The sequence below is a fragment of the Mesorhizobium sp. GW821-FHT07A06 genome (genome assembly GCF_059419085.1).
The window spans coordinates 57,185-114,855 of the sequence record NZ_JBWKRC010000012.1; the positions used below are offsets into that span (position 1 = coordinate 57,185).

Consider the following 57,671-nt stretch of genomic DNA (forward strand, 5'->3'; position numbering starts at 1 on the left):
CTTTCAGAACGGATGGCATGATCGTCGTTCCCTGTTCAATGCGGACCCTGGCGGCGATGGCGCATGGCCTGGGCGACAATCTTCTCACCAGGGCCGCCGATGTCGTCCTGAAGGAAAAGCGCCGGCTGGTCATCGTGCCGCGCGAGGCGCCGCTCCACGAAGGGCACCTCGACGCGATGCTGAGACTAGCACGGATGGGCGCAGTCATCGCACCGCCAGTACCGCCGTTCTACGTCAAGCTGGCTTCGATTGAGGAAATGGTGGTCGAAATGGCTGCCCGGCTGGTTGGCTGGGCGGGCGTCGACCCGGGCGACAAGCTCACGCGTTGGGGCGAAAAGAAAGTCGCCGCCGCGTGATCGTCCTGATGGATTAGCTCAACGGGCAAGGATTGCGATGAATTTCCTGCAGCCGAAAGGCGCGACATATGACGTACGGAAACTTCCACCTGAAAGGAAGCAGTCCGCTGTATTGTCAATGTTCGACGGACTCAGACCCGGTCAGACATTCGTGGTCGTTCTCGATTTTGATCCTGATAAACTTAGGCGTCAGTTCGAAGCGTTCTTTGCTGGCGAACACATCTGGGTTTGCCTTAGACCGGGGCCACCAGAATGGCTGATCGAGATAGGAAGACCTCAACCTGCGCAGTGATGTCGAGCTCTACGAAATGGGGTCGCACACGACGATCAACCGATCTGCTCACCTCAAGACTCAGTTGGCAGTGACCGCGAGGGCCCCCTTCATTCCAAGCTCAAAATGACCCGGTATGGCAAGCGCCGGGGCGGCGAAGAGGACCATGGCGACTGTTGGCGTCATGCATTTCTTCACGCGATTTGTCCTTTGTGAAATGTGTTGATTTTTCACCCATGCCGGAGGTGGCCGCGGGCACTGTTCGGACTGCGATCGGCGGAACCGGGTAGACAGGGCCGCCTGAAGCCTTCACCAGCTCGTGCGGCTGATCACCTATGGCCCCGTCTGCACTGGGGACAAACTGAGTTGCCGCATCGAAAATGCACCCTCCTTTGCGGTGCTCGCGACATCGTCAAACAGGAGTGCGAGATCCATGTAGACGCTACGATCCCGCTCGGCTGCGCCCATTTCATCGAGATCCTGCAGGAAGAAGAGAATGGCTTCGATGCGCTCGCGTTGACTGCGGGCGTTGGCAAGATGTTCGCGTGCCGCGCGCCGGACTTCCAGAGCCGTAAATCGCGCCAGCGTCTCGTCGAGCCTGGAACGGCACTCACAATCAAGCCGGGCGTCCTTGATCAAATTTGCCAGCCTGCCGACAACGGCCATGTCAGCAAAGCGCCGGGAACTGTCGTCAATACTACTCAATGGAACGTTTTGTTTCATCTTCTTCGCTCCTAGGGGCAGACGTTTCGCAGCCGGTCGCAACGCGAACAGATGCCGCGCGCCTTACCAGTCGGCAGACGCGTTCTCGAAAATTGTTTTGATTATAATCGGCCATTTTGCAGCCTGTTTGCGCTGGAGCAAACACGCAGATCGATCATCGACAGTATTGCCTTCGGATTGAGTTTTTTCCGACCGCCGATCTTGCGAGTTGAGAAGCGGCACGAGGACGTCGTGTCAGTCATCCCCGTGGAGGAATTGTTGCATGGCTGCCGACGTGAGTGTGCTTGCTTTCGACGCGAAGCAGATGTCAGCGCCGTTTCGGCCTTTTTTTCTGATCGCGGGGCTGGACGCGATTGTAGGCGCGGCGGTCTGGCTGCCGTCAACGTTCGGAATACAGGCCATCGGCCCGACCGGGATATCCCCCGGCGATTGGCATCGCGACGTGCTTCTGTTCGGGATGGTTCCAGCCATTTTGACTGGCTTTCTGTTGACGGCGCTGCCCCGATGGACAGGACGACGCGCGGTTTCGCCGCTCACCACGCGTCTGCTGGTTGCTCTATGGCTGTGCAGCCGGGGGACCTTCCTGTTTCTGTCGCATTCGGCCGGGCTTGCCCTGTCTGCGCTTTTGGTGCTGACGCTCCTCTTGATCGCGGCGGGACGGATGATCGCGAGCCGCGACCGCCGCAACCTGAAGATACTGTTTCTGCTGCTTGTCTTTTGCGGTGGCAACATGCTCGCAGCAGCGTCCTATCAAGTAGAATTCGCACTGCGGCTGGCCTTGGCTTCGATCATCGCCCTCATCATGATCATCGGAGGACGGGTCGTGCCGGCTTTGACGGTGGCCTATTTCGAGAGCGCCGGCGGTCGGATATTCATCGATCGGTCCGCCGTCTTGGAGTGCGCGGCGGCGGTTGTGGCAGCGTGCGCCTTGGGTTTGTGGGTTGTTGCGCCGCAGGCACAACTCACCGGCGTTGCCTGCGCGCTTGCCGCCTGCGGTCAGACCATGCGAGCCGCCCAATGGAACGGCTGGCGAAGCGCGGCCTCGGCGACGGTTCTTGCCCTTCACATAGGATATGGCTGGATCATCGTGGGTTTCGGACTTCTGGCGATCCACATTCTAGCACCGGAATGGCTGGGACAGGCGGCCGCGGTTCATGCATGGACGATCGGTGCCATCGGCACGATGGCTCTCGCCATCATGGCGAGCATGATCCGCAAGCATAGCCGCCGCGCCTTCGCGTCTTCGGCTCCGGCGACCGGTGCGTTCGTGGCGATGACGATTTGCTGCCTGTCGCGCCTCCTGGTCGAATTGTTGCCCGGCTACGGCGGTCCCCTAACGAGTCTTTCAAGCACCTTATGGGTTGTCGCCTTCGGTCTGTTTCTGATTGCTTTCCGTAAGATGCTCATACCGCACATGTGAGATCATGCCGGCTTACCAGACCGAGAAAAACCGAAGCCAGCCGGCTCATTTGATCGAGGTCAATGCGGGCGGCCGATATCAAAGTGTCTTTGAAGATTCAGCAGTTTATCGAAGAGGTCGCCTCCCAATGGTTGATGTTGTTTCCAGGCTTGTCAGGGAGTGCAATTTGACGCGCAGCAAGGGTGCGGACTTTCCCACCATCTGGCAGACGACGTTGAAGATGCATCCGTACGTTGCGGGACCGCCGGTGCAGGACTGGGATGAGCAAGGACCTATCCTCAAGGTTCCCCTGATAACAGGTCGCCATCTCATGTTTGGCGCTTCAGGCTTTCGGCTTGATTGAATTTTGGCGAGGTTTCTCGTCCGTTTTGATCAGCGCGCGGTGCTGTTTGCGTGACCTATGACGCGATTCGAACGACGCGTAGGCCAGTACAGCGAAGAAGGCAAAGACATCCAACACTAAGACAGTGACCGTCGAGCTTTCCGTTGGCACATTCGTTCTCCCCTTCCTCGACTGGCTGAAGAGACTGCAGGAATGACGGACAGACGTTGACTTGGATCAACCAAAAACAACCATTGTCGCGACTTCGGTCAATCAGACCACGAGATCATCGGTATCTGCCCCGTCGATAAGCGGGTCAGGATTGCATTCGGCAACAAGGCGGGGAGCGTCAAGGATCGCTATCGTCTGCCCGTTTACCCTAATGCTCGATCTCCCGAGCTTAGACAGCGCACGCGAAAAGGATTCGCGGGTTATGCCGAGCTCCGAAGCGATGAGCGTCTTCTCAAATGGCAGAACGGCTCGATCCGGCGTGCCCTGCCGCTTCGAAAGGGCCAGGACATAGCATCCGACACGCTGGGTCGAGGATCTCAGCTTGAGGTTCTTGACCTGGCGGACCATGCGTCGGAATTGTTGCGCGAGGCTTCCGATTACCGCATGCGCCAACAACGGATCTGTCTCCACGGCCGCACGAAACACCGCCGCATTAATCAGCAGAAAGCGTGAAGGCTCTGGCACCCGAGCCTGCATGAGATAGGGTGCTCCGGTTACGACGGCTGCAGGAATGATGAGGTCCGGAGGCCGAACGGCCTCGATCAGCACTTCACGACCTTCAGTGGATCGTCCAAACAATTGGGCTGATCCCGACAGCACGATGAGTTGGAAGTTCGGCACGTCACCTTGCTCGAACAGGACGGTGCCCGAGGCCACGCCATGGACGATGGCGTTTCGCAGCAGATCGGTTCGCTTGGACGCGGATAGCGCTCGAAACAGCGGTAGCGCCTCCGGGGCCACTTCCCTGTCCGGCATTCCCTGCATCAGATCGTCTCCTTGATCGAGGCTCCATAATTATTGCTGCATCATTCGTGACAAAAGTCACATGGGTCTTTGATCTGAATCAATGCCGCGCGGGGCCAGTTCGGCCATTTTGGCTTCGGGCGGACATGATTCCGCTTCCGGGACAAACTGTCGAAGGGGCCGTCGACGATGCAAACGACCGTGTATCCGAAGTCCAGTCAAATCCTGGGTGCGAGCACGGCAGCGTTCACGGTCTGCTTCGCCGTCTGGACCATCTTCTCCATTATCGGCATTCGCATGCGCCAGGAACTTGGCCTCAGCGAAACACAATTCGGCTTGCTTGTCGGCACACCGATTCTTACGGGTTCCCTGATAAGGGTCGCGCTGGGTATCTGGACGGACCGCTATGGCGGCCGGATTGTCTTCACGGCGAACATGCTCGCCGCCGCCGTCGCGACCTTTCTGCTGTCCTATGCTCACACTTATCCGCAAATGCTGGCGGCTGCCCTCGGCGTCGGCATAGCTGGCGGCTCCTTTGCAGTTGGTGTTGCATATGTGTCGCGCTGGTTCCCGCCGGAAAGACAAGGTACGGCGCTTGGTATCTTTGGCGCCGGCAATGTCGGTGCCGCGGTCACCAAGTTCCTTGCTCCTTTCGTGCTCGTCGCCTTTGGATGGCAGGTCGTCGCACAAGTCTGGGCAGCAGCCCTCGTAGTCATGGCCGTCATCTTCTGGCTAACAACGGAGGACGACCCCGTTATCGTCGAACGTCGGCGATCCGGTATAAAGCCGAAAAGTGCATGGCTCGAACTCGAGCCGCTCAAGAACGTGCAGATCTGGCGCTTCGCGCTTTATTATTTTTTCGTCTTCGGCGCCTTCGTCGCGCTTGCGCTCTGGCTGCCGCAATATCTCATCAACGTCTACGGCCTCGACATCAAGACAGCCGGCATGATCGCGGCCTTCTTCTCGGTGCCGGCGAGCCTCTTTCGAGCCTATGGCGGACACCTGTCTGACAGCTTTGGCGCGCGCCGCGTGCTCTACTGGACGTTCCTGGTTTCGGCCATAGCGACCTTCATCCTGGCATACCCACCGACCGACTACGTGGTCCACGGCATCAACGGCGCGACCTCCTTCCACCTGGAGATGAGTCTCGTCGGCTTCGTCATCACGATATTTGTGCTCGGCTTCTTCATGGCTCTCGGCAAGGCTGCGGTCTACAAGCACATCCCCGTCTACTATCCCGACCATGTTGGCTCGGTCGGCGGTCTCGTCGGGATGATCGGCGGCCTGGGCGGCTTCCTGCTGCCGATCCTGTTCGGCTTGCTGCTTGACCTCACCGGCCTGTGGACAAGCTGCTTCATGGCGCTCTTTGTCCTGGTCACTGGTGCGCTGCTGTGGATGCACGTCGCCATCCGCCAGATGGAACGCGGGGTCGCTGGCGAAGCCCTCGCCAAGCTCCCGCCGTTCCCCGAAATGCAGGGCATGCCCAAGCCAGTGACAGCAGCCCGATCGGGCGGTGCTCTCACCGATTGGCGTCCCGAGGATCAAGCCTTCTGGGCTAAAAGCGGCCGCCAGATCGCTAGGCGTAACCTATGGCTTTCGATCCCGGCGCTTCTCCTTTCGTTTGCCATCTGGCAGGTGTGGTCCGTCGTCGTCGCCAAGCTCCCGCTCGTCGGCTTCACCTTCACCACAGATCAGCTCTTCTGGCTCGCCGCTCTGCCCGGAATCTCGGGCGCGACACTGCGTATTTTCTATTCCTTCATGGTGCCGATTTTCGGCGGCAGGCTCTGGACGACCCTCACGACCTGGTCGCTCCTCATCCCGGCGGTCGGGATCGGCTATGCGGTGCAGAATCCTGACACCCCCTATATCGTGCTGTTGATGCTGGCGTTGCTCTGCGGCCTGGGCGGCGGCAACTTTGCCTCTTCCATGGCCAACATCTCATTCTTCTTCCCGAAGGCGGAAAAGGGCAACGCGCTCGCGCTCAACGCCGGCCTTGGCAATCTTGGCGTCAGCGTTGTCCAGTTCGTCGTACCGCTCGCGATAACCGCTGGAATCTTCGGCTGGCTCGGCGGCGATCCGGCGATCGTCAATGGGTCGGCGGGCGATGCGCCCCTGTGGCTGCAGAATGCCGGCTTCGTATTCGTGCCGTTTATCGCCATCTCGGCTTTTGCGACGTGGTTCGGCATGAACGACATCGCTTCGGCCAAGGCATCCTTCACTGAGCAGGCCGTCATCTTCCAGCGCCGGCACAATTGGATCATGTGCTGGCTCTACACTGGAACTTTTGGGTCTTTCATTGGCTATTCGGCCGGATTCCCGCTGCTCACGAAAATGTTGTTCCCGGACGTCAACGCTCTTCAGTTCGCCTTTCTCGGCCCGCTTGTCGGCGCCCTGTCGCGCTCAGGCACCGGGTGGCTGGCGGACAAATATGGCGGCGCGCGCGTCACCTTCTGGGTCTTCGTCCTAATGATCGCGGGTGCAGCAGGGGTTTTGTGGTTCATCGGCATCAAGGATCAACCTGGTGCGTTCCTTGGCTTCTTCGCGGCGTTCCTGCTGCTGTTCTTCGCCACCGGTGTCGGCAATGCCTCCACCTTCCAGATGATCCCGGTGATCATGGCCAAGGAGATGGGCCGCTTGATGCCCAAAGCAGATGCAGAGACGCGCCGTCGGCAGGCGGAGAAGGAGTCCGCCGCCATCACCGGCTTCACCTCGGCTATTGCTGCCTTCGGCGCCTTCTTCATCCCGAAGAGCTACGGCAGTTCGATCGCCTTGACGGGCGGGCCGAGCGCCGCGCTCTGGGGGTTCTTGATATTCTACGTCAGCTGCCTCGTCATCACTTGGGCCGTCTACACTCGCAAGGGCGGCCTTCTTCACGACATCGAGCGCGCCAAGCGTGGTGCGTCCGTCCATCCGGCCGTAGCCGAATAATCAGAGGCAAAAGCAATGTCGCATTTTCTCGACCGGCTAACCTTCTTCCGCAAGACCGTCGACAGTTTCTCCGACGGCCACGGAATCGTCACCAATGAGGATCGCTCTTGGGAGGACGGCTACCGCAAGCGCTGGCAGCACGACAAGATCGTGCGCTCCACCCATGGCGTGAATTGTACAGGCTCCTGCTCGTGGAAGATCTACGTCAAGGGCGGCATCGTCACCTGGGAGACGCAACAGACAGACTATCCACGCACACGGCCCGATCTGCCGAACCACGAGCCGCGCGGTTGCGCGCGCGGCGCCTCCTATAGCTGGTATCTCTATTCCGGAGCGCGGGTGAAATACCCGATGATCCGCGGGCGCCTGCTGAAGCTTTGGCGCGCCGCGCGCGCCACTATGCCTCCCGTCGCGGCCTGGGCCTCGATCGTCAAGGATGCTGATAAACGGCAATCCTACATCTCGGTTCGCGGCCACGGAGGCTTCGTGCGTGCTACCTGGGACGAGGTGAACGAACTCATCGCGGCGGCCAATGCCTATACGGTAAAGGCACATGGTCCCGACCGTGTCATCGGCTTCTCGCCGATACCGGCCATGTCGATGGTCTCCTACGCAGCGGGCTCGCGCTACCTGTCGCTGATGGGCGGCGTGTGCATGTCATTCTACGACTGGTATTGCGACTTGCCGCCCGCAAGCCCCCAGACCTGGGGCGAGCAGACCGACGTTCCCGAAAGCGCCGACTGGTACAATGCCGGCTTCATCATCGTCTGGGGTTCCAACGTGCCGCAGACGCGCACGCCCGATGCGCATTTTTATACCGAGGTTCGCTACAAGGGCACCAAGAGCGCAGTCGTCAGCCCCGACTATGCCGAGGCGACCAAGTTCGCCGACATCTGGCTAAACCCGAAGCAGGGGACCGACGCTGCACTGGCATTGGCCATGGGCCACGTCATTCTTCGCGAATACTACCTTGATCGTACCGTCCCGTATTTCGACGATTACGCCCGCAAATACACCGACCTGCCATTCCTGGTGCGCCTCACGGAGCGCGATGGTCGGTTCGTTCCCGAACGGCTCCTGCGGACCTCGGAGATCGCTGGTGGCTTGGGCGAGAGCAACAATCCGGAATGGAAAACGGTCGCGATCGACGAGGCCACCGATGCACTCGTCTCGCCGCGCGGTTCGATAGGCTATCGCTGGGGCGAGGGCGCCAAATGGAACCTCGAGGAAAAGGACGGTAGTGGTCAAGACATTCGGCTCAGGCTGACCCTTGCTGGCAAGCAAGCCGAGATTGTAGCTGTCGATTTCCCCTACTTCGGCGGTCGCGCGACCGAGCATTTTGTGTCGACCGAACACGGCGAGATCCTCACGCGCAATCTTCCGATCCGGCGGATCACGCTGAGCGATGGCTCCAAGGTGGCAGTCGCCACCGTGCACGACCTGATGATGGCCAATTACGGCCTCGATCGTGGCTTTGGCGGCGATCACGCGGCAAAGAGCTATGACGAGGACGTGCCGTTCACGCCCGCCTGGGCGGAGCGCATTACCGGGGTAAAGCGCGATGCGATCATCACGGTTGCCCGTGAATTTGCCACTAACGCGGAAAAAACCAACGGCCGTTCGATGGTCATCCTCGGCGCTGGTGTGAATCACTGGTACCACATGGACATGACGTACCGGGGGATCATCAATCTCCTGGTCTTCTGCGGCGCCATCGGTCAATCGGGCGGCGGCTGGTCACATTACGTGGGACAGGAAAAACTCCGCCCGCAGACGGGCTGGACACCGCTTGCGTTCGGGCTCGACTGGAGCCGGCCACCCCGGCACATGAACTCGACGTCCTTCTTCTATGCGCAGACCGACCAGTGGCGCTACGAGACCCTGACGGCTGCCGAAATACTGTCGCCGACCGCGCCCGAAGGAGACTGGAACAAGAGTTTCATCGACTACAACGTTCGCGCCGAGCGTATGGGCTGGCTGCCCTCGGCGCCCCAGCTGAAGCAGAATCCGCTGACGATCGCCGCCAAGGCCGAAGCCGCCGGCCTTGAGCCGAAGGACTATGTCGTCAAGGCGCTGAAATCCGGCGAACTGGAACTCTCCTGCCATGATCCCGACGATCCCGCCAACTGGCCGCGCAACATGTTCGTCTGGCGCTCGAATCTCCTCGGCTCATCCGGCAAGGGTCACGAATATTTCCTCAAGCATTTGCTCGGCACCACTCACGGTGTGATGGGTAAGGACCTCGGCGCGGAAGGGGCGGTCCGCAACACCGAAGTTGTCTGGCACGAGACGGCGCCGCAGGGAAAGCTCGACCTCCTGGTCACGCTCGACTTCCGCATGTCGACCACCTGCGTCTATTCCGACATCGTGCTGCCGACTGCCACTTGGTACGAGAAGAACGACCTCAACACGTCCGACATGCATCCATTCATCCATCCGCTGTCGGCGGCGGTGGATCCTGCCTGGGAGTCGCGCTCCGACTGGGAGATTTACAAGAGCCTCGCCAAGGCCTTCTCGGAAGTATCCCGCGAGGTATTGGGCGTTGAGCAGGATGTGGTTCTTACTCCGATCCAGCATGACAGCCCGGCCGAGATGGCCCAGGCACTCGACGTGAAAGACTGGAAGCTCGGCGAAGTCGAGCCAATCCCGGGCAAGACCATGCCGTCGGTGACGGTTGTAACCCGCGATTACCCCAATCTCTACGCCCAGTTCACGGCGCTGGGCCCGTTGATGACGAAAATCGGCAACGGCGGCAAAGGCATCGCCTGGAAAACCAAGCACGAAGTCGAGGCGCTCGGAGCGCTGAACGGCGTCCATCTCGATGGTGCGGGCAAGGGCTTGCCGAAGATCGAGACCGACATCGACGCTTGCGAGGTCATTCTCATGCTGGCGCCGGAGACCAATGGCGAGGTCGCGATCAAGGCCTGGGAGGCCTTGTCGGAAATCACCGGCCGTGAGCATGCACACCTCGCCTTGCCGAAGGAAGACGAGAAGATCCGCTTCCGCGATATCCAGGCACAGCCGCGCAAGATTATCTCTTCGCCGACATGGTCCGGCATCGAAAGCGAGAAGGTCTGTTACAACGCCGGCTATACCAACGTCCACGAATTGATCCCGTGGCGGACATTGACCGGCCGCCAGCAGCTCTACCAGGATCACCTGTGGATGAGGGCCTTCGGCGAGGGGCTCGTCACCTGGAAGCCGCCAGTCGATCTCAAGACGATCCCGGGCATCAAGGACGTCCGTCCCAACGGGCACAAGGAAATCGTCCTCAACTTCATCACGCCCCACCAGAAGTGGGGCATTCATTCCACCTATACGGACAATCTGCTGATGCTGACGCTCAACCGCGGCGGCCCGGTGGTGTGGATCTCCGAGACCGACGCCAAGACGGCCGACCTAGTCGACAATGACTGGGTCGAGGTCTTCAACATCAACGGCGCGCTGACCGCGCGTGCCGTTGTCTCCCAACGCATCAAGCCGGGCATGATGATGATGTATCACGCCCAGGAAAAGATCGTGAATACGCCAGGATCGGAGATGACCGGCAATCGGGGCGGCATCCACAACTCGGTCACCAGAACGGTGCTGAAACCTACCCACATGATCGGCGGCTACGCCCAGCAGTCTTATGGCTTCAACTATTACGGCACCGTGGGCTCGAACCGCGACGAATTCATCGTCGTCCGCAAGATGGCCAATGTCGATTGGCTCGAAGGGCCGCTCGCATCCGAAGCGCCGAAGGAGGCTGCAGAATGAAAATCCGCGCTCAGATTGCGATGGTGCTGAACCTCGATAAATGCATCGGGTGCCACACCTGCTCCGTCACCTGCAAGAACGTCTGGACCAACCGGGAAGGCGTCGAATACGCGTGGTTCAACAATGTCGAGACCAAGCCCGGTGTCGGCTATCCCAAGGAGTGGGAGAACCAGAAGAAGTGGAACGGCGGTTGGCGGCGCAAGAAGAACGGCCGCATCGAGCCGAAGATGGGCGCCAAATGGCGCATCCTTGCCAACATCTTCGCCAACCCCGACCTGCCGGAGATTGACGACTACTATGAGCCGTTCACGTTCGATTACGAGCATCTGCACACGGCGAAGGAATCGAAGGCGTTCCCCACGGCCCGTCCACGTTCGGCGATCACCGGCGAGCGGATGGAAAAGATTGAATGGGGGCCGAACTGGGAGGAGATCCTCGGCGGGGAGTTCGAGAAGCGTTCTAAGGACGTGAACTTCGAGGGCGTCCAGAAGGACATCTACGGCCAGTTCGAAAACACCTTCATGATGTACCTGCCGCGATTGTGCGAGCACTGCCTTAATCCGACCTGCGCGGCTGTATGCCCCTCGGGAGCGATCTATAAACGCGAGGAGGACGGTATCGTCCTGATCGACCAGGACAAATGCCGGGGATGGCGCATGTGCGTCTCCGGCTGCCCCTACAAGAAGATCTACTATAACTGGTCGTCGGGAAAATCGGAGAAGTGCATCTTCTGCTACCCCCGCATCGAGGCGGGGCAGCCGACGGTCTGTTCGGAAACCTGCGTCGGGCGTATTCGCTATCTCGGCGTGATCCTCTACGACGCGGACCGTATCGAGGCGGCTGCCAGCACTCCCGATGAAAAGGATCTCTATCAGGCGCAGCTCGACGTTTTCCTCAATCCGAACGACCCGGTCGTTATCGCCCAGGCCCGCGCTGACGGGATTCCTGACAACTGGCTGGAAGCGGCGAAATTGTCGCCCGTCTGGAAGATGGCGATGGAGTGGAAAATCGCCTTCCCGCTGCACCCGGAATACCGCACCTTGCCGATGGTCTGGTATGTGCCGCCGCTCTCGCCCATCCAGTCGGCGGCCGCCGCAGGCAAGATGGGCGTCGACGGCGACATGCCTGATGTGCGCAGCCTGCGCATCCCGCTCCAGTATCTCGCCAATCTGCTGACGGCGGGCAAGGAGGAGCCTGTTGCTCTCGCGCTCGAACGCATGCTGGCGATGCGCAGCTACATGCGGGCAAAGACGATCGACGGTCGCCTCGACGAGTCGATCGCGGCGCGGGTCGGCCTGACGGGAACGGCGATCGACGAAATGTACAAGGTCATGGCGATCGCGAATTACGAGGACCGGTTCGTCATCCCGACGGCACACCGCGAATGGAGTGAAGACGCTCAGGACATGCGCGGCTCCTGCGGCTTCTCCTTCGGAAACGGCTGCTCGAGCGGCTCCACGGAGACGAACCTCTTTGGCACCAAGCAGACCAAGCGACCAACCAACCCGATGGAGATCGCGTGATGAGCGACCCGACCTCGAACAGGGCGTTCAGAGCGCTCTCTGCACTCCTTGCCTATCCGACGGAGGACCTTTCCACGGCAATCCCGGAAATTATCGCGGCGATCGAGGCCGAGGGGCTGATATCGGTCGAAGCAAGGGAGCAACTGCGCCCTCTGCTTGCCGATCTGGGCACATTGGATCTGTATGATCTCCAGGAGCGCTATGTGGAGTTGTTCGACAAGACGCGTCGCCACTCGCTGCATCTCTTCGAGCACATCCACGGCGAAAGCCGTGACCGTGGACAGGCGATGGTCGATCTGCTCGAGCACTATCAACGCGGCGGACTTCTTATCGCGGCAAACGAGTTGCCCGATTTCATCCCGCTTTTCCTTGAGTTTCTGTCCGCTCGCCCGCTCGAGGAGGCGCGTGGCCTGCTCAAGGAAACCGCCCATATCTTCTCGCTGCTTGAGGAAAGGCTGGCCAAGCGAACCGGAGGTTATGCCGCCGTGTTCACGGCCGCGCTCTCGATCATATACGAAACCGCTGTGATCGCCGACACGGTCGAGTTCAATGACGAGCCCGACGACCTGGCTTCCATCGATGCCGCCTGGGAAGAAACCGCCGTCACTTTCGGTCCAGGAAATGCGACCGACGGCTGTTCCGTCGATCGGCTGAGAATCCAGATGCGCGCGGCGAACCGCGACGCGCGGCATAATTTGGCCTGACCGGGAGGCAAGCGATGTCCAACGCAATCAACGACGTGCTCTTTGGCTGGTATCCCTATTTCTGCCTGACCGTCTTCCTGCTTGGGAGCCTGATCCGTTTCGACCGCGAGCAGTATACCTGGAAGACAGGTTCCTCCCAGCTTTTGCGACGGCGGCAGCTCCGCTGGGGTTCCAATCTCTTCCATGTGGGTATCCTGGCGATCTTCGCGGGGCATTTCGTCGGCCTGTTGACGCCGATCTGGGTGTTTGACGCGCTCGGCATCTCTCACAGTTTCAAGCAGGGGCTCGCCATCACCGTCGGCGGCATCGCCGGCGTTGCCTGCTTCGTCGGTATCGCGCTTCTCGCTCATCGTCGGCTGTTCGATGCCCGCATCCGCAACACATCCGCTCCCGGCGACATCGCCATTCTGTTGCTACTCTGGCTGCAACTCACTCTTGGCCTTTCCACTATCTTCGTCTCGCTCGGTCATATGGATGGCCACGAGATGGTGAAATTCATGAACTGGGCGCAGGGCATTCTCACCTTACAGCCAGCGGCCGCAGCCTATGTCGCCGACGTCAACCCGATCTTCAAGGCACACCTTCTGTTCGGCATGACCATCTTCCTGGTCTTCCCGTTCACAAGGCTGGTTCACGTATGGAGTGCTCCGATCTGGTATCTCGGGCGCCCCGGCTATCAGGTAGTGCGCACGCGTTTTGCGGGGCGACGGGTGCGCACCCCCATGTCAACAGCTCGATCTCCTGTGTCGGTGCGGCCCGCAGTTGCTCGTCCCGCCCGCCAACCTGCGGAGTAAGTCATGACCGCTCTCATCATCGATCACGCGGCCAGCCGCGCACCGTCCTGCGAACATCCACACGAGCACCGACCGGCGACACCTGACACGACTCCATCTCGCGAACGCGTGGCTATGCCGCCCGTGACCGTCAACGGTGTGGCGATATCGCGCAAGGCGATCGCCGCCGAAGTGCAGAACTTTCCCGCTCGCAATCCAGGTGAGGGCTGGAAAGCGGCGACGCGCGCACTGGTCATTCGCGAATTGCTTCTGCAGGAAGCGCGGCGACTCGATGTCGGCGTTGAGCAGAAGACCGATGAGGACGGGCGTCGGGAGACAGTGGAAGACGCCCAAGTGCGCGGCCTCATCGAACGCGAAGTCCGTGTGCCGGAAGCGGACGAGGAGATGCTGCGTCGCTTTTATGAGAACAACCTTCGCCGCTTCGTGACGCCATCGCTCTACGAAGCCGATCACATCCTCATCGGCGCCCGTCGCGATGAAGACGAAGCTTTCGCCGCGGCGCGAGAAAAGGCGTTGTCGCTCAGATCGGCGCTGGCAAGCGCACCGGAGCGTTTCGCAGCGCTGGCGCAGGACTGTTCGGATTGCCCATCGGGCGCGCTTGGCGGCAGCCTCGGCCAGATCGGGCCGGGGGACACGACGCCGGAATTCGAAGCCGCCCTGATTCAACTCGCCCCAGGTGACATCTCGCCTCCGGTGGAGACACGTTACGGCGTCCACCTCATTCGCCTGACGCGAAGGATCGACGGCCGCCAGCTCCCGTTTGACGTCGTGCGGGAGCGCATCGCAGCCTACTTGACCGAGCACGTCACTCGGCAAGCGACGGCGCAATACGTCTCTCTGCTTGTCGGTCAGGCGGATATCAGCGGGATTGAGATCGACGGCTCATCTTCGCCGTTGGTACAGTGAGGACGGCGCGATGCTCGGAAACCTCATAGCCTCGCTGGAAGATCCTAGAGTCGCCATGGGTCTTGTCGCAGCGTTCGACGAGCCCGTCTTGTTGACCCGATTGGCTGCGGCGGCTGAGGCGTCCGGTCGCCTGCCAGCCGAGATCGTCGGCTCGGCCGTTCGCAATTTCGTGGACACCGCATCCGATGATCATTGGACCCAGCTCATTGGTCTCATGAATCGAGCGAAAGATCCTGGCCTGGCGGCCATGCGTGCAATTCTCGAAAAGTCCCTGCCCGCGGCGAAGGCTGTCTGACGATGGGTGCACTACGAAACGACTGCTTCCGCTCAGGCGCGCAGATAATGTCGTTTGAAACCGCTCGAGCCGTTGCCGTTGCACTTGCTGAACCGCTCAACAGGCAGGAAGACGTGCCGTTGGCGCGTGCAGTAGGACGCATCCTGGCCGCGACGATCGAAGCTCCGTGTGCCCTTCCGCCATTCGATCAGGCGGCTATGGATGGATATGCCTTCCGCCTGTCGGGCAAGAAGGGCATGCCTTTGGTCCTGCCTATTTCCGGGCGCACGTGCGCTGGCGACAAACCGGACGTGTTGACACCGGGGACAGCACATCGCGTTATGACTGGTGCCGCATTGCCAGGCGGCGCGGATACCGTCGTTATGCAGGAGCATGCAACCCGCAGGGGTGACATCGTGCAGTTCGGGCTCGACATCGAAGCCGGTGCCCACATTCGAAGGGTTGGCGAGGACGTAAAACAGGGCACGACTATCCTTCGGCCAGGCCGCGTGATCGGCTGGACAGAAGTTGCGCTGCTGAGCGCCCTTGGCATTGCGACGGTTTCGGTTGTCCGCCCCTTGCGGATCGTGGTTCTCGCGACCGGTAACGAGCTTCGCGATGCAAGCGAACCGCTTCCGCCTGGCGCCATTTACGACAGCAATGGCCCAATGCTCGGCACACTGCTGGCGGGGCCCAACGTCCATGTCACGTCCCTAACCGTTCGTGACGACCTGACTGCCATCGCGCAAGCACTCGAAAGCATCGCTGGAGCGGCCGATCTCGTCATCGTGTCCGCCGGTATGTCGGTCGGCGAAGAAGATCATGTGCGCAATGCCGTCGTACGTGCCGGAGGTGGCCTCGACATCGTCAAGGTGGCGATGAAGCCCGGAAAGCCGCTGGCTTTCGGCACGCTTGCAGGCACGTATTTCATAGGACTGCCCGGCAACCCACAAGCTGCAGCGTTTGGCGCGCTCGCTTTCGTGCGCCCGATGATGAAAGCGCTTCTCGGTCAAGCTCCAGCGAACCGCATCACGGCCGAAATAAACTTCACACATCCCCGCAAACCAGATCGCACGGAACTGCTGCCGGTCCGTTTGAACGTCGAGCAGGGTCGATTGACCGCACACCGCAGCGGGCCGGATGGCTCGCACAGAATGATGCCGTTGGTATTCGCGGATGCGGTTGCCGTTGTGCCCGGCGCGTCAACGCCCGTCGAAGTTGGGACGCCCCTCGAAGTGCTTCCGTTCGACCAGCCGCGGTTCGATGTTAACTGACGCAAATTCTTACGGAAGGAAACTCTCGCATGCAGATCGGCCGCCTTGGTTGCCCAATCACCGCGATCGTTTATTCAGACGGTCCGAAGTTCGAAGCTTTTTTGCAGGAATTCACCGGTGCCACGGCCGAGCAAGGCATGCGGCTGGCCGGCCTCATCCAGCATAGTGAGCCGAAACCAGGTCGCCTGAAATGCGACATGTATCTTCGGGACCTCGCCACAGGTGAGCTTCATGCGATATCAGATGATCGAGGTCCTCAAGCACGCGGCTGCGTTTTGAACACCGATCGGTTGCTCCGCGCCTGCACGGTTGCCGAAGCGCAGTTGTCAAGCCAGACCGCCTTGCTGGTCCTCTGCAAATTCGGAAAGACAGAGGTTGAAGGCGGCGGTTTTAGATCGCTGATTGCCAGGGCGCTTGAGCTATCCGTTCCCGTCCTGATAGGTGTTCCCCTCATCAACTTATTGCCGTTCCGCGAATTCTCTGCGGGGCTTGCACGAGAAATGGACCTGTCCGAGATCGTATCCAATCCGCTTACGGCAGCGGAACGTCTGCTGTCGCATTGGTCGCTGATGAGCGAAACGAAGACAGAGGTTGCATGAATTCCGCGTCAGCGAGTTCCCAATGCCTACCGCCGCTTCCATCCGACGGCAATGCGGTGCTTCGGTTGGGACTTGGTGCGAAGTTGAGGGCCTCACGCTGGCCACGCCCAACACGTACTTAATGACTTCGGTTTGGGTGGGTCGTTCGCCAGCGGTCTGCCCATCCGACGTTAGGTGACGCCAAGATAGCGATCAGGCTTGTGATTGATGGCAATGATCATGTTGACGATCGCCGCGCCAAGGATCGACAGCACCAGATGATCGGGTGGTCAGGACAAACAAGGCAGCGCCGAGGATTCCGAGATCAACGGCAAGCTGGAAGTAGCCGGCCCTAATCCCCAAGGTCTCCTGGAGAAAGATGGCCAGGATATTGATGCCGCCAAGACCAGTACGGTGGCGAAATGGAATCAAAAGCCCCGTTCCGCACAGGCCACCGCCAACCACGGCTGCGTAGGTGGGATCTAGTAGGGAAAATTCGACCCAGCGTGCCGATAATCGCGACAACAGGGAAACGAGGCTGACGGCGAGAAACGTATTGACTGTGAAACGCCCGTCCATTCGTGGGATGGAAGACGCCTGAGCCGACTGAGATCGGCTTGAGTTCGTAGTCTCGGCCCACCCGTCGCGCCCCTTGCCCGCTGCGAGGATGAGCGCCTCGCGCCCTCCACCGCGCACAAGGGCGTCGAGCAGCACAGCCTCGAATAAGGACAGGCTCAACGCGTTTGTCCTGACAACGCGCTGGTCGGAAGGAATAGCTCATCTGAATCAGCGTGTCCCAAACTTCATTACCTGCTTGGCCAGGGATGCGGATAGCCCGGATTCTCCAGCCAACGGCCTTGTAGAAGAAACGCTATCGCGGCACGCCAATGGTTGGCGGGGAGGCCGTAGGGCAAGAACGCACGCTGCATGGGTAAGCGATCAACTGGGAACCGTTCGAGATCATGCTGAGGCGTCAACCGCATTCGGAGCATGAAGCTGAAGCATTGGGATGGCAGCCCTTCATAGCCATCCCAATCTCGCCGTGGCCGCCGAGCTGATTGTGGTTCCTAGTTCACTTCTGAGCGGCACACGTTTCCGGCCCAGAAGAGAGCGAGGTCGTTGATTTTCAAGCGATGATCGGCGATCAATGCAACTCAGGGCAATGGGGTGGCCGTTGAAACATCATGGGCTTGCAGGGATCGCCGCTGGCGTCGGCGGGGCCGCTGTCGCGGGATACGGACTGTCGATCGGGCATGACGCCTGGCGGTTCACCAGGCGCAACAGCGGCTTCATAATCTTTCTCCTGGTCGTCATCGCTGCCGCCGCGCTGCCCTTCGCCGGAATGCGCGGACTGGTCAGAGGACATGATCGAGGTCCGGTCGGCACCTTGCTGAAAACCGTTCTCGGGAACCTGTTTCTCATTGCAGCAGGAGCAGGTCTTTGCGGCGGCGTGCTGATTCTCACAGGGCTTGCAGTCGGGCCGGACGCGTCGGTGGCTGCAGTCGCCGTCGCAGCTGCGATGCCGATTGCAGGGGGCGCGGCCGGGCTGTGCCGGGGCCTGCTGGAGAGGAGATCCCGGCTCAGGGCGTTTTCCGTGACAAGGGCGAACGAGCAGTTCATGGAGCGGACCGGAATGCGGGAAACGGGCGGATCGGACATCACCCACTACGACGCGGACGGGACTGCGTTGAGGTTTCTGGAAGCGCACGGCGACCGACTGGTGTTCATGGCCGTGGGGCAGCGCGCCAGACGGGCTTACATCGATCTGGGGCCTTCCGGGGAAATGCTCTCCTATTCAGGCGTCGTCAGCCGATGACCCCTTGCGGCGCCAAGCCCCTGCGCCGCCTGGCGGCCCTGACCGCGAACCGGACCATCCGAAACAGGAAATAGGCCGTCCCAAGAAGCCAGAGCACCCCGGAAACCGCCCACGACGCCATGGTCAGCAGAATGCTGGAACCCCAAACGAGCGCGCCCGCGGCCGTTGGAACGAGAGCCAGCAGCCCCCGGTATCCAGCGGGGAATTTCTCGGACAGCTTGCCAAGGCGCTGAACCTCCTGGGTGGACCGTGCGGCCCCAAGCGTCTGGACCGTTGCCCGGTAACCCTGCTTCTTTGCGACGGCGCCCAATGCTTCAGCGCCAGTGGACAGCTGGTTCACGGCCTCCTTGCGGACAACCTTTCCGGTCGCGGCAACAAGGCCGTCCCAGTCCAGCCTTCGCGCATAGCCAGCCAGCGAGCCAAGTTTTTCGCCGTCGATCGATTTTCTGGCCAGAGAAGTCAATTCCTCCGCCAGCCGAGGGTCCAGCTTGCCCATTTTCCTGGCGGCTTTCAAAACGGAGACGCCGACCTTGCCCGAGCCGACGGCTCCTATCGACGGGGCAGCGGCTCCTCCGGTCAGGAGAGTTCCAACCATGGTCCCGGCCGTCAATCCGGTAAGGGCCACGCCCGTCGCCGCAAGGGCGACCACGAGCGGATCGTAGTCAGGATATGCCGCCGCCTCCTTGGCGAGGTCCCTGAGATCCCCGACGACGATGAAATCGGAAACGACCGCGGCAGAGAATCCGGCCCACCCCTTCGCCTCTCCCGTTGTGATTCCGTCCCACACGTCATGCGCCACGCCTCCTTCAGCTGCCGCTGCGGCATCGATGCGAACCTGGACCCCTGCGGGGATCGGCACTGCCTGACTGACTGCCAGCGCCTTGATGCTGGCGGCAAGTTCGACATCGCCTTCCGCGATAGCTTGATCAATCTGGCGGACATACTCGTCGGCGGAAACCCGCCTCAACTGGTATTCCGCAAATGCGCTGGGGTCTTCGCCCTGTTTCTGGAACGTCCGGACGGCATCGAACGCTTCCGGCAGCACGAAGTATCCCGCCCCGACGATGGCCGTTGCCGCAAGAAGAGACGCCGCGCGGTTTCGATTACCCTTCGACAATGTCAGCCCCCAAAAATCCCGCCAGCCTCTGTTACATTAGTCACGCTTGCACAGCCATCCGCATCCGACCTATTTCGCTGGCGCGTTTCGCAGGACTCGTTCGAGGAAATGCTCGAGGATTTTCCCGCGGGCACCGTGTCGAGGACAGTGGGCCAACACGATCTTGCGCCCCACGGAGCGGAGTGTTAGCCCTGATGCCTTAAGGTGGAGGGGAAAATGACTTTGGTAAAAAGAAAAGGTAAGATTCCTCGGGTCAAGACATTCGAAGAGCTCAGTAGAGACAGTAAGAAAAAGGCGAACAAAGGTGTTTCAGGAAATAAAAAATATGGAAAGAGGAAATAAGATGCGCTTCACATCGCTTATCCCCTTCGCTTAGGCAATAATCTGGAAGTTACGCGTGACGACCCTGAGCTAGTGGACGTCACTATTTTCGATGCCCTATTTCGAACCCGCGATCGAGGGGTTCGTCAGAACGTTCGCGGCAACGGGCCTATCGCCCCGCGAAGTAGGTCACCTGAAGACCTAGATATAGCACGCCCCTGAGCAAAGGGGACAACCAGGTTCGATTGTGCCAACTCACAGAACGTGCTCCAGCTTCGGAAGCAAATTCCAAAACGGAAATTTTGGACAATGGATTACGCATGACATTCAACGGAACAGGCTAAAGACCGCCCGCCATGAATCCGGATACAAACGCGCTGCCTGTTGTCGATGAGCGGATGGTCGATATTCTATTGCTAGAGATGCTCCATGTCGACGGCGGCTTCCGTACTTGGTTCTGCAGCTTAATCGACCCTGGCTCCGGCACCTCTGTGTCGCTGGTTTCGGCGCGGCATTCCGTGTTCGAGACGTCTTCCGGAGAAACCGACATCGAAATCGTCTGTGCGCACGACGGTGCAACCGTCGGCTACCTCATAGAAAACAAAATCTACGCACCTTTCATGCCGCGGCAACTCGAGCGCTACCAGATGCGCGGAGAGGAAGGACGCCTGTCCGGCAAATGGGCCAGCTTCCGGGTCGTCCTTGTTGCCCCACAGAAATACCTGTCGGGACTGCGTCAGGAGGAGCGGCAGTTCCTAGATATCGAGGTTCCCTACGAGACAGTCCTTGACTGGTTCGAGCAAGCTCGACGGCCCGATCTGGTCTTCAAACGGCACATGCTAGTGAAGGCCATTGCGTCCGGACGGAAAGGTTACGTGAAGCAAGCCGACAGCGCCATGACGGAATTTTGGCGCAGCTACTGGCTTCACCTTAAATCACCAGGTTCAGCGATCGTCATGGCCGAACCGCCTGAGAAGGGACGTGATTCGTCCTGGATCGACTTCATGGTTCCGTGGAAGGCGCCGAAATGCAAGCTGTACCACAAGTTCAGGAAGGGTACGGTCGAGTTGGTAATCGAATGCAGGGACTCTGGGCGCGCGGAGGCACTCCTTGCTCCGATGTTGAACAAAGACATGGAGTTCGCGGCGACGAAATCCACCGCTGCAGTGTGCATCGCGGTTCCCGTTATCGACCACCACATGGCCTTTAGTCTCCTGGCCGAAAGCGTCAATTACGCAGTCGCGCAGCTTGAGCGCCTGCAAGACCTGGCCGTATCCCCGGAATTCAAGGTCGCCGTGTCCAATCTGGGCCGTTTTCGGAATAGCCCGACTTTGATGCAGGAGCCGCCCGGTCGGAATGACAAGCATCTCAAGGCATAACGAGATGCCGGAAGCCACCGTTGCGCCTGTCCAGGTAGCGTGCCACTCTGAGATCCCGGTTGAGCGTGGCAGTTTGCTAGGCCTTGGCTTTCCGCTTCGACGTCAGTTTTTTGACAGGTGCTGCGGGCTTCCGGCCGAGACCCGATGATTTCGCAAGGACAGAGCGAGCCGCGGAATAGTTCGGAGCCACCATGGGATAATCGCGCGGGAGCCCCCATTTCGCTCGGTATTCATCAGCGGTGAGGCCAAAGTCCGTCCTGAGGTGCCGCTTCAGCGACTTGAACTTTTTTCCGTCCTCTAGGCAGACGATGTAATCGGGAAAAACCGATCTTTTCGGATTGACCGCTGGTGTTAGTGGCGGCTGTTCAACGATGCCCGGCCGACCGAGATTTCTAAGAGTGGCGTTCACAGATGATATAAGATCTGGGAGACCAGCCACGGGTACAGCGTTGTTTTGGACAAACGCTGAAACAATATCGGCAGTCAATTCCATCAGATCTGTGTTCCAGTGATCGGTTTCTTCTGGCACTTCATCGAACTCCTTATTGCTAGTCCACTTGCGTATTCGGGAAAATCGGATGGCGCAAGAAGCGGTCCGACTACTCGCCCGTGATTGGGTTTTCCATGCCTCGGCCGCTCCGCGGCCCGACGGGGCGACCAATGCAAGCATTTATCCAACAGCAAGTTTCTCGCCAAGTTTTGATGCAATTACTGGTCATCTTGCTGTTAGTCACGGTTAAGGAGATCTGGCGTTATTCGCTCATCCTTGGTTCCAGCAGGCGCCAGTTCAACGTACCCCGTTCGGTCCCGTAGCTTCATCGGGATTGATCGGCGATGTCGTACGGCAGAGGCCAAACCGAAGTAGGCTGAATATGTGCCCTCCACGGGACGCATTGCTATTGCCACCCACGCCGGAACCGCGTCTGCCTGTCGAGCCAATTCATCGACTTCGCTCCATAGAAGCGCGGTGATGTCGGCCTCCGCCTTTCCGCGTCTCTCAAGTTCTCTCCGCGGGGCATCGGCTATCAGCACAGCGTTGTAGCAGGGATTAATTCTGCCGTTGGTTTGGAATTCATTCCGAGATTTCACCCCTATGAGAAAGCCTTGTCCGGAACGAATTGCCATGATGTCGGCGTAGGGGAAATTGATGCCCAGATTCAGGTTACGAACTCCCTCAAATCCCGCTGCCCTCAAACGCTCCTCTGCCAATATCTCGCCGATGCGCCCAAGTCTCGACGTGCGCTCGGCGCGAAGGATCGACGATTGCATGGTTAGCCCCAATACAAGCCTCATGGTAACGTAGCAGCAAAGCCACCTGCGACAAACTTGCCTCAGCAAGGCCTTCGGAGTCTTTCGGACCTGGTCAGGCGGTTCTGAGAGTATGCTATCGGTTCCACTGTAGCCACGAGTGCATGCGGAGCGACGGCCATCACTTCCGCCGAAGGCCACTTTTCTAATTCGCAACTGTTCGCGCAACGTAGCCGGCTTTCCCGCGCTTCCTTATCTCAGCTGCATCGCAACTGTCGCAGCAAGCTGATACCCGAACCTTCTTTGCGGCAGCGCTAAACACCCATTCGAGTATTCGTTCAGATATGGTCGGGCGTCTCAGCGCATTGTCGCCTTCAAAGTAGCTAGTGATTGATCGGCGGAAGCAGGACCCGGAACGAAGCATGTTCGCGACCTGATCGATCTGACGATGGCGTTGCGCGAGCATGACCGCCCGATCCCTCTGCTCAAGTCCTGATCTTTCGACCGCTTTCTCCGCCATGAATTTGAGCCTATTGGAATCGCGGCTCGATCTCTGACCGTCGCGGAAAATCACAGACATCGAAGGTTTGCCGCGTTCTTGTTCAGTCGTATAGACGAGGTCTTGTGCAATGCCGGGCTCGTTGAGGATATCGGCGGCGGATCGGTCCTCCGTGCCGACATGCACCAGAAGGGCGCGATGTCTGTTCTGGTCGTCCAGGGCCTGCACATGATCTTTGCCGAAGCATTCCCAGCGACTGTCCACCAGACGGAAGACACAAAGCGTCGGTTCGCCGCGGTGTTGGAAAACACGCTTTGGATAATTCTCCGCATCCAGAACGAAGACCGGGGGGAGGGGCTCGGCGTGCTGGCATACGGGTCGGAACTCTATAAATACGTGGCGGCAAATGATGTGCCGTTGCTACAGTCGGTCTATGATGCGTGGGCAGCTTGGTTCACGTCGGATGGCACGAGATCGGTGGACAAGCTGCAGGCGGCATTTGAACAGATCGTTGCCATCAGCCGAAGTCAGCCATAAACAGTCTAAGATCGGGCTCGCCCCCATCCATATTGGGCAAGTCACTGCTGTGTCGAACACGCCGCTGTCATGCGACTCGATCCGCCGATGACAGAAAGTATTGACACCCGCCCCGCAGAACCCCGAGGTAACCTGTAATTCGCGGGGAGATAGCATGGCTACTTGGGTCCGATACGAAATGTGGGATCGATGGAGGGACCTTACGCGCTTTCGGTTCGCTTGTGAGATGGCTCTCGGCTCGTACCGGGCTTACGTTAACGGCTTCCCTGTAACTTCGAACTCCGCGTTAGTTATTGGTGATCCGTCGGGCTCGACGTTCAAATGCGACCTAAAGGACTTCATGCTGGTCCTCAATGACGAACAGCAGCTTTATCGAGTGCTGTTCCCCTCCTATGTCGCCTTGGTCGAAGATCTTGCTCGCGAACTAGTCGAAAAACTGTTGAGCCAGAAGGGGGCGAAGCCCAATGAGTTTGTAGGGCTTGATCCCAAACTGCCAATGGATGAGGCTGCGGAGCAGTGGATCACGTTCCAGCCCGTGGAAACATGGGCGATGGTCATACTCAAGTTCGGGGGGCGCGGTTGGTCAAGCTTCCAGGGCGGGCGACGGGGTGTCGTCGAGGCCGTCACAATCCGAAATCTCTGCGCGCACGGAATTCCAGTCATCAACAAGAAGGCCCTAAATCGGCTCGCCAGCGCCTCCACTCAGTCACAGAGACTCCCGTCGGTTGGGGATCAGATTGTCCTGGACCGAGCTACTTTTTCAAAGCATGTCGCAACACTACGCAGGTTCGCGCGGTCGATGGCGGATAGCGTGGCGAACATGCCGGACACGCCAGAGGGCCTCACGGTGCCGATAGTATCGGAATCGGAGAGGAGGGCGCCATGATCGAGACGGCCGCCCTCTCACCGGCCTGCAGATTGCTGATTCTTGAATCTACCCTGCCGTTCTGCAATCGGGCCAGCGCATTCAGCAACACAACCGCCTGGTTGCAAGCTCTTGTTACGACCAACCAAGCAAAGTCCGTGCAGCTCAAATCTGTCGCCTACTGACCACGAGTCCCCGATCGGCAGGTTGATATTCTTCGCCACATATAAGGGTGTTTTACATCGTGTGTTTAACGCCGATTCGACTCGAGGTATCAAAGGCACGGGAAGCCCTCATGAAGAATACGAGCGTAGGCATGTTCACGCAGACTGACCCATCTCGCATTCTTGCTCGGTCCCTGAAAGTTCAGCGCCCGGTGATAGGCCAACTGGTTCGCCTCTCGATTTTCTATCTTGCCGTAGTGAGCGCCGCAGCAATCAGTAGCCCTACCTTCGCAGACAGCATTTCGGGCACTTATGTGGGCTCGTCACCGGATGCTGCATTCTTGGTTGAGGTTGTCCAGACGAATGACGGGCAACTGACAGGCCGATACGAACAGGTGTTGTTACAATCGTCTGGAGAGTTAACAGATACCAACGCCGCGCTCAGTGGTGCGGCTAATAATGGTACGGTGGTGATCACAATCAAACCGACCGAATTCCTCTCAGGAAGCATTACGATTTCAGGTACTTTCGACGGTCGGGCGCTGCACCTTGCTGGTGGTGGAAACGGTACAACCCTTTCCTTAAATCTGCTCAGTGCAGACGAAAGTGCTTTTCGTGCTCAAGTCGCAAATCTCACCGACCGGGCCAATCAGACACATCAGGCGAGGCTCGACGCGGATGCCCTGGTACGAACTCAGGGTTTCATAAAACTGATGGACGCCTTTAGTGCCCATGCCGACGCGCAACTTAAACAATTTGCGCCTACCGAACAAAATCTACGAACTATCACAAACCAAATGCGTTCGGCCCTTACAAGGCAACAGGCTATTCAAGGGGATGGCCAAGCTGGCGCTGCACGAAGTCAAATAGCGGTTTGGATCAGTCAAGCCGACGTGAGCGCATCGCAGATTCAAAATGGGATAGATGCCGCTTACCGGGATTTTGATGGCAAGGCGGACCCGATTCTAACAAAACTGACGACGGCGGTTCCCGGCTGTAATGCTGTTGTTTCCGGCACAGCGGTGCTTTCGGATTCGACCCCCACAAACGTAGGAATGTTGAAATCGACGTGTTTGAAATTTCTAGACAGCGCAAAGAGTTTTCAGGCGAAAGTCGTGTCCGTTCGCCGATCGTTCGCACGCATTGCTGGCGTGTGGAACGAAGAACATCAAAAGCAAGCAGCTATGGTCAGGGCTTCAGAGATCGCGGCCCAATAGGTTCGCGGCGTTAGGTAGCAATGACGGTACATCCCAATTTCTGCGCATACAGGAACAGCACGCAGCCCTGGAACGCCCGACGCCTGGGAATCATTCCTGTAGCCGTGGAGGCGACACAGCGTTCCTCGGAGGAGGGCACAGTTCCGGATTCTCCCACCGTTTGTAGGACGGCGTTAGATCCTGGCAAGGCGACGCATCTGCAATTTCACAGACAGTTGGGCTTCTCGCCGGCTTGCCTACGAACCCTTGGCCGCGACGTTTGGCGGGATGCGCGCTTCCGACCGTTTCGCTTTCCTCATCGATCGTCCGGACTGCCAGAGAAGTGATAGTCTCCAGGTGCCATTTCTAAACTTTGTGTAGGGGCACCAAGATTCGATTAAGTCTGCTCTTATATCCTGCGCCGATCGGAATTTACGCCGACCGAGATCCCACCTTGCCATTTGCTATTCATCAGCGCTTCTGTACCTTGATGACCTGGACCAGTCTTCCGGCAGTGATAGCCCTTGTCGTGCTGTTGATCGCGGGCATTTTTGCCGACCATCAAAACAGCATTGTTGCCGAACAGGCATTGCGCGTTGACGTCGCTAAGGAGATGAACCTCGTCCGGGCCAATCTCGAGGGCAATGTCAATGGAGACCTTCAACTGGCGCGTGGCCTGACCGCAACGATCGTCACCGAACCGAATATGAGCCAAGCCCGCTTTGCCAAGCTGGCGGAGAGCCTCTTTCGCGAGAAGACACATCTCAGAAACATTTCCGCTGCCCCCGGCCTGGTCATCTCATTGATGTATCCGATGGAGGGCAATGAAAAGGCCGTTGGACTGGACTTTCGGAAGGACGAAAAGCAGCGTGAAGCGGTTCTTCGAGCACGTGATACTAAACAATTGGTGTTGGCCGGACCCGTGGAACTCACACAAGGAGGTCAGGCATTTATCGGCCGATTCCCTGTCTTCCTTAACCCTGACCGCCCTACCGAGACGTTCTGGGGCATAGTGGCTGCCGTAATCGACATTCAGAATCTGTATCAGGACAGCGGTCTTTTAGACAACAAGCTGCCAATCGAGATCGCCCTGACGGGCAAGGACGCTCTGGGTCGAGGCGGCGAACGGTTTTACGGTCCCGCGCACGTGATGCAAGACAATCCCGTCACGGCCGAGGTCCGGTTGCCGACAGGATCGTGGCAGATTTCCGCCGTGCCCAAGGGGGGCTGGAACGCCACGCCCCGAACCGCCTGGATTTTGCGATTGACGATGGTCATCGGCGGCGCTCTGGTCGTGGTTCCGATTGTCGTCGCAGGGCGGCTTTTTGAGCAACGGCATAAGCACTACGCCGATCTGCGCCGCAGCGAACGGCGGCTTGCACAGCTTTCGGAGAGGCTGGAGCTTGCACTTAATGCCTCGCAGATTGGCGTGTGGGAACAGGATCTCGACTCGGACGTCATATACTGGGACGACCGCCTGAACGAAATCTACGGAAAGCCGGCAGATGGCGAACCGAGGACCTTCGAGGAGTGGTCAAGATCGATCCACCCCGACGATCTTGAGCAGGCTAAGCGGGATTTCGCGCAAGGGATCGCGACGGGCATATACTCTTCGGAATATCGCGTAATACTTGCCGACGGAGGTGTTAGACACCTCCGCGCGCGCGCCAAAAGTTACAAGGATGATATCGACCACAAAATGGTGGGAGCGGAATGGGACGTGACGGCGGATGTGGTCCTGACTCGGGAGTTAGAACAGGCAAAGGACCTCGCCGAAACGAGGAATGCTGAGCTCGAGGCGGCGACGGCGCGCAATGAGCACACAGCACTTCACGATACGCTGACCGGCCTCCCAAACCGCCGCTACCTTGACACCATGCTCGATCGTCACACGGCCACAGGGTCAACGGCCGGCAGCGGCGCTGCGCTTCTGCATCTTGATCTCGATCGCTTCAAACAGATCAATGACACACTCGGCCATCCCGTCGGTGACGCCGTGCTGATCCACACCGCGAAGGTGCTAACATCCACTGTTCGGTCAACAGATTTCGTTGCCCGAGTCGGCGGCGATGAGTTTGTCGTAGTCTGCAGCCGCGACATCTCAATAGACCAACTCAAACAGTTGGCCGAGTTAATCACACAGAGATTGCGGCAGCCTATTCCCTATAAGGGCCACGAATGTCGTATCGGGGTCAGCATCGGGATTGCAGTCGATGCGGACGGTCCCGTCGACGGCCCGCGCCTAATGGTCAACGCGGACATTGCCCTCTACCGGGCCAAGAGCCGGGGACGTAGTCGGTATGAGTTTTTCACTGAAGATCTCCAGTCTGAGATAGTTCGGACCAAACGGGTCGCCGATGAGATTCTCGGAGGGTTGGAGCGCAACGAATTTGTTCCGCACTACCAGCTGCAGTTCGACGCGAAAACGTTAGAGGTTGCCGGCGTTGAAGCGCTGGTGCGCTGGAACCATCCGATCAACGGTCTTCAGACTCCAGCCGGGTTCTTGAAGATTGCGGAAGAGTTGAATGTCGTTTCAATTATTGACCGCATGGTACTCGAACAAACTCTCCACGACTTTGATCAGTGGCAGCGAGCCGGGTTGTCGGTTCCGCGCGCTTCGGTGAACGTCTCTGCGAGACGGTTGCAGGACGAGGAGTTGATCAACAGCCTGACGTCACTTTCAATAAGACCAGGGACAGTTTCGTTCGAGCTTCTAGAGTCAATCTTCCTCGACGACAACGATGAGCTTATGGTCTGGAACGTCAACCAGATCAAGGAACTCGGAATTGACATCGAAATTGACGATTTCGGCACCGGCCATGCGTCTATTGTCAGCTTGCTCAAACTTCAACCGCGACGGCTTAAAATTGCACGCCAGCTAATAAGCCCAATCGCCGAGTCAGCCCAGCAGCGAGAGGTCGTACAATCGATTGTGCAGATTGGCAGGTCTTTGGGAGTGGAAGTCATCGCCGAAGGTGTAGAGACGATGCAGCAGGCCAAGATCCTACAGGATTTGGGCTGCGACATCTTGCAAGGCTATGCGCTCAGCCGGCCGATGAGCGCACGCGAGATCATGGAGCTCTTAAGCAGCCGGCGAATGCTCGCAGCATCCTGAGATCGACGCACGCCGGGGACGAGCGCGGAGCGCAATCGCGACTGGAAGCCGGCTCAACCACTGTCTCGATGGCCGCGGCAGACTTCCGGATGCTGCTCCTGCATCTTCCTGGCTGCCTGGTTGGCAGAGATGGTCACAGCTTCAAAGCAGGTCGCATTCGGTCGCCAGGCTGAGAGCTGTCTGAAGCCTATCAGGGGTCGGCCGGGGCGTGAAGACGCTTGATACTCCCGGCGCCAATGTCCAGCCACCCTCGTCCATCACGACCTTCAGGCGGAGTATGAACCTGCCCCGCGCCCGCGCATCCGCCAGTCCCCTCCCGACTGACCAGTAGACGTGCTGGGCCAGCACCCAGGTCTCGAGCACGTGGCGCGTGAACTCCTTGGCCGGAGCGCTCTCCCAAGCGGCAGCTTCGTGCTTTGCACGGAACAGCGGCAGCCGGTCCCGTCGGTCGAAATTCTCTCCGGCGTCTGGCGCGTTGGCGATGGAGAAGGCCAATCCGTCGACGATGACGGCAGCGAGGCCAGCGCGTGAAGCATCGGCCAGAACCTCGGTCATGCGGTTCATCAAGTCAGTCGGGCCGACTCCGGAAAGGTGACCGGCTTCCAGCCACGTCTCCGAGGTGCGCTGTTCATGGCCGAACCCGGCTTCTTCGAGAAACGCAGCGACAAGCTCCTCGGTGGTCTTTGACCGATCGTCGAGCTGGCGCAGGATCCAAGCGAAGAGCGTTTCCAGCGTCAGGCGGAACAGCTGACGGACCTGCAGCTGACGCCATCTTGTCACCGTTTCTTCCAGGTCAGTCGCCGGATTGAAGGCCGACGGCGCTCCGGCCATCGTGCCGCGGATGCGGTCGACCTCAGCTGTGGCAGCGTTGGCGACGGCCTCCAGCATGAGCCTGCCTCCATTTTTCCTTACTGTGGGAGCCGACAGTCCGAACAGCATGCTGGCGGCGGCTTCCTTCTCGGCGTCGGTGACCGTTCCGAACGACCATGCAGCGGCCCAGTCCATGGCTTCGTCCGAACTGACGCTGACGCTGCCGAGGCTGCTGAAGGCGGGATGATCGAGCCTGTCCGCGATCAGCGCCTCGAACGCGTCAAGCGCAGGCGCGGCGGAGGCGGTCGGCACCAGTATTTCCAGATGAACAGGATGCTGCTCGACCCAGCCAAGCGACTTCAGCCCCGGCCCGTAGTTCACGGGTGCCGTGAATGCCGTGGAATAGCGACGCTCTTCCCGCCGCTTCTTCCATGCTGGACCGCCGAACTGGTAGCTGGTCTCGCGCAGGAGCGGGCCGAGAACCTGACGGCCCGGCAAATCAGCATTGGAGTCCAGAAGGAACTGCGACCACGCGTAGATGACTTCGATGCGGTCCACGAAATCGAGCAAGAGGTCGATCTTGATGTCCCCGGATTCCTGTTTTTCCGCGAGCTGGCGCGCCCGGCGCCAAGCCCAGGCGACGATCACGAAGGGCCGGACATGACGGGCGACATTGTTCAGGCCCGGGAGAACCTGGTCCATCAGGTCGAAATTGGTCTGACGCAGGCCCAGAGGGTCGACGCCGCCGAGTCTGGGCGCGGTCGGAGGCACGAAGACGGGACCTTCGGCTACGCTGGCGGCCGCGGTCATCTCGGCCAGGGAAACTTCAGCCATGTTCAGCCTCCTCCGGCCAGATCAGGACGTGACCGCAGCAGTTCCTGGCTGTCGCCACCGCTGTCGAGCGCAGTTTGCCTACCTCGATCTTCGGCAGCGTGCGGTGGCATTTCGGGCAAGCCTCCGACCATTGCTTCATGACTTCGATCTTCTTTCTCGACCGCTCAGACTTGAACGCGTCGGCCATGGTGGCGAACTCGTCCTTTGCGGCGAGGGCGAGCTCCCCGTATCCGTCGGAGGGAAAGCCCGCCGCGAGAGCGTCGAGGTAGGACCTGGCCTGCTCTCGATAAGTGCGGATACCGCGCACCCGGTCCCAAAGTTCGGGAAATGACGCATGCTGGTTCAGCACGGAATGAAAGCCACGCGCGAGTTCGGGCGACGGGCAGTGGCCTTGTAGGTCGGCTCCTAACCCAACCAGCCTCGATCGGGCGGCGCGCAGGTCGTTCTCGTCGATCCGCGTCCCGAGGAGAGTAAGAGCGACTGCGGAAACCAGTTCGCGCCTGTCATCGGGAATTTCAATCCTGGTCAAAGCGTCGAGAAGCCGCTGGAGCCACCCCTTTGCCCGCTGCTGGTCCGGCTGAAGCCGTTCGCAGATGTACTGCGTCAGGTCCAATGCCCGGAAAGCGTGAAGCTCGACCAGTCCGGGAGAAAGCATCTTGTCGAGGAACTGCTCGAACACGGCCAATGAATGGTCCACGGCCCGGTCGACGGCCTGGACTTCTTCCGTGATGACGTCGCCTTCGTCGTCGCTGTCTGCATTGCGTATGGCTCCGACTTGCTCCAGGGGACCGCGCTTCTCCCGCAGCGCGGCGAAGACATATCCCATGAAGCGGACCCAGCCAGCTCCGCCAGCGCCCGGCCGACCCGCTCCCAGCACCGAGGCGCGAACGAGGCGCAGGTCGGAAACAGCGACCGTCTGATCCTCGGACGACACGCGTCCTCCGGCACCGCCGCCGCCGCTAATCGGTATCGCCGCCTGCGCCATTCTGCGCGGGTCCTCGTGGAACCAGCTCATCATGGCTGCAACGTCAGCAGGCGTCTCCGTCCCCGCCAGGATAGCCAGAAGGCGCGGTCCTAGCGGTCCGGCGCGCCGTGTCATCTCGGTGAACGCAGCAAGCGAGACGAAGCCTTCGGCGACCGCTCCATCGGAAGCTTCGACGCGCACCACCAGCCGGCCGCCCTTCCATGACTGAACCTCCAGGCCCGGAGCGCTGGCGGTGAACGAACCATCGGCGGCAAGCTCGACGTCGTCCAGCTTGCGAGGGCCTTCCGCGGTGACCTGGTAGACCGAGGCCGCTCCCGTCATCTCGGGCGCAAGCACTTGGCCGGAGATGTGGTCGCCTTCCAGAACCGCCCGCAGAATGCCGATCGGCGCGCTTCCGTCGTCGGCATCGTCGACTGGGTCCATCGGCTGGGGCGGCGACGAGGGAACGTATGTCCAGCCAACCATGCGGTCCCGCTGCATCCGGGCTACGCAGGCTTCGACGTTGCGTCCCGCGCCCAAGGCGGCGGTCGAGGCATTGGGGCTGCCTGAGACAAGCAGACGGCCGCGCCTGCATATGATTTCGAAGGCCTTCGCGTGGAGCCTGCGTGGCTTTTCCTCCTTCAGGACATCGAGTTCGACCGGACGGACTTCGACGCTTGTCTGGGACGGCCAGTTTGATCCGATCTTTCCCTGGACCGTGCCGCCGCTGTGCGCATGAATGAAAACGTGATCGAGGCCGATGGCTTCGCAAAGGCGGCTGATCGCCTTTCCGCTATCCCAGAACGGCGCCGCCGCAACCAGCCTTGTCGCTCCGCCCAAGGCATCGGCCGCTTCGGCGATCTTGTCCGATATCGCCCCGTCCAGGCTGTGGAAGAGGCGGACGTCGCCGTTGCGTGCCCGACCGCGCGTCGATCTTCGGAGGTCATTGGCGACGGCCTGGCAATGATCGGCGGCGCCATGGCGGATGTTGTCGGCGAGAGCCAGCAGTTCAAAGAAGTCCGCGGCGTCATCGATCGCGTCGGCCGCAAAGCCCGGATGCAGGTGCTCGACGACCTCGAGATTGCCTCCCCAGCCGTTGAAGGTCAGGTTTCCTGAGCCTACCAGCAGGTGGCATTCGCCATCGGCGACCAAGGCGGAAAGCTTGGGATGGAAGACACCCGCGCTGACCGAGACCGGTTCGAGCTCGTAGTCCCGCCCGACGCGCCGCGCGCCTTGCTCGCTAAGCCCCGCCCTGACGCCCTCGACATCGGCAAGGATGACCGCCTCCCGGCCTCCGCCGCGCACGAGAGCGTCGAGCAGTACAGCCTCGAAGAAGGACAGGCTCAATGCGTATGTCGTGAAGACTGCGCGATGCCACGGGTGTGCAGATACTAGCTCGAGCGGCGATAAGGCCAACAGTTTCCCCCTTGCACACTTGCCTGAATCAGCAACATACGCACGACTCGGACAGCAATAGCTGTTCTGGAGCCGTGTGTCCTAAACTTCATTAGCGAGCGTAAATACTGCTCGGCCACGGATGCGGGATAGGTGAAGGGCAACAGGAGTCGTCTATGAACAGTGCGGAGGAAAATGTGTTCGGGTTTTTCTTTATCCCCTTCATGACCGCAAACGTCCGCAGTCGCAGTTCCTCAACCGGATTGCGATGAATTTGGGCGGGCTTACAGCCGAAGGTGTATTGACTACGTGATTTGCCCGTCAGGTTCTCCATCATACTCGGCAACCCTTGATGGTCAGTGGGAGGCGGCGCTACCGACGTAACTAATCCAATCGACAATTCAACGACCTTGCAGAGAGGATTCCTATGCCCGCTTTGATTCAGCCACCGATTTTCTTGGACCGTTTCCGAGATATTTTGAGGAGCCGCGGCGAGACAGCCGTGCAATCACCAGAAACCAGTCTTGCAAGAAGAGGCGGGGACGAACTCTTCTACACACCGTTCGAGCATGTGAATCCTAATGCCAGACTCGCCATGGTCGGCATTACTCCCGGCCCCGAGCAGCTGAAGCTTGCCTACCGGACGTTCGGCAGCCGTCTGAAAGTCGGGCAGGAGGACGAGGAGATTCGGTTGGAAGCCAAAAAGCAGGCTGCGTTTGGCGGTCCCTCCATGCGTCCGAATCTCCTGAAGATGATGAGGCATTTCGGCCTGGCGGGAATTCTGGGAATCCGCGATGAAGAACAGCTTTGGGGAGACGAGGCTGGCCTGTTCCATGCGACTTCGGTCATTCCGCATGCAGCCTTCAGGAACAGCAAGATGTTCGCTGGAAGCTTCGATGACGTTCTTCGGTCGGACGTGTTTCGCGAGGGGTTCGAGCGCGATTTCGTTTCTTCGCTGCGCCTGATGTCGGACCGGACCCTGTATATCGGATTGGGTCCGACTCCTCTCGCCGCCCTGGACTGGTGCGCAAAGCGGGGTCTTATCCGCGGCAACCAAGTTCTCGGGGCCTTTGCCCATCCCTCAACGAGCGGGGGGAGCCAGGTCGACGTGTACCTGGGACTGAAATCGCCGGAAGATCTGAGCGTGGGTGACCCCGTCCGAAGGCGGCTTCAGTTTCTCCAGCCGGCGTATGCTCGAATGAAAGGGGCAACGGATGCAGTCCGCGGGAAACCAAGCCTTGCATTGGCACCGTCGCCTCCACAACCAAATGGTGCCGCTCGAGCATCCGCGCTCGGAGCACCGAAGCCAAACATGGCCGCCAATCCTCCGAGTGAAAAGACGGCCGGAGTCCACCTGTCAAAGGAGCCGATGAGCAACCGAGACGCCGGAAATCCATTACGCGACCTCATCCAGGCGGAGATGGATCATGATCCGCGGCTTCTCCAGCATCCCGACCGCAGGATCGGCGGCACCAAGAAGGTCGTCATCTACAACACGACCAACGGCCGAACGTTAGCTCTGGATAAGACTTCTAACGGCAAGCAGCCCATATGGACCCGAGCCTCCGATGTAGGCCATGACTGTTTTCCACGCATTGCCGGAGAAGCGTATCAGGCCGAAAGGGGTCGCAACTCCAATCTCAATGTTCCAGAGCTTAAGGGCCTAGCGTTGAGCCGTTTTTATCCGCAGACGCTCGACGAGGCGAAGACCATCATCGGGTTTGTCTGCGATCGAGCCGCGATCTAACTGTCTCGATTTCTCGAGTAGGCCTCGGCCGGCCGTAGGTGTCCGAGGTCTCGTCGGGTCGAATGCGGTTGCCTTCCTCGATGTTTATCCGGGGCAAGCCAGTATTTGTGAATTGATGTCATTGCGCCGAAGACTGGTCGCAAATATGTTTCATAAACTGCTGTTCTGGGGAGGGGATGATGGTTGGGTTAGATGAATTGAAGTACGGCGGATCTGCACTTGGGCGAATACACGCGAAGAGCAACCGACGCAAGGTCGAGGCATATTGGCTGGGTTTTCTAGAGGGTGTTCTGGCCAGCGAATCAATCGAGAGCCTGGAGGTCGCTTCAATCCGGGCCGAAGCTGAACAGTTTCTCCAGCTTTTTGGTGACGCCGACGCCGCCGATCTTATCCAGGACCTGGACACTGCATATAGTGATTACCACGGGGAAATTTTCGGGATCATCTCCGGAATCGTCGACTATCGCTTGAGACCGTTCTCCGAGAGCAACCCAAATGACTGCTGCAACAGGTTCTTCGGCTTCTGTGCCGGGATCGCCTGCGACAATCGCCTGAAGATCAAGGAGGTCGAAAAGCTTATCGACCGCATTGATCAGAACGTCCAACTCTTTGAGGACACCAGGGTTGCGACTTTGAAGGCGGTCGCCGTCGCGGCGATATCGGATGGGCACCTGTCGATCGAGGAAGAAGAAGACATCGGCGAATGGATAGTTCGATTGGTCGGCGATAGCTGCGCAGACACCGGGCTACCAACGTACGGGAACACGCCATCCATAGACGGCGTCCTGAGAGACGCAAGCATGGTGGTGTTCGAGAACGCGGGATTTGTAGTGACGGGCGCCTTCAGTCTGGGGCCTCGAAAAATTATCGAAGGATGGATCGTGGAGCGGGGAGGGCTGGTCTCCAGGAGCGTTTCCCGCAGCACCGACTACCTGATCGTAGCTGCCATTGCTTCGCGCGATTGGCTCCACAGCCATCAGGGAACCAAGATCATCGAAGCCCTGAAGCTTCGCGAGAAGGGCAGCAGCATACATTTCGTGGAAGAGCTTACTTTCCGAAAGGCGCTGGGCTTTTAGGACGGATCCTTCAACGGACGACGCAGTTCCAAACGACCGTTTGGAGCGGCCTTGCTCGTCACGAACATGCGCCTCAATGTGCTTGGAAAAGCCGGTCGAAATAGGGTCCCCTACGTCGGCTCTGGCTCCGCGGCGGCAAATCCATGCGCCTTGAGCTCGAAGCTGATCCACTTCCGTGCCGCAGTGATACTCTGACGATAGTCATCCGCCGCTAGAGATAGTGACTCGGGGGAGGTCGCCCTTTCGAGATCTTCGAGTGACCATCCATCAACCAACCGTTTGCTGATCGCGTAGCAGGTAGCTTTGCCCACGCGAAATGCCATAGATCGCTGTGCCGCCCTGAGGATGATGCTGCGAAGCGCCTCGCCTTCTGCTTGCCCTGCGAAGTGTACTTCTAGCTCCGAAGTCATTCTGTCGACCGCAGAATAAAGGCCGTTGATGAAAAGCGTCTGCGCATCCTTATAAAAGCGGCCGGCACGACCCTTCATCTGCTTCCCGTCGATCTCCGCAGCATCGTCCAGTATCTCGATCGTAGGGACACGCTCAAGTGCCTGCGCCTCCTTGGAAAGCTTCGCGCCCTCTGGGGCCTTCCGGATCTTCTTCTCCGTCGCCCTCTGGCCGGAGCTCCGTTCGCCGCGAAGGAAGCGATCCTCCTCGTCGTCGATCGAATCGATGTCAGCCGCGCGAGCCTCGTCGAGACCGCCATCACTATCCTCGGTGCGCTGCACGAGATGGCTGAGAGCGAGAATAGTGGCCAGGTTCATGGCGTCGCGCTTCGTCTTTTGAATCGGAACGGTTCAGTACCGAGCGCGCGTTCGTGAAAACGATCGGCACCGACCTCTATGCAGGCTATTCTGCGGCCGATTGGCGGTGCAAGTCGACACCATCGGACCTGACAGCGTTCGCTACCGCGCTCTTGCCGCTCATGTTCAGCAGACCTCGGTAGCTGCCGCCAAACATCTCGAACGCCATCTTCTTCTCGGGCTCGAACGCTTGGCGGTAGAGCTCGTAGAGCTCGGCTAAGATCTTCTGGCCGCTGGCACGGCGCACCAGCGCCTCGACGACTCGGGCTGAGCCGAGTGAAATTCGTCCGGTTGTTCCCTTGAGCTCGAATTCTTCGACCGCGCGCCGGACCACCGCGCCGAACACCCAGTCCCCGACCTCGACATAGTCGAAGAAGAAGGTGGCAGTAGGCACTGACACTTTGTCTTTTAGCGCTTGCGTCAACTCGAAGGCGCCGCTGAAGTCGGTGCCGGCGACCATGCCATTGAAGTCGACGATGGGATTCCAGGCGATGTCGATATCCCGTTTTGACACGGCGAGGTCGGGTGGGAGGACGCCGGCGCTGGCCTTCTCAAAGCAGGCGATCACATTCGAGAATTGTTGAAGCGCATCATCCACCTCGATACCAGGCAACTCGACCTGGGTCGGAATGTTCGGATAGCCCTCGCTCGCCACCATTAGCTTGAGTGGCCCCTCTGCGGCGAGCCGCATGATTTCAATCAGGGCACGATGCGAGGTGAGGCCGCGCTTGCGGTCGGGATCGAGATCGAAGGTCACCTTGCCCTTGTTGCTGCCGGTAACGACGATCTCAAGAAAGTCCGCTACCACCCGCAGTTTCATCAATTCCTGAGGCGCAGGCACTGCCGGGAGGAACAGTTTGCCGTCGAGCCAGATATCGGCGCCCTCGGGGTGTCTGACTCGGACGCGCGCCGGCACCGGATGCGACCGAAGATGCGCGATGTCGGGCATGCCGGAGAAGAGCGGCGTCTTCGCGTCGATCCCGAAGCGCCGCTGCTTGATCGTGACGGTGACCGGAGGTGCTTCTTCGCGGAGGCCGATCTGATGGTCGATCAGCGCTTCGAGATCCTCGGCCGCGAAGCTCAGGCTGCCGTGGATACCACCATCCACGAACCCGAGCGAGCGCACAAGCGCCCGCTTTTCCTCGGCGTAACGGGATCTGCCGGACACGATCGAGTCCATCCAGGTGATCAGGTCGCCCGTATGCTCGTCGGTGTCCGAGAAACTGTAACGCACGGTGAGCTTGTGCAGATCCTCGCGACCCTCGCCATGGGCCTTGCGCGCTCGGCGAAGCGCCAGCGCGATTTCGTCGGTCCAGAAGTGTCGCGCGAAAATCCGCACCGGCTCCCCGCCATCAGTGGCCTGGTACAGGACCAGGAAACACGGCATAGGATCCTTGGCAAAGCGTAGTACATTGCTGAGCTTCAGATCGACGAACGGCTCACCCTTTTTCTTCGACTTCACTTGAGCGCGCGCCGACATGTCGACCGGCTGCAAGTCGGCGGGAATGCCTTTAATCGCGCGCGCGCGAAATTCGACGATATAGTCCCATCCCGTGCGGTCCTGTCGCGACTTGTTGCGGGTCATGCCCGCACGTGCGCACCGTCCAGAGAAATCATCCTCGGCCCATTCACCAAGGTCGATAATCTGCAAATTGTCCACGTGAGTTTGCTCGGCGTCCGATTGACAGGTTGCCCCTTATATAGGCGATCGTCGCACCATGCTGGACATCCGGCAAGCGCAATGCAGATCGGCTCGCAAGCACGAACTAATTTCATGGACCACGAGTGTGTCATGTTCCAACACCCAGCTCGAATGGCAAACATACGGCGCAAAGGCTGCGGTTGGGCCGGTGCCTCAGGAACGTCGCCCATGCGGCCAATTGCGGTCAGCGACGGCAATCCCTGAAGGCAACAAATGATAGGAACAGAACGCCTTCTTTCGTGTCCTCCCGGCGCAGTTGATCTTCCTGCTCAGGCAGCAGCTTTTCTCTCTAACGTCACGGTTCATCGGTGGTCTGCAGGACGCCGCAGGAGCGCGGCGCAATCTCTGCCTTTTCGCAGAGGCGTGGAGCGCTCAGGGATACAGCAATTTTTCAGCAATTGGCCCTAGTCGCCTTCGCGCTCCACCCTGACGACGACCAGATCGCCGGCCTCGTCGTCGTACTCGTAGGCAATTCCGTCCAGTCTGACCCCGCCCTCGTCTGGTGGCAGGGCCGCGGCTCCGTCAGCAAGGTCTTCACATGTGACGTACAACATTCGCTTGTCGCGAAGACTTCCCGGCTTGCCGCAGGACTCGCAAAATCGGTAGGAGCGCGAATCTGCGAGTACCTCTGCCTTGTCCAGCGCCAACCTAATCTCGGGAGTGACAATGCCCGCTGCCGTGGCGTCGATCCTCAAGCTCCCGTACTTCTCATAAACCCGATCGAGGTTCAGTCGAGTTCCCGCAGGCAACGCCTGAGCTATCTCACCAAAATATTGATCCAGACCCCGTTCCCAGCCGGCACCGCACTGGAATGTCATCGTCGTCGGAATGAGGTCCGGATATTTCGCCTTCAGCCGGATAAAATCGGTCATTCGTCCGCGCCTCCCGCGTGACCTCGATGCCTTCGTTCGAAGACGTAGCAAACAGGAAGTGAAGGTTCAGTTCATCGGCGGAAATCGCCAGACAGGTCAGCCGACCAGAGGCATAGGCACCCGTGTCTATGGCGATCCGGTATGGCCTCGAGTCTGGCATGCTGTCCGACGTCGGAGTATGGCCGTGCACGATGATGTGCGACAGCTGCCCCTCATGATCGAGGAACCTGTCCCGGATCATCATCAAGTCCTTTGGAGCCTGGTCTCCGATGGAACGGGTAGGATCGATTCCTGCGTGAACATAAGCGAAGCGATCGTCGACGACGATCGGCAAGGCATCCTTCAGCGCCTGCAGATGATGTGGATGGTTGGCGCGAAACATCCTTGCGGCATCCCGGATGTTGCCAACGGACAGGAGGCCATAGGACTCCATCGTCTGGTAACCGCCGATCCGCATCAGCCATCTCCCGAACCTCTCCTCGTCAATCCGGTCGGTGGTCATGAAGTCCAGGAAATAGGCGTCGTGGTTGCCCCGGATCAGCCGTGACAGTGGCCACCTGGCGAGGGTGTCGCAGACGAGATCCATCGCTTCACGGCTGTTAGGGCCGCGGTCGACGATATCGCCGAGGAACAGCACCCGAGGTTCAGCGTCGGACGCGTGTGCGTCCGCGACAATGGCGGCTAGAAGTGACTGGAGGAGGTCAGCACGGCCGTGAACGTCGCCGATGGCGTAGGTAACATGGGGCAAGCGTTTTTCCTTTCGGGACACGCCTACCGGCAGGTCATTGGTTTTCTCTTAAATCCGCTTCGATAACGCGGTCTGGATCGTGCTCTTCTAGCCGGGGATTGATGGTAGACTTGCCTGGAAGCGTGGTCGGGGAGGGGAAGCATTGAAAAACATAGTCGTCTGTTGCGACGGAACGGGAAATGAAATCAGCGAGAACATCTCCAACGTTCTGAAGCTTTACCGCTTACTTCGAAAAACGGGAAAGACCCAGCCGCCCCAAGTGGTGTTCTATGATCCGGGCGTTGGAACACTCGCGAGACCGGATCCATGGACCAAGTTCAGGCAAGATGCCATCGCCGTGCTTGGTTTGGCGACAGGTTACGGCCTCGATGACAACGTCCTTGCCGCTTATGAGTTTCTAGTGACTCAGTACGAGGACAGTGACGAGATCTATCTCTTTGGCTTCAGTCGCGGCGCTTACACTGTCCGAGTTCTTGCGGGCCTTGTTCATAGAATTGGACTCCTTTCGCCGCATCAGTGGAATCTCGCCGGTGCTGCATTGACGGCGTACAAACAGACAGGGTCGGCGATCGATCCGGTTCAGTCGGCAATGATAGAGGAATCTGAACGCGGAGAAGTAAGCGGTCAGCCTGTTCCATCGACCAAGGACGATCGCGCCTCGCAGTTCGCCCGGATTGTTTCTTCGAGATGGCCGACGATCAAATTCGTTGGAGTATGGGACACGGTCGCGAGCGTGATAGTCCCGCGTCCTGATAGGTTCTATGCGTTCAGCCTGCAGACGCTTGCCAATACCAGAAACAATCCTAGCGTTCGCATTTTCCGCCAGGCGATCGCGATCGACGAACGAAGAAGAATGTTCAGGCTGGATGCTTGGGATGAACCGCAAACGTTCATGCGCAATAGGTTCAGCGCTACGAACAATGCGGAACCGCAGGACGCGCAGCAAGTCTGGTTTTCAGGTGTGCACGCCGATATCGGGGGAGGCTACCCGGAGCAAGAGAGCGGTCTTTCGAAATTCCCACTGGTCTGGATGATCGACGAAGCGGTGAAGCATGGCTTGGCCGTCGACCCCAGGACCGTGAACCAGCTGGCTTGGGGGGTGCAGAGAAAGGGAAGTCCGTTCAGCTACGTCCCGCCCGATATCATGCGTGATCCGCATGACTCGATGTCCACCGCGTGGCGCCTGCTGGAACTGTGGCCGAAGGCAGACAAATACAAGGAGTGGCCTGCTCGCAAGTCGCTCTTTGGCCACTACATCCCAAGCGCCGAGCCGCGCTTCATATCGCCCGAGGCGTTTGTTCATCAATCCGTCGTGGACAGGATGGCCGCTGTTACAAACTACAGGCCCGAGAACTTTCCGGAGAGACCTCGAGTCATTCCTATGTCGGGGGCCCCCGGCGTAGCGGAACTGTGACGGCCATCGCTCTTGAGATCGTTATCGCTCAGTTTGTATCTCTGGCATCTGGCATTCGAAGGTCTGCCGAGCTAGATGAAGTCAAAGAAGAATCGATCGACGCGGCGTTTCGCGAAAATGCCAACTCGTAGACCGAAGATTTGTCGCACACAGAAACGCACATTCCCTCTGGAATTGGGTTCCTGCCCACGATCACCATGATGAATCCATTCAGCGCGTGGTGGGAGCGGCGCACGCAATCAGCGATATTTTGGCGGTCGATATGCGAAGGCGATGCGATATCCTCCGGGTGCGTATGCCAGCAGCCTACGAAATGCAGCCCACGCGAAAACATGTCGTCAATCTCACGTTGTTCGGCCCGCTCGTCCGGCCGGTAAGAATAGCGGGACCGGCGATCTCCGCGCCTCGGGCCAGTAGCGACGTCTATGTCGATCACAGGAAGCTGAAATCGCGCAAATAGAAGCCCTCCGGCCTCTTTCTGCCAAAAGCGCGTTTGACGGTGTTGGTTGAAGTGCTCAAGAACGCCGTCGCTGAACATGAGCGATTGTCCTGATTGTCCGACGTCGCAGGAGATCACGCCGCCAGGTCCTTTGCGACCCGGCCCCATCGTCTTTCGATCATGGTTGCTCCGGCGAGCGCTTGCGGAGCGATGGCTCGCAGTTCGTCAGTCCATGCGCCGCCCGCAGCTTCCACGAACGCGCGGCGCGCGAGCCAGATGCGATGCGTGGCCGATGCCGTCTGACCGAGAAGGGCGTCGAGTGCGGTCTGCGCCACCATCGAGGTGACGAATCCCAATTCGACAGGGCCGTAGGGATCGAACGCCGCTCCGCAGGCAGGCTCGTAGCGCCGGGTTTCATATGCCCAACGTGTGGCGACGAGGTGCGGCGATCCGGTGGCATCCAGTCCGTCGCGCAGGCGGTCGCCGCCGCCGGAGACGACGATCGCGTGCCCGGCAGCGGCATGCGGCTCCGTCCAACCGTAAACGATCGGAAAGCGTCGCGTTTGGACAGCATGCCATTCGTCGAGAAGGGATTCGCTCGGCCAATCGCCAAGTGCCGAGACGATGAGGTCGACACCGGCGAGGGGGCAGTCGGGACGAAGCAGAAGGTCCTGCACAAGCGAGTTATGGCACTCCACCTGGACGTGTGGAAGGTCCGAGCGGATACGCTTCGCGAGCTCGATTGTCTTGGCCGCGCCGATTGACCCGACTCCGAGAGGGTGTCTGCCGACGTTGGCGCCCGTGAAGGTCTGCTTGTCGACGAGGATGAGCTTGCCGACTCCTGCTCGGGCCAGCGTCATCGCAACCGGGCCGCCGACTGATCCGCAACCGAGAACGGCGACGGTCGCCCCACGCAGCATGGGAATCCTGGGATCGCGGTCACGTCCATGGACCCATGTCGGATCGACGCGTTCGACCGAAGCACGGTCGGCGGTATTTCCTCCGAACAGCCGGGCATGCAGCACGTTCTCGGGCACGCGCGAGGGGCGAAACCCGGCGATCAGTGGATCCGATCCACGAACGATCTTCGGTCGACTGACGACTGTGGTTACGAGCGCTGGCCCGTTCTCGGTACTCGCGCCCAGCATCACGATCAGCCGCTGACGCGCCTCGCGGGCAAGTTCATCGAGATGGCCGGCGACGCCGGCGCGGGCAGCCATGTCGTAGACGTCCTTCGCCGAGGAGGGGTATTCGGACGGCGGCGGGACGACGTCCATCCAGACCAGTAAGCCGCTATTGAAGCGAAGCTCGGCTGCGGGGATCGCCGGAGCGAAATTGCGAAGCCAATCGCGCAACGTCTCGTCATTGTCGGCGATGATCGTTCTTCTTGCGCCTTCCCAGATCCTGATGATCCGCGATGGCGGCGCGGGTTCAATCAGCGACAGGATAGTCCGGGTCCGTCCGCGTCCTGCATGCTGCCAATATGTAAGAAACTCGCTTTGGAAGTCGCCATTGCGTTCGCCGCGGATCAGGGCTTCGATAAGATCGAACGTCATCTTGAGCAGTTCCGCGATTCCGGCGTACGGATCATCGATGGGAAACGTGGCGTGATCCGGCACCAGACAGAGCGCGCCGTCACTTTCGACATGGGGCCAAGTCAAAAAGGAAGGACGATCGACCAGCGCGATTCGCGCGGGCGCAAAAGGAAAGGCTGCGGTCACCAGAACATCGAGCCGACGTCGGCGATCGGAAAACTCGCAGTCGAAACGCCAGCCGATTTCGGCGGAGCGCCCCCGGTAGGTAGCGAGTTCTCTGGCGTCGAGCCTGCGCGGGCGCAAACCAGATTGCTGCCAGCGCGATTCAACGACGCCGACGGCTGACTTGAAGCGTTTCGCGAGAGGGTCAACGCCCTCAGGCATTCCGGCGATCTCCCTCGATGCGGACGGCCGAGGTTTGCGCCTGCGCCTCGCTGCGGACGAGGCCGGAGGTCAGCAGGGCCGGTGTACTGAGTCGAGCGGCCGAACGCCGCCGCGTCTGGTCCGCAATGTCGGCACCGACGCCCTTGGCAAGTTGCTCGGTGATCAGTTGCTTGTTGGGCAACTGCGCCACTGCCGCAAAATCGGCGCGGGCCTTTCGCAGCCAATTATGGAATTCTTTCTCCCGCTCAGGATGCTCCTTCCACTTGTCAGCGAAGTTCTCCAGCGGATCGCTGGGATTGGCGATGAGACGGCTGCCGTCCGCCGCGGTCCCGATGAAGCTGTCCATCTTCGTCAGGGTCACGAACAGCGCCTCGGCGATCTTCTCCTCTCCTTCGTAGGAGTGGGCGGCGAGCGTCGTCAGGATAATCGAGATCGGCTTTTCGTCGCCGCGGCCGATGTACATGATGTCGCGATGGCGCTTCAGGATCATGATGGCGTACTGCAGCGGGGTGCGGATTCGGTAGTCCGGAATCGGCTCGGTGCCCGCCCTCACGCCTTTCTGAAGAAGCTCTTTCTTGCGTTTGTCGTAGGCTTTGGCCATGCGTGTCAGAAACCATTTCAGATAGCCGCGCGGATTCGACCGCTGCCAATCGGCTGCGATAATCTGGTAGTGCGGGTGGCGGTTGTCGGTGATCGAGATCGCTGTCTCGGCGAGCGAAGCATCGAGGCCGCGCGTTTTCAGGAGTTGGGTCAGCTCGCCGCCACTCGGAATTCCGGGCGTGACGTCCATGTGGAATTGAGCTTCGTCTGCGTACGGCTGCCTCCAGCAGCGGCGATGTTCCTCCAGCGGCTTGATCATATTCTTGCTGCGGGCGTACAGCCTCATTTCGATTTCGAGCAGGCGCTTTAGATTGGCCTGCGTGGTCTCGTTCTTCGTCAGGCGTTGAAACTCGCAGACGGCATCGATGTCGTAGTGCTCGTCCGCGGTGAGCGGTGGCGTGACGGTCCCGAGACCGAACGACCCTTGGACGTGGACTTGGGGCCCGTATCGCCGAATTGTCGACTCCGGTCGGTTGAGCCAGTCGCCCAGCGACTTGTAGCTCGTCTCCGCCTGTTCGTATCGATGTTCGGGAATCTCGAGTTCTTTGGCGAGGTCTTCGAGAACTTCGTCAGCCTCTGGGGTGATCGTCGGGCTCAAATGCATGTTCATGAAAACTCCTGATTAGCTGGCGTGTTCAAGTTCATGGGCGAAAATGAAGCCGCCGAACTTCTTGTTTTGGTCGTAGATTTTGAGGGCTGGGTGCGCCTTCGGCTGCCAGGCGCGACCAGCTTCGACGGCAGCGGAAACTGGAACGGCGGGAAACACGTGCACGATCGTGTTCTCGCCATGGGCGACCTTGATGGCGTCCAGCGTTGTTCTGAAAAGACGCGCGAACTCGGCCAGATCAGCCTGGCTGCGCATGATGTCGTTATGGGCACCGTCGGCCGCGATGGACCAGATCGCCGCATCGTTGCCGAGCACCGTGTGGACCCGCTCGTCTACGACTGGCGCGCTAATCTCCAGCTTCAGCGCGACCTGGCCGGGCAGGCCGGACGGCCGCAGGACGTTGAACTGGAGCGGCGGAGCCTTAGGGTCCCACTTCCAGCCCTTGGGGCTGCGCAGCAACTGCCGGACGTCTGCAGTTGCGATGTCGGAGATCAGACGGCCAAGCTCGAACAGGAGCGGGATCGGCGCCAATCCGAACACTGTCAGGCGACGGATTTCCTGCCGCTCCATCCGCCCACGGACTTTCTCGGCAAAGCCGGTCCGAAGGTTACGGACTTGGATGCGCCAGAAATCCGGTTCGTGATCGGGCAAATCGAGCGTCGCGAGATCGAGATCAATCCAACCGTCGTCAAGCGGATAGCGATCCGGGATCATCGACCATTTGAGATCTCCTTTGGCCACGGGGGATTCGTTGGTCCCGATCCTCGCAGCGTATCGGATGACATGGCTGCTCAGATCCTCGTCGATAGCTGTGACCGTCCGAATCCGGACTTCGTGGCGGCGCTTCATCGCCAACAGGACATCGGCGGGATGCTCGGCGACCATCTCGCGATCGAAAACGCGGTGGTGGCGGTCGCAGACCAGCATCAGATTGTCGGGATCCTGGGCAAGTTTGGGTGACAGAACCCGATCACCCCGCGGCCCCGCCTCTGTGTCAGCAATGATGTGCCCAATGTAAGCCGCGTTAGCGTCGGCAGCTCCCGACACCTCGTCGCCGATCAGCAAGGCATTGCATCCCGTATACTGACACCGTCCCGCTGCGCGGCCCCATACGATGTTCTTGACCTTGTCCGGTAGCGGCCGTCGGCGTCCGCGACGCGGCTCTGCTGGCGCGTGATCTTCGATTTCGGATTGTGCAACCAGACTCATGTTTTCGTCTCAGGGTTGGTTCATGATTTGTTCGGCTTGGCATTTCGCGGCAAGTCTGAGTCCCGCCGCGAACCTCCTAATTATCACTCGGCGCTGGCGGCGCCGAGTAGCGAACTTGCCCGAATAGGGACTTACCTTATCGGGAGGTAGCTTGGTCGACGCCGCAGGTACACAACATTGGCTTTCAGGTACACAACTTTGAGTGTGGCACCATTTTTCAAATGTTTTTCAGCTGCACCCGCTCGTGGCGCCGCACGTGTCGCACTTCTCGCAGGTCCCGTTCCGCACCATCGTGAAATTCTGGCACTCGGAGCAGGAATTGCCGGTGTAGCCCTGGAGCAGTGACCTGGCGCGGCGGTCGGCGGCGAGTTTCTTCGCTTCGGCGGCTTCATTCGCCGCGGCGTCGGTGAACAGCGCCGCCGTGGCATCCGAAGTCTCGGAAGCAGCGCCCGCCGCCTCCTCGAAGGCGATGTCCTCGGCCAGTTCCTTGGCCCGCTCCTCATAGTCGCGCTTGTAGGCGATCGCCTCGTCGCTGGCCGGCTTCAAGGCCAGCACGTTGGAGCCGGAGAAGGCTGTCGGCGCCGAGCGGGCAGGGGTGCCGGTCGAGCCGCTGGAAAAGCCCTTCGGCTCGCTGCCGATTGCCCTGGAAACCAGCTTCACCGGCGAACCGCGGGTCAGGCCCTTGGAGACGGCGTCGGTCTTGCCTTCGCTGATGCCCCGGCCAAGCGCGGTGTTGGAAAAATCCGACTGGTCGACATGGGCGAGGTCGTTGCGGCCGAGATAGGAGATGGCCAGTTCGCGGAACACGTAGTCGAGGATCGACGTCGCGCTCTTGATGGCATCGTTGCCGATGACCATGCCGGCCGGCTCGAACTTGGTGAAGGTGAAGGCGTGCACATATTCATCGAGCGGCACGCCGTACTGCAGGCCGAGCGAAATCGCGATGGCGAAGTTGTTGAGAAGGCCACGCAGCGTCGCCCCTTCCTTGTTCATGTCGATGAAGATCTCGCCCAGGCGGCCGTCATCATATTCGCCGGTGCGCAGGAAGATGGTGTTGCCGCCGATCTTGGCCTTCTGCGTATACCCCTTGCGGCGGCCGGGCAGCTTCTCCTGCTCGCGCGACACGCGTTCGATGATGCGCTCGACGATCCGCTCGGTGATCTGCGCCGCGCGCGCTGCCGCCGGGGCCGCGATCAACTGTTCGACCGCATCGTCCTCGTCCTCCTCGCCATCGGCGAGCAGCGAGGCGTTCAGCGGCTGCGACAGCTTGGAGCCGTCGCGGTACAGCGCGTTGGCCTTCAGCGCCAGCTTCCACGACAGCATGTAGGCGCCCTTGGCGTCCTCGACCGTCGCGTCGTTAGGCATGTTGATGGTCTTGGAGATGGCGCCCGAGATGAAGGGCTGAGCCGCCGCCATCATCTGGATGTGGCTGTTGATCGAAAGCGAGCGCTTGCCGATCTTGCCGCAGGGGCTGGCGCAGTCGAACACGGCAAGGTGCTCGGCCTTGAGGAAGGGCGCGCCTTCCAGCGTCATGGCACCGCAGACATGGATGTTGGCGGCCTCGATGTCCTTCCTGGAGAAGCCCATCGCCGGCAGCATCTCGAACGAGAAATCGTTGAGCTGCTCGTCGGTGAAGCCGAAGGTTTCCTTCACCCAGTCGGCGCCGAGCGTCCACTGGTTGAAGACGAACTTGATGTCGAAGGCCGACTTCAGCGCCGCGTTGAGCGCGGCGATCTTGTCGTCGCTGAAGCCCTTGGCCTTGAGCGAGCCGGGATTGATGCCGGGCGCCTGGTTGAGGTTGCCGTGGCCGACCGCGTAGGCCTCGATCTCGGCGATCTGGCTCTCGGAATAGCCCAGCGTGCGCAGCGCTTCCGGCACGGCGCGGTTGATGATCTTGAAGTAGCCGCCGCCGGCAAGCTTCTTGAACTTCACCAGCGCGAAGTCGGGCTCGATGCCGGTGGTGTCGCAATCCATGACGAGGCCGATCGTGCCGGTCGGCGCGATCACGGTTGCCTGCGCATTTCGGTAGCCATGCTCCTCGCCAAGCTCGATGGCGCGGTCCCAGGCGGCCTTGGCATGCTCGGCAAGCGCCTGCTGCTTGAGGTCGGAAGCGACCAGCGGCACCGGGTTGACGGCGAGCTTCTCGTAGCCGTCCTTGTCGCCATAGGCGGCGCGGCGATGGTTGCGCATGACGCGCAGCATGTTCTGCGCGTTGCGGTCATAGTCGGGGAAAGCGCCGAGCTCGGAAGCCATCTCGGCCGAGGTGGCGTATGCGACGCCGGTCATGATGGCGGTGAGCGCGGCGCAGATGGCGCGGCCCTCATCGGAATCGTAGGGAATGCCCGAGGTCATCAGCAGGCCGCCAATGTTGGCGTAGCCGAGGCCGAGCGTGCGGTAGTCGTAGGAGAGCTTGGCGATCTCCTTGGACGGAAATTGCGCCATCATCACCGAGATTTCGAGAACGATGGTCCACAGCCGCACTGTGTGCTCGTATGCGGCGATATCGATCGTGCCGTCGGCGTTGCGGTAGGGCAGCAGGTTGATCGAGGCGAGGTTGCAGGCCGTGTCATCAAGGAACATGTATTCCGAGCACGGGTTGGAGGCCCGGATCGCACCGGCCGAAGCGCAGGTGTGCCAGTCGTTCATCGTCGTGTTGAAATGCAGGCCCGGATCGGCCGACGCCCAGGCGGCGTAGCCGATCTTTTCCCAGAGGTCCCTGGCCTTCAGCGTCTTCAGCACCTTGCCGTCCTTGCGGGCGGTCAGGTGCCAGTCGGCATCGTCCTCGACGGCGCGCAGGAAATTGTCCTTCAGCGACACGGAATTGTTGGAGTTCTGGCCCGAAACGGTCAGGTAGGCATCCGAATCCCAGTCGGTGTCGTAGGTCTTGAACGACATCGACGTGTAGCCCTGCTTGGCGAACTGGATGACGCGGTAGATGTAGTTCTCCGGCACGGCCGACTTCTTGGCCGCCTTGATCTCGCGCTTCAGCGCCGTGTTGATGGCCGGATCGAAGCAATCGTCGTCATGGCCTTCGCAATTGACGCAGGCCTTCATGATCGCTTCGAGATGCTTCTTGACGATCTTGGAGCCGGTCACCAGCGAGGCGACCTTCTGCTCTTCATTGACCTTCCAGTCGATGAATTCCTCGATATCGGGGTGATCGGCGTCGACAATGACCATTTTCGCCGCACGGCGCGTCGTGCCGCCCGACTTGATGGCGCCAGCGGCGCGGTCGCCGATCTTGAGGAAGCTCATCAGGCCGGACGAGCGGCCGCCGCCCGACAGTTTTTCGCCTTCGCCGCGCAGCAGCGAGAAGTTCGAACCGGTGCCCGAGCCATATTTGAACAGGCGCGCCTCACGCACCCACAAATCCATGATGCCGCCCTCGTTGACGAGGTCGTCCTGCACGCCCTGGATGAAGCAGGCATGCGGCTGCGGATGCTCGTAGGAGGACTTCGACTTGGTCAGCTTGCCGGTGAAGGGGTCGACATAGAAGTGGCCCTGGCTCGGACCGTCAATGCCATAGGCCCAGTGCAACCCAGTGTTGAACCATTGCGGCGAATTCGGCGCGACGCGCTGGGTGGCCAGCATATAGGCGAGCTCGTCGCGGAAAGCGCGCGCGTCTTCTTCCGACTTGAAGTAGCCGCCCTTCCAGCCCCAGTAGGTCCAGGTGCCGGCCAGCCGGTCGAAGACCTGGCGGGCGTCGATCTCGGAACCATAGCGCTCGGCTTCCGGCAGCTTGGCGAGTTCGGCCTCGTCGGCGACGGAGCGCCACAGGAAGGAGGGGACATCGTTCTCCTCGACCTTCTTCAGGCGCGCGGGGACGCCGGCCTTGCGGAAATACTTCTGCGCCAGGATGTCGGCGGCAACCTGCGAGAACTGCGCCGGCACATCGATATTGTCCAAGCGGAACACCACCGAGCCATCCGGATTCTTGATCTCGGAAAGAGCCTTGCGGAATTCGATCTCCGCATAAGCCGATTGCCCTTGCTTGGTGAAACGACGCTCGATGCGCATTGGTCCGGTCCTTTTGTCTATATATAGCGCTTTTCCCCAGGGATTTCTCCCCCTGATGCGAAACGCGCATGTCCGCCGTCTGCCGGCGTTCGAAAACGACCGGCTCTCCATTCCGCCATCTCCCCCAGCACTTGCTGCCTGGGCTTCTCATGAAGCCTCTGTCACAACGCGCCGGCGAACCCCGCGGGTCCCTCAAATCTGATTTTTTCGATTCCCTCACTCGAGGGAAATTCACACTATCTAGCGTCGAACGTACCTGCAAACACTAAATATAGTATTAACAGACAATTTATTCCAGTCCGACAATTCTCCCTTTCGTCGCCCACCACCCCACAATCCCAACGCTTCCGCCGGCCTCGTAAACAGGCGGAAATGCGGGCAAAAACGCACATAATCCGGGAAAAAGACCGGGCTCAGAACTTTCCGGTCGCACTCTCAACAAGAGCACATGGCCTATAAAAGGCGACTCGTTTTGCGCCGTCAAGGATTCGTTTGCGTAGCTTTTGTGACCCCAACATCTTGTGTGTCACGCATGTGGATAACGGGGATAGAAACGCGCCGCCGCGACTGCGTTTCCGGCGGCGATTTACGCGCCGCGGACAGACACGAGGCCTCGTCTGGAGATGCGCCCCGGCTGCAAGGCCCTCTCAGGCTGGCAGGCCCGGTTTCAGCCGTAATGCAGTTTCGGCTTCGGCTCGGTGCCGGTGAATTGCACGCCGATCCGGTCATTGCGGCGCCAGCGGACATCGCAGCGGTAGGCCACGCCGTCAAGCGGCACATAGAGAAGGAAACGATCGGGAACCCGCGCTTCGATCGGTATTTTCAATTCGGCGCCGCTCGCATGCTGGTTGCGAAGCATTACGGCGATTTCCGAGTTTTGAATCCCGGTGATGACGGAACCGCCCTTGAGCACGCGAGGACGGTGCTCGCGCTTCGGCTCGCCGGGTTCTTGCGGAAGTGGGTTTACGGGATTCGCCATCGATCAAACGCCAAACTAGCCATTTTCTAGCGAAGAAAAATTAGCAAACCATTCATGCGGCACATCACAGGGTTGTGAGTCCGGCATGGCGCACGCGCAAGAGGTCGACGGACGGCTCTAGGAGAATCTGTGCGGGTCGGCGCAGAAATAGGCAATGATCTGGCAAAGGTCGGGTTCATTGACCATGCGCACCGCTTCGCTGGAGTTGACCCATTTGCGGGTGCGGGAGTGCTTTTCCTTCCAACGATCGGCGATCTTGTCGACACGCAGCGGGAACACCAGCACCTCGCAAGGCACCTCTTCACCCGAAGCCAGCACCTTGGCATAGAAGTAACGGCCGGCTTCGAGATGGGAGACGCTTCCGCGCAATCCGGCTTCCTCGCCGGCCTCGCGGGCCGCCGCTTCGCAGAGTGGCTCCTTGGCCTCCGGCCAGCCCTTCGGCAACACCCAGCGGCCGGTATCACGGCTGGTGATGAGCATGATCTCGACGCCGTTCCCGGTATCGCGCCAGGGCAGGGCGGCGACCTGCAGGCGGCACGGCGCGGTGCCGAAGAGTCGCCGGACCCTTTCAGCCAGATGGTTGTGCGTCGTTGGCCTCGTCAACATCGGAGAAGCTAGCCCCAGCCTCCAGAATCGTTTGCCGCCTCACGAATCTTACGGCTAATCGTCGCCAATAAAAGTAAAAACTTTGGTCAGGTTGGCCCATTCCCGTCAATAAACGTCGATTTCACAGGATATTCTGCCCCGCGGAGCCTTTCGCGGAAGCAAATATTGTCATCGGTCACGGCTTAACTGGAAAAAGCGGTTTGTTGCGAATCAGCCGACGTGATCGTCGGCGATCGGCTTCTGGTAGGTGAAGCCCATGTCCCAGGGGAAATAGATCCAGGTGTCCTGGCTGACTTCGGTGACGAACGTATCGACCAGCGGCCGGCCCTTGGGCTTGGCGTAGACGGTGGCGAAGTGGGCCTTCGGCATCATTGCCCGCACGATGCCCGCGGTCTTGCCGGTGTCGGTCAGGTCATCGATGATCAGCACGCCTGCGCCATCCTCGGCAAGCAGCGCGGGGGTGACTTCCTTCAGCACCTGCAACTGCCCCTGGCTGGAATAGTCGTGATAGGAGGCAACGCAGACCGTCTCGATGATGCGGATGCCGAGTTCGCGCGAGATGATGGCGGCCGGAACCAGCCCGCCGCGCGTGATGCAGACGATCGCTTTCCATTGACCCTTGTTGGCGCCGGCAAGCCGCCAGGCGAGAGCGCGGGCGTCACGATGGAACTGGTCCCAGGAGACCGGGAAGGCTTTTTCGGGAAGGGACATGTCTCGCGCACTCCGCAGCACGCGAAGGCCGCGTGCAAGAAAACAGGGGAATGCGCGCGGAATTAACTGGAAACCCTTGGCCTTGGCAAGGGCGACCGGAAACGATCGCTGTGGACTTACCGCGACAGGAAGGCCGCCACCGGCGCGGTGCGCAACACCGAGCGTGTCACTCCGCCGAACAGAAGCCGACGCAGCCACGAATGGCTGTAGGCGCCAAGAACGAGCAGATCTGCGCCGGTCTCGACGATCCTCGTCTGGATCATGTCCTCGACCGGGATGCCCCCCGATTTCTGCACGCAGACGCCAACACTGGCGCCATGACGTGAAAGGGACGAAGCGATTTCGGTTCCGGCGGCCTCCGGGCTGTCATCGAGCGTATCGGGAGGATCGATGATCAATATCTCGGTCTTCTCGGCCTCGATGATGAAGGGCAATGCGTCAAAGGCTGCGCGCGCCGCCTCCTTGCTGCCGTTCCAGATAAGCAGCACGTGCTTGAAAGTGGTGAGCAACGGCCCCTGCGGCGGCACCACCAGCACCGGTCGGCCGGCATCGTAGACCAGCGTGCCCACATCCGCGCTCGGGTCGCTGCCGGTTTCACTCTGCGCCGCTATGATCAGGTCGGCGGCGCGCACGCTCGAAATGCCGGTCAGGGCACTGTCGCCGGAGAAGCTCTCCAGGCTGCGCCATTCGAAGGACAGGCCTGAATCCTCGATTTGCCTCAGAAAAACCGCCTGAAGCTTTTCGGCGCGTTCGCGACTCATATCGGCCGATACCTGCAGGAACTCGGTGTCGGGAAAACCGGTTGCCGAGGTGTAAGGCACCGGAAGCGCCTCGGCATGGATGCCGATCAGGTGGCTCTGGAAGCGGCTGGCGAGCGGAATGGCGCAGTCGAGCACACGCTCCGCGTCCTGCTCGTTCTGCAGAATGGCAACGATGGTCTTGAAGCGCATGGTGATCCCTCAATCTGGCGAGCCTCGGAGCTCGCGTGCAGGAAAACGCCGCGGCGCCGCGCTTGGTTCCGCCTGGAGCAATTCCAGAAAAGTGTGAGGCGGTTCTCCCACAGGAATTGCGTGAACTGCTTCAGAGGTCGATCAACTCGCCTTGGCGGCGAAACCCGCCACCATCGCCTCGACATCGGCGCGCGCGGCGTCAAGCGCCTCCTGGCTGCGGGCGCGAACCACCAGTTCGGTCCAGAACTTGCCGTCGCCATACTTTGGATAGGAGCCGATGATCGTGTCCGGATGCGCTTTCTGGATCTCTCCCAATGGGCCGCCAACGAGGCCCTCGCCGAACGGACAGTGCACCGTCGCCGACAGCATCTTCGTGCCGGTCTTCAGCGTCGGCACGACATTGTCGAGCATGGCCTGGAAGATCGAGGGCACGCCGGCCATGACATGGACGTTGCCGATGCGAAAGCCGGGCGCCACGGAAACCGGGTTGTCGATATGGTCGGCGCCGCGCGGCATTCGCGCCATGCGCTTGCGCGCCTCGGTGTATTCTATGCCGCGCGCGGCATAGCTCGCCTCCAGCATCGCATAGGCCTTGGCGTCGTATTCACAGGGAACACCGAACGCCTTGGCGATCGAATCGGCAGTGATGTCGTCATGGGTGGGGCCGATGCCGCCGGTGGTGAACACATAGGTGTAGCGTGCGCGCACGGCATTCACGGCGGCTATGATCTCGTCTTCCTCGTCGGGAACGATGCGCACCTCCTTCAGGTCGATGCCGATCGCCGTCATGATATCGGCGAGGTGGCCGATATTCTTGTCCTTGGTGCGGCCGGACAGGATTTCATCGCCGATGACGAGCATGGCGGCGGTAACGATTTCGGTCATGGAGGGCTCCGGCAGGACGGGTCGCCTGAGATAGCGCGGCGCGTGGCTGTCGGCAATGCCAACCGAGCGGGGAACAATCCATGCCTGGACGCGCCCGCTTCGACGCAAGGTTGCGGCGTGACCGGATGCGGTTAAGCTCAAACAGGTTCTGGTTGGGTGAACAATGCTGATATCGATCCTGTCTTGGCTGCTGGCCCTGCTGTTCCTGCTGGCGGCCCTGGGGATTGCCTGCCTGGTGCTGGCAACGTTGTGGATCGCGGCGAAGGCACAGAGACTGGTGCCGCCGGTCGGAAAATTCATCGAGATCGACGGCAACCGCATCCACTATGTCGATGTGGGCGAGGGCAGGCCTATCGTCTTCCTGCACGGGCTTGGTGCGCAACTCCATCACTTCCGGCACACGCTGTTTGGGCATTTTGGCCCGGGCTACCGGCTGATCGCGCTCGATCGTCCGGGATCGGGCTATTCGGTTCGCGCCAATGGCGCCACGGGCCGGTTGCCCGAACAGGCGGCCTTGGTGCGGCGCTTCATCGAAAGGCTGGGGCTGGAAACGCCGCTGGTGGTCGGCCACTCGCTGGGTGGCGCCGTCACGCTGACCCTGGCCGTGGAGCATCCCGAGGTGATTTCGGGGATCGCCTTGCTGGCGCCATTGACGCATCTGGAACCTGGCATGCGCGAAAAGACCGGCTTGCTCAATATTCCCTCGCGCCTGTGGCGCTGGATCATGGCCTACACCGTGGCGATACCGCTGAGCCTGCGCTATGCGCGGCCGACGATGGAATTCATCTTCGGGCCGCAGGCTTTTCCCGAGGACTACATGGTCGCCGGCGGCGGGTGGCTCGGGCTGCGGCCAGGCCATTTCCAGGCAACATCAGCCGATATCGTGGCCATGGAACGGGATCTCGGCCGCATCGAACAACGCTATGACGAGATTGCCATGCCCGCCGGCATCCTCTTCGGAACCGCGGACCGCGTCATCGATATCCGCATCCACGGCGAGCCCATGCGAGGCAGGATCGAGGGGCTCGATTTCGAACCTGTCGATGGCGTTGGCCATATGCCGCAGTTTGTCGAGCCCAGGCGGGTGATCGGTTTCATCGAGCGGATCGGCGCCAGGGCGTTTCCATCACCTCAGCCTCACGACAATTTCAATGAACCATCCGGCTGACCGGCGGGTTTACCCGTGTCGTACCCAAGGCGACCAAGACACGGAGTAATTCAATGTACACGAAACTTCTCGCAGCATCGGTTCTGACGATCGGCCTCGCCACATCGGCGATGGCCCAGTCATCCGACGGCGCATATTCCAATCATCACGACTGGTGGCCGTTCGGCAACGAATACTCTTCAGGCGTTGACCAGAACACGACCGGAAGCATCAATGGCGACCGCTCCGGGCTGGACACCCTTGGCAGTTCGGGCCCGGTCGGCCCCTGTGCCTACAACACGGCCGGGCCTGACGCGAATGCCCAGGGCAACGTGAACGACCAGTACTGCGGCAAATAGTCGGCCGCTGGGCAGCCGTCGACCGTAGGACGCCGTCTCTCCTTGCGTCCGCGGTCGGCGCCCTGCCTTTTCCCGCAGGCAAGCTCTCTTCTTCGGAAAATCTAGTCTGACACCTCGGTCTGCGGCCGGTCGCGGCCGTCAGCCAGTTCCTCGTGCCATTTGCCGTCGGCATCCTCATACTGGATGCCGTCCGTCGCGCCTGCCACCTGCTGCTCGGCCGAAGCGATCTCGGCGGCGCGCAGTGCGTCCTGATGGGTGGGAAATGTCTCCGAGAAGGTCGAACCGACCTTGTAGGCCCAGCCGCCGTCATGCTCGACGATCTTGTAAGTCAGCTTCGCCATCAAAACCTCCGGTTGAAAGGTCCGCCTGCTCAATGCAGCCGGTCGTCGGACAGCTTGTCTTCGGGCACCAGCACTTCAGATTCCCTGGCGGCCTCGATCAATGCCCGTCGCGCATCCGCTGTCGAACGATAACCTTCCAGCACTTTGAGGCAAGTGTCGAGGGCATCACGATGACGCGGGCCGCGATTAAGCGGCCACACCGTCATCAGACATTCCGCCGCTTCCTGGGTGCTGCGGATATGGCGATACTTGCCGACATGGCCGAGTTCGACCACGACCGGCGTTTCAAAGGGTTTGTTGTCCATCATGGCCGCAACGCAAAGCAGCCAATTTGGTTGCAAAAGTGGCTTTCAGCCTGCGCCCAAAAGTCGCGTCGCGTTTGCGACGCGCTATTCAGGTCAGGCCGAGCCGGGAATGGTGGCTTCGAGAACCAGCGCGCGGCGTACGTTTGGCTACGTAAGCACCGGAAGCGCAGAAAACCGCCGTTCGCGGGCCGGCCTGAATATCAACACAACCGAGGTCATTTCCGAAAACCCGGATCTGTTTTGGGTGACATGCATCGGCGTCTCAGTAGCCGCAATCGTTGCGCAACCAGCCGGGCTGTGGCCCCTCCCGCGGCAAAGCAAGCAAACCCGAGCCTTTTCAACGCCAGCCGGATCTCATGCCGCCCATCTTTGACGCGCGGTGGCTGGCGCGGCCTGTCTCAACGCTCGCCGCAAGCGCTACTCAGCGCCATTGCGCGTTATTGCTTCGAAAGATGAAAGATAAACATCGAGAACAGTTCGGATTGGCTGGAGATATCAAGCTTCTGGTGAATATTCTTGCGGTGGATCTTAACCGTCCCCTCGGCGATGTTCAGCGCATCGGCGATAGCCGCGCTCGAATGTCCACGCAGGATCAGCGAGGTGATCTCGATCTCGCGTGGTGTCAGCACGCCGCCTGTCATCCGGTTCAGGGTCGCATTTATCGGATCGACCGGTTCGCCATCGGTTCCCCTCGGACTGAGGCGAGCGTTGCTCCAGTTCCGTTCGATCAAAAGCCGGATCACCGGTTCGGCATCATGGATAGCCTTGAGATCGCGCCGTCCGAACGCGGGTGATTCCATCGGGCGGGTGAAACTGATGACGATGGCCGCGCTCCCCGCCGGCCGGCAGACGATGCCGACCTCGTCGCGAATTTTTGTCAGGCCGTAATGCTGGCGGAAATACTCCGAACTGTAGAACTGGTCCGGCGCCATTCTTCTCAGTTGCCTGACCCCGACGGCCTTCGGGTCCGTCGCCGCGCGGTAGAAGGGATCGAGCAGATAAGGTCCGTTTGCATAGGCGGTGATCACGGTCGCCGCGCGTACGGGATCGATATTGTGGTAGAGGCAGATCGGCTTTTCCGTGCCGGAATAGGCGAAGATCATCACGATATCGAGGTCGATGACCGCCTTCAGCGCCTCTTCGATACGCTGCGGGAAGTCCGGCGTGC

General features: G+C 60.1%; 49 protein-coding genes and 1 pseudogene (2 of these 50 running past the window's edge). 25 read left to right on the forward strand and 25 right to left on the reverse strand.

The window, feature by feature from the left end:
- Positions 1-356: the 3' portion of a UbiX family flavin prenyltransferase gene (locus AC07SZ_RS28545; protein ID WP_056566763.1), read on the forward strand. Its footprint begins 229 nt before the window's first position; 356 of the gene's 585 nt are visible here — the last part of the coding sequence; its start codon lies beyond the left edge, outside the window; its stop codon occupies positions 354-356.
- Between the two features lie 37 nt (positions 357-393).
- A complete protein-coding gene (locus AC07SZ_RS28550) occupies positions 394-648 on the forward strand; it encodes a DUF2249 domain-containing protein (RefSeq protein WP_082582543.1) in 255 nt (84 codons plus the stop codon).
- Positions 649-960: 312 nt separating this feature from the next.
- Here the strand turns inward: AC07SZ_RS28550 and AC07SZ_RS28555 are convergent, their stop codons facing one another.
- The gene (locus AC07SZ_RS28555; protein WP_056566881.1) at positions 961-1,350 is read right to left on the reverse strand and encodes a hypothetical protein; all 390 of its coding nucleotides are present in this window, start codon (positions 1,348-1,350) and stop codon (positions 961-963) included.
- Positions 1,351-1,612: 262 nt separating this feature from the next.
- On the opposite strand from AC07SZ_RS28555, the gene AC07SZ_RS28560 reads away from it, so the two are divergent.
- Positions 1,613-2,770 (forward strand): NnrS family protein, encoded by a 1,158-nt coding sequence (locus AC07SZ_RS28560; RefSeq protein WP_494916893.1) that lies wholly within the window; start codon positions 1,613-1,615, stop codon positions 2,768-2,770.
- A gap of 4 nt (positions 2,771-2,774) precedes the next feature.
- Positions 2,775-3,113 (forward strand): hypothetical protein, encoded by a 339-nt coding sequence (locus tag AC07SZ_RS28565; RefSeq protein ID WP_494916895.1) that lies wholly within the window; start codon positions 2,775-2,777, stop codon positions 3,111-3,113.
- A gap of 252 nt (positions 3,114-3,365) precedes the next feature.
- Here AC07SZ_RS28565 and AC07SZ_RS28570 read toward each other — a convergent pair whose 3' ends face one another.
- Positions 3,366-4,088, reverse strand: a complete 723-nt coding sequence (locus tag AC07SZ_RS28570; RefSeq protein ID WP_056566754.1) for a cyclic nucleotide-binding domain-containing protein — start codon at positions 4,086-4,088, stop codon at positions 3,366-3,368.
- Between the two features lie 168 nt (positions 4,089-4,256).
- Here AC07SZ_RS28570 and AC07SZ_RS28575 point away from each other — a divergent pair, with 168 nt between their 5' ends.
- From AC07SZ_RS28575 to AC07SZ_RS28615, 9 genes are read left to right on the forward strand one after another with little or no spacing between them, the layout of a single operon-like run.
- Positions 4,257-6,995: a nitrate/nitrite transporter gene (locus AC07SZ_RS28575; protein WP_494916897.1), complete on the forward strand. Its 2,739-nt coding sequence runs from the start codon at positions 4,257-4,259 to the stop codon at positions 6,993-6,995.
- A gap of 15 nt (positions 6,996-7,010) precedes the next feature.
- Positions 7,011-10,754: a nitrate reductase subunit alpha gene (locus tag AC07SZ_RS28580; protein WP_494916899.1), complete on the forward strand. Its 3,744-nt coding sequence runs from the start codon at positions 7,011-7,013 to the stop codon at positions 10,752-10,754.
- Positions 10,751-12,277, forward strand: a complete 1,527-nt coding sequence (narH, locus tag AC07SZ_RS28585; protein ID WP_056566745.1) for a nitrate reductase subunit beta — start codon at positions 10,751-10,753, stop codon at positions 12,275-12,277. Before AC07SZ_RS28580 ends, narH begins: the two co-directional genes overlap by 4 nt.
- On the forward strand, positions 12,277-12,981 hold the full coding sequence (gene narJ / locus AC07SZ_RS28590; protein WP_494916901.1) for a nitrate reductase molybdenum cofactor assembly chaperone: 705 nt from the start codon (positions 12,277-12,279) through the stop codon (positions 12,979-12,981). Before narH ends, narJ begins: the two co-directional genes overlap by 1 nt.
- A 14-nt stretch (positions 12,982-12,995) precedes the next feature.
- Entirely contained in the window at positions 12,996-13,775 is a 780-nt protein-coding gene (gene narI / locus AC07SZ_RS28595; RefSeq protein WP_494916903.1) for a respiratory nitrate reductase subunit gamma, read from the forward strand.
- 3 nt (positions 13,776-13,778) lie between these two features.
- Entirely contained in the window at positions 13,779-14,681 is a 903-nt protein-coding gene (locus AC07SZ_RS28600) for a peptidylprolyl isomerase (RefSeq protein ID WP_082582542.1), read from the forward strand.
- A gap of 10 nt (positions 14,682-14,691) precedes the next feature.
- Entirely contained in the window at positions 14,692-14,976 is a 285-nt protein-coding gene (locus AC07SZ_RS28605) for a hypothetical protein (protein ID WP_056566733.1), read from the forward strand.
- A 47-nt stretch (positions 14,977-15,023) separates the two neighbouring features.
- Positions 15,024-16,229: a molybdopterin molybdotransferase MoeA gene (locus tag AC07SZ_RS28610; protein WP_494916904.1), complete on the forward strand. Its 1,206-nt coding sequence runs from the start codon at positions 15,024-15,026 to the stop codon at positions 16,227-16,229.
- A gap of 29 nt (positions 16,230-16,258) precedes the next feature.
- Positions 16,259-16,828 carry a DUF2478 domain-containing protein gene (locus AC07SZ_RS28615; RefSeq protein WP_494916905.1) on the forward strand — a complete coding sequence of 190 codons (570 nt, stop codon included), beginning with the start codon at positions 16,259-16,261 and terminating at the stop codon, positions 16,826-16,828.
- A gap of 170 nt (positions 16,829-16,998) precedes the next feature.
- Here the strand turns inward: AC07SZ_RS28615 and AC07SZ_RS28620 are convergent.
- Positions 16,999-17,398: pseudogene (locus tag AC07SZ_RS28620) on the reverse strand (YitT family protein); the annotation flags it as partial.
- Between the two features lie 583 nt (positions 17,399-17,981).
- Between AC07SZ_RS28620 and AC07SZ_RS28625 the strand changes: the two are divergent.
- Positions 17,982-18,623: a hypothetical protein gene (locus AC07SZ_RS28625; RefSeq protein ID WP_494916906.1), complete on the forward strand. Its 642-nt coding sequence runs from the start codon at positions 17,982-17,984 to the stop codon at positions 18,621-18,623.
- Here the strand turns inward: AC07SZ_RS28625 and AC07SZ_RS28630 are convergent.
- Complete coding sequence (locus tag AC07SZ_RS28630) at positions 18,613-19,668, reverse strand: hypothetical protein (protein ID WP_494916907.1); 1,056 nt, start codon at positions 19,666-19,668, stop codon at positions 18,613-18,615. The two genes, AC07SZ_RS28625 and AC07SZ_RS28630, sit on opposite strands and share 11 nt — an antisense overlap.
- Before the next feature lie 749 nt (positions 19,669-20,417).
- Here AC07SZ_RS28630 and AC07SZ_RS28635 point away from each other — a divergent pair.
- Positions 20,418-21,440 carry a hypothetical protein gene (locus AC07SZ_RS28635; protein ID WP_494916908.1) on the forward strand — a complete coding sequence of 341 codons (1,023 nt, stop codon included), beginning with the start codon at positions 20,418-20,420 and terminating at the stop codon, positions 21,438-21,440.
- A 76-nt stretch (positions 21,441-21,516) separates the two neighbouring features.
- Here the strand turns inward: AC07SZ_RS28635 and AC07SZ_RS28640 are convergent, their stop codons facing one another.
- Positions 21,517-21,933 carry a Ros/MucR family transcriptional regulator gene (locus tag AC07SZ_RS28640; protein ID WP_082582539.1) on the reverse strand — a complete coding sequence of 139 codons (417 nt, stop codon included), beginning with the start codon at positions 21,931-21,933 and terminating at the stop codon, positions 21,517-21,519.
- A gap of 233 nt (positions 21,934-22,166) precedes the next feature.
- Positions 22,167-22,709 (reverse strand): hypothetical protein, encoded by a 543-nt coding sequence (locus tag AC07SZ_RS28645; protein ID WP_494916910.1) that lies wholly within the window; start codon positions 22,707-22,709, stop codon positions 22,167-22,169.
- A 676-nt stretch (positions 22,710-23,385) separates the two neighbouring features.
- Between AC07SZ_RS28645 and AC07SZ_RS28650 the strand changes: the two genes are divergently transcribed.
- The 5 genes from AC07SZ_RS28650 to AC07SZ_RS28670 all read left to right on the forward strand — a co-directional run bounded on the left by AC07SZ_RS28650 (position 23,386) and on the right by AC07SZ_RS28670 (position 29,064).
- Positions 23,386-23,724, forward strand: a complete 339-nt coding sequence (locus tag AC07SZ_RS28650; protein ID WP_494916912.1) for a hypothetical protein — start codon at positions 23,386-23,388, stop codon at positions 23,722-23,724.
- A gap of 340 nt (positions 23,725-24,064) precedes the next feature.
- Positions 24,065-24,610, forward strand: a complete 546-nt coding sequence (locus AC07SZ_RS28655) for a hypothetical protein (RefSeq protein WP_494916913.1) — start codon at positions 24,065-24,067, stop codon at positions 24,608-24,610.
- The gene (locus AC07SZ_RS28660) at positions 24,607-24,774 is read left to right on the forward strand and encodes a hypothetical protein (RefSeq protein WP_494916915.1); all 168 of its coding nucleotides are present in this window, start codon (positions 24,607-24,609) and stop codon (positions 24,772-24,774) included. Before AC07SZ_RS28655 ends, AC07SZ_RS28660 begins: the two co-directional genes overlap by 4 nt.
- Before the next feature lie 110 nt (positions 24,775-24,884).
- Positions 24,885-25,970, forward strand: a complete 1,086-nt coding sequence (locus AC07SZ_RS28665) for a hypothetical protein (RefSeq protein ID WP_494916917.1) — start codon at positions 24,885-24,887, stop codon at positions 25,968-25,970.
- 469 nt (positions 25,971-26,439) lie between these two features.
- Positions 26,440-29,064 carry a bifunctional diguanylate cyclase/phosphodiesterase gene (locus AC07SZ_RS28670; RefSeq protein WP_494916999.1) on the forward strand — a complete coding sequence of 875 codons (2,625 nt, stop codon included), beginning with the start codon at positions 26,440-26,442 and terminating at the stop codon, positions 29,062-29,064.
- Positions 29,065-29,205: 141 nt separating this feature from the next.
- On the opposite strand, the gene AC07SZ_RS28675 is transcribed toward AC07SZ_RS28670, so the two are convergent.
- Together AC07SZ_RS28675 and AC07SZ_RS28680 are read right to left on the reverse strand one after the other, a co-directional pair.
- Positions 29,206-30,708, reverse strand: coding sequence for a septum formation inhibitor-activating ATPase (locus AC07SZ_RS28675; RefSeq protein WP_494916919.1), 1,503 nt, complete (start codon positions 30,706-30,708; stop codon positions 29,206-29,208).
- Positions 30,701-33,019, reverse strand: a complete 2,319-nt coding sequence (locus tag AC07SZ_RS28680) for a phospholipase D-like domain-containing protein (protein WP_056566699.1) — start codon at positions 33,017-33,019, stop codon at positions 30,701-30,703. The genes AC07SZ_RS28675 and AC07SZ_RS28680 overlap by 8 nt, the downstream gene beginning before the upstream one ends.
- Before the next feature lie 475 nt (positions 33,020-33,494).
- On the opposite strand from AC07SZ_RS28680, the gene AC07SZ_RS28685 reads away from it, so the two are divergent.
- Entirely contained in the window at positions 33,495-34,814 is a 1,320-nt protein-coding gene (locus AC07SZ_RS28685) for a hypothetical protein (protein ID WP_494916921.1), read from the forward strand.
- 179 nt (positions 34,815-34,993) lie between these two features.
- Positions 34,994-35,890, forward strand: coding sequence for a BRCT domain-containing protein (locus tag AC07SZ_RS28690; protein WP_494916923.1), 897 nt, complete (start codon positions 34,994-34,996; stop codon positions 35,888-35,890).
- Positions 35,891-36,000: 110 nt separating this feature from the next.
- Here AC07SZ_RS28690 and AC07SZ_RS28695 read toward each other — a convergent pair whose 3' ends face one another.
- From AC07SZ_RS28695 to AC07SZ_RS28710, 4 genes are all read right to left on the reverse strand, one after another.
- Positions 36,001-36,654, reverse strand: coding sequence for a hypothetical protein (locus AC07SZ_RS28695; protein WP_494916925.1), 654 nt, complete (start codon positions 36,652-36,654; stop codon positions 36,001-36,003).
- Between the two features lie 85 nt (positions 36,655-36,739).
- Positions 36,740-38,353 (reverse strand): hypothetical protein, encoded by a 1,614-nt coding sequence (locus tag AC07SZ_RS28700; RefSeq protein ID WP_156394348.1) that lies wholly within the window; start codon positions 38,351-38,353, stop codon positions 36,740-36,742.
- A 446-nt stretch (positions 38,354-38,799) separates the two neighbouring features.
- Positions 38,800-39,267, reverse strand: a complete 468-nt coding sequence (locus tag AC07SZ_RS28705; RefSeq protein WP_494917000.1) for a hypothetical protein — start codon at positions 39,265-39,267, stop codon at positions 38,800-38,802.
- Entirely contained in the window at positions 39,158-40,015 is an 858-nt protein-coding gene (locus AC07SZ_RS28710) for a metallophosphoesterase family protein (RefSeq protein ID WP_162258880.1), read from the reverse strand. The genes AC07SZ_RS28705 and AC07SZ_RS28710 overlap by 110 nt, the downstream gene beginning before the upstream one ends.
- A 142-nt stretch (positions 40,016-40,157) precedes the next feature.
- Between AC07SZ_RS28710 and AC07SZ_RS28715 the strand changes: the two genes are divergently transcribed.
- Entirely contained in the window at positions 40,158-41,429 is a 1,272-nt protein-coding gene (locus AC07SZ_RS28715) for a T6SS phospholipase effector Tle1-like catalytic domain-containing protein (RefSeq protein ID WP_494916927.1), read from the forward strand.
- 28 nt (positions 41,430-41,457) lie between these two features.
- Here AC07SZ_RS28715 and AC07SZ_RS28720 read toward each other — a convergent pair whose 3' ends face one another.
- From AC07SZ_RS28720 to AC07SZ_RS28765, 10 genes are all read right to left on the reverse strand, one after another.
- The gene (locus tag AC07SZ_RS28720) at positions 41,458-41,967 is read right to left on the reverse strand and encodes a Mov34/MPN/PAD-1 family protein (RefSeq protein ID WP_494916929.1); all 510 of its coding nucleotides are present in this window, start codon (positions 41,965-41,967) and stop codon (positions 41,458-41,460) included.
- Positions 41,968-42,002: 35 nt separating this feature from the next.
- Positions 42,003-43,787: a ThiF family adenylyltransferase gene (locus AC07SZ_RS28725; RefSeq protein WP_056566676.1), complete on the reverse strand. Its 1,785-nt coding sequence runs from the start codon at positions 43,785-43,787 to the stop codon at positions 42,003-42,005.
- On the reverse strand, positions 43,780-44,997 hold the full coding sequence (locus AC07SZ_RS28730; protein WP_494916932.1) for a nucleotidyltransferase domain-containing protein: 1,218 nt from the start codon (positions 44,995-44,997) through the stop codon (positions 43,780-43,782). The genes AC07SZ_RS28725 and AC07SZ_RS28730 overlap by 8 nt, the downstream gene beginning before the upstream one ends.
- Before the next feature lie 12 nt (positions 44,998-45,009).
- Positions 45,010-46,059: an SAVED domain-containing protein gene (locus tag AC07SZ_RS28735; protein ID WP_320411994.1), complete on the reverse strand. Its 1,050-nt coding sequence runs from the start codon at positions 46,057-46,059 to the stop codon at positions 45,010-45,012.
- 372 nt (positions 46,060-46,431) lie between these two features.
- Positions 46,432-50,220: a vitamin B12-dependent ribonucleotide reductase gene (locus AC07SZ_RS28740; RefSeq protein ID WP_494916935.1), complete on the reverse strand. Its 3,789-nt coding sequence runs from the start codon at positions 50,218-50,220 to the stop codon at positions 46,432-46,434.
- A gap of 667 nt (positions 50,221-50,887) precedes the next feature.
- Positions 50,888-51,199, reverse strand: a complete 312-nt coding sequence (locus AC07SZ_RS28745; RefSeq protein WP_056566663.1) for a PilZ domain-containing protein — start codon at positions 51,197-51,199, stop codon at positions 50,888-50,890.
- Positions 51,200-51,316: 117 nt separating this feature from the next.
- Positions 51,317-51,805 (reverse strand): NUDIX hydrolase, encoded by a 489-nt coding sequence (locus AC07SZ_RS28750; RefSeq protein ID WP_056566659.1) that lies wholly within the window; start codon positions 51,803-51,805, stop codon positions 51,317-51,319.
- Between the two features lie 210 nt (positions 51,806-52,015).
- Entirely contained in the window at positions 52,016-52,516 is a 501-nt protein-coding gene (gene gpt, locus AC07SZ_RS28755; RefSeq protein ID WP_056566656.1) for a xanthine phosphoribosyltransferase, read from the reverse strand.
- Between the two features lie 116 nt (positions 52,517-52,632).
- The gene (locus AC07SZ_RS28760) at positions 52,633-53,466 is read right to left on the reverse strand and encodes a universal stress protein (protein WP_056566653.1); all 834 of its coding nucleotides are present in this window, start codon (positions 53,464-53,466) and stop codon (positions 52,633-52,635) included.
- A gap of 141 nt (positions 53,467-53,607) precedes the next feature.
- The gene (locus tag AC07SZ_RS28765) at positions 53,608-54,351 is read right to left on the reverse strand and encodes a competence/damage-inducible protein A (protein WP_056566650.1); all 744 of its coding nucleotides are present in this window, start codon (positions 54,349-54,351) and stop codon (positions 53,608-53,610) included.
- A gap of 163 nt (positions 54,352-54,514) precedes the next feature.
- On the opposite strand from AC07SZ_RS28765, the gene AC07SZ_RS28770 reads away from it, so the two are divergent.
- Positions 54,515-55,519: an alpha/beta fold hydrolase gene (locus AC07SZ_RS28770; RefSeq protein ID WP_494916938.1), complete on the forward strand. Its 1,005-nt coding sequence runs from the start codon at positions 54,515-54,517 to the stop codon at positions 55,517-55,519.
- 53 nt (positions 55,520-55,572) lie between these two features.
- Positions 55,573-55,857, forward strand: coding sequence for a hypothetical protein (locus AC07SZ_RS28775; protein ID WP_494916940.1), 285 nt, complete (start codon positions 55,573-55,575; stop codon positions 55,855-55,857).
- 101 nt (positions 55,858-55,958) lie between these two features.
- Here the strand turns inward: AC07SZ_RS28775 and AC07SZ_RS28780 are convergent, their stop codons facing one another.
- The 3 genes from AC07SZ_RS28780 to AC07SZ_RS28790 all read right to left on the reverse strand — a co-directional run.
- Complete coding sequence (locus AC07SZ_RS28780) at positions 55,959-56,198, reverse strand: DUF2188 domain-containing protein (protein WP_019857848.1); 240 nt, start codon at positions 56,196-56,198, stop codon at positions 55,959-55,961.
- A gap of 29 nt (positions 56,199-56,227) precedes the next feature.
- Positions 56,228-56,506, reverse strand: a complete 279-nt coding sequence (locus AC07SZ_RS28785; protein WP_172350726.1) for a DUF982 domain-containing protein — start codon at positions 56,504-56,506, stop codon at positions 56,228-56,230.
- A gap of 434 nt (positions 56,507-56,940) precedes the next feature.
- Positions 56,941-57,671, reverse strand: the 3' portion of a protein-coding gene (locus tag AC07SZ_RS28790) for a helix-turn-helix transcriptional regulator (protein ID WP_065005069.1). 61 nt of this gene lie beyond the right edge of the window; only the last 731 of its 792 coding nucleotides appear in the window; its start codon lies beyond the right edge, outside the window; the stop codon is at positions 56,941-56,943.

Bases quoted from the DNA above. Each gene is read 5' to 3' on its own strand.
- AC07SZ_RS28550 (WP_082582543.1), top strand. From the start codon at position 394: ATGAATTTCCTGCAGCCGAAAGGCGCGACATATGACGTACGGAAACTT.
- AC07SZ_RS28555 (WP_056566881.1), bottom strand. From the start codon at position 1,350: ATGAAACAAAACGTTCCATTGAGTAGTATTGACGACAGTTCCCGGCGC.
- AC07SZ_RS28560 (WP_494916893.1), top strand. From the start codon at position 1,613: ATGGCTGCCGACGTGAGTGTGCTTGCTTTCGACGCGAAGCAGATGTCA.
- AC07SZ_RS28565 (WP_494916895.1), top strand. From the start codon at position 2,775: ATGCCGGCTTACCAGACCGAGAAAAACCGAAGCCAGCCGGCTCATTTG.
- AC07SZ_RS28570 (WP_056566754.1), bottom strand. From the start codon at position 4,088: ATGCAGGGAATGCCGGACAGGGAAGTGGCCCCGGAGGCGCTACCGCTG.
- AC07SZ_RS28575 (WP_494916897.1), top strand. From the start codon at position 4,257: ATGCAAACGACCGTGTATCCGAAGTCCAGTCAAATCCTGGGTGCGAGC.
- AC07SZ_RS28580 (WP_494916899.1), top strand. From the start codon at position 7,011: ATGTCGCATTTTCTCGACCGGCTAACCTTCTTCCGCAAGACCGTCGAC.
- narH (WP_056566745.1), top strand. From the start codon at position 10,751: ATGAAAATCCGCGCTCAGATTGCGATGGTGCTGAACCTCGATAAATGC.
- narJ (WP_494916901.1), top strand. From the start codon at position 12,277: ATGAGCGACCCGACCTCGAACAGGGCGTTCAGAGCGCTCTCTGCACTC.
- narI (WP_494916903.1), top strand. From the start codon at position 12,996: ATGTCCAACGCAATCAACGACGTGCTCTTTGGCTGGTATCCCTATTTC.
- AC07SZ_RS28600 (WP_082582542.1), top strand. From the start codon at position 13,779: ATGACCGCTCTCATCATCGATCACGCGGCCAGCCGCGCACCGTCCTGC.
- AC07SZ_RS28605 (WP_056566733.1), top strand. From the start codon at position 14,692: ATGCTCGGAAACCTCATAGCCTCGCTGGAAGATCCTAGAGTCGCCATG.
- AC07SZ_RS28610 (WP_494916904.1), top strand. From the start codon at position 15,024: ATGTCGTTTGAAACCGCTCGAGCCGTTGCCGTTGCACTTGCTGAACCG.
- AC07SZ_RS28615 (WP_494916905.1), top strand. From the start codon at position 16,259: ATGCAGATCGGCCGCCTTGGTTGCCCAATCACCGCGATCGTTTATTCA.
- AC07SZ_RS28635 (WP_494916908.1), top strand. From the start codon at position 20,418: ATGAATCCGGATACAAACGCGCTGCCTGTTGTCGATGAGCGGATGGTC.
- AC07SZ_RS28640 (WP_082582539.1), bottom strand. From the start codon at position 21,933: ATGGAATTGACTGCCGATATTGTTTCAGCGTTTGTCCAAAACAACGCT.
- AC07SZ_RS28645 (WP_494916910.1), bottom strand. From the start codon at position 22,709: ATGCAATCGTCGATCCTTCGCGCCGAGCGCACGTCGAGACTTGGGCGC.
- AC07SZ_RS28650 (WP_494916912.1), top strand. From the start codon at position 23,386: ATGTCTGTTCTGGTCGTCCAGGGCCTGCACATGATCTTTGCCGAAGCA.
- AC07SZ_RS28655 (WP_494916913.1), top strand. From the start codon at position 24,065: ATGCTGGTCCTCAATGACGAACAGCAGCTTTATCGAGTGCTGTTCCCC.
- AC07SZ_RS28660 (WP_494916915.1), top strand. From the start codon at position 24,607: ATGATCGAGACGGCCGCCCTCTCACCGGCCTGCAGATTGCTGATTCTT.
- AC07SZ_RS28665 (WP_494916917.1), top strand. From the start codon at position 24,885: ATGAAGAATACGAGCGTAGGCATGTTCACGCAGACTGACCCATCTCGC.
- AC07SZ_RS28670 (WP_494916999.1), top strand. From the start codon at position 26,440: ATGACCTGGACCAGTCTTCCGGCAGTGATAGCCCTTGTCGTGCTGTTG.
- AC07SZ_RS28675 (WP_494916919.1), bottom strand. From the start codon at position 30,708: ATGGCTGAAGTTTCCCTGGCCGAGATGACCGCGGCCGCCAGCGTAGCC.
- AC07SZ_RS28685 (WP_494916921.1), top strand. From the start codon at position 33,495: ATGCCCGCTTTGATTCAGCCACCGATTTTCTTGGACCGTTTCCGAGAT.
- AC07SZ_RS28690 (WP_494916923.1), top strand. From the start codon at position 34,994: ATGGTTGGGTTAGATGAATTGAAGTACGGCGGATCTGCACTTGGGCGA.
- AC07SZ_RS28695 (WP_494916925.1), bottom strand. From the start codon at position 36,654: ATGAACCTGGCCACTATTCTCGCTCTCAGCCATCTCGTGCAGCGCACC.
- AC07SZ_RS28705 (WP_494917000.1), bottom strand. From the start codon at position 39,267: ATGACCGATTTTATCCGGCTGAAGGCGAAATATCCGGACCTCATTCCG.
- AC07SZ_RS28720 (WP_494916929.1), bottom strand. From the start codon at position 41,967: ATGTTCAGCGACGGCGTTCTTGAGCACTTCAACCAACACCGTCAAACG.
- AC07SZ_RS28725 (WP_056566676.1), bottom strand. From the start codon at position 43,787: ATGCCTGAGGGCGTTGACCCTCTCGCGAAACGCTTCAAGTCAGCCGTC.
- AC07SZ_RS28730 (WP_494916932.1), bottom strand. From the start codon at position 44,997: ATGAACATGCATTTGAGCCCGACGATCACCCCAGAGGCTGACGAAGTT.
- AC07SZ_RS28740 (WP_494916935.1), bottom strand. From the start codon at position 50,220: ATGCGCATCGAGCGTCGTTTCACCAAGCAAGGGCAATCGGCTTATGCG.
- AC07SZ_RS28745 (WP_056566663.1), bottom strand. From the start codon at position 51,199: ATGGCGAATCCCGTAAACCCACTTCCGCAAGAACCCGGCGAGCCGAAG.
- AC07SZ_RS28750 (WP_056566659.1), bottom strand. From the start codon at position 51,805: ATGTTGACGAGGCCAACGACGCACAACCATCTGGCTGAAAGGGTCCGG.
- gpt (WP_056566656.1), bottom strand. From the start codon at position 52,516: ATGTCCCTTCCCGAAAAAGCCTTCCCGGTCTCCTGGGACCAGTTCCAT.
- AC07SZ_RS28760 (WP_056566653.1), bottom strand. From the start codon at position 53,466: ATGCGCTTCAAGACCATCGTTGCCATTCTGCAGAACGAGCAGGACGCG.
- AC07SZ_RS28765 (WP_056566650.1), bottom strand. From the start codon at position 54,351: ATGACCGAAATCGTTACCGCCGCCATGCTCGTCATCGGCGATGAAATC.
- AC07SZ_RS28770 (WP_494916938.1), top strand. From the start codon at position 54,515: ATGCTGATATCGATCCTGTCTTGGCTGCTGGCCCTGCTGTTCCTGCTG.
- AC07SZ_RS28775 (WP_494916940.1), top strand. From the start codon at position 55,573: ATGTACACGAAACTTCTCGCAGCATCGGTTCTGACGATCGGCCTCGCC.
- AC07SZ_RS28780 (WP_019857848.1), bottom strand. From the start codon at position 56,198: ATGGCGAAGCTGACTTACAAGATCGTCGAGCATGACGGCGGCTGGGCC.
- AC07SZ_RS28785 (WP_172350726.1), bottom strand. From the start codon at position 56,506: ATGATGGACAACAAACCCTTTGAAACGCCGGTCGTGGTCGAACTCGGC.